The following is a 57,671-nucleotide window of genomic DNA, read 5'->3' as shown; positions in this document are numbered from 1 at the left end:
CATACCCGGTTTCCAGACCTTGTTGTTGCCCAATCCTTGCAGGTGTTTGATTGGGATACGCTGAGTCAGTCCTTCCTGGTATTCGCCGTAGGCGTCTTTTGGCTCCAGAGTCAGGGAGATTTTATCGCCTGTTGTTTTGCCTTCTAGTCCGGCTTCCAGTCCAGGTAACATGCCTTCGGCGCCGTGCAGGTAGATCAGTGCATCTTGTCCGGTGCTGGTTTCCAGCTGTTCACCCGCTTCACTCAGGGTGTAGTGGAATTCAACCACAGTGTTTTTTGCGATCTGCATAGTAATCTCTTTATTTTCGTAGTGTTGTCGTGACAGGCATTCTACGGATCGCTTTTCGGCTTGACCAGTGTTTTTAATTCATTGAGGTAATCTTTAGCGGCTCCCGCTGCGGCCCCAGCAGGCGGTGTCGGAGGTGCCTCTACCGGCAAATGAAGGAGCAGTGTATCGCCGGGAGAGAGCAGGCTTTGCGTGGTCAGCTGATTCCAGTCGAGCAGGTCCTTCATAGGTACTTGATATTGGCGGCTGATTGCCCATAGAGAATCGCCATCTTGGATCACATGATGTTTTTCATAGGTGGCAACTTTAGCCGGACGCTGTTGTTGCAGGTAGGGGCTGATCTCATAGTCGACAGTGAGGTCATCTTTAGCATGTGCTCTGTGGATCAGCAGAGTCTCGCCAACCCGGATCAAGTCGCGGGTTTTGTTATTCAGCTGTTTTAATTGCGCCACGCTGGTGTTGTGGCGTCTGGCGATACCATACAAGGTGTCATTGAGCTTAACCTGGTAGTGGGTACTAAACTGACGACGGTAGAAGTCGGTGGCAAATAATTGCTGCTGATCCATAGGTAACAGGGCCTTGAACGGTCCATTGGACGGGCTTTGATGGCGTAAGTAACCAGGATTAAGCTGGTGCAGCCGCTGCTTATCAATGTTGAGCAGCGCGGCCAGAATACCGAAATTAAAAGGCTGTCCTACATCCAGTACCGTCGTTTGCGCTTCGTTCGCTAAACTGGGGCGTTGCAGGCCGGTCTGGGGATGCTGCAGCAGGTAGCTTAATGCTAGTAGTTTGGGTACATAATCGGCGGTTTCTCTGGGCAGCTTCAGATGCCAGAAGTGGCTACTGAGGCTGTGCTTTTGGTTGTACCTAATAGCGGCTTTGACTCGTCCCTCACCGCTGTTATAGGCTGCCAGTGCGTGCAACCAGTTACCCTTAAATCTTTGTCGCAGATATTGCAGGTAGTCGAGTGCCGCGTCGGTCGCTGCCAGTACATCCTGACGACCATCATACCAGTCATTGCTCTTCAATCCGAAGTGATAAGCGGTCGCATCGACCAGTTGCCAGACCCCTACAGCGCCCTGGGAAGAGCGGGCGGTGGGGCGAAAATCACTTTCCACAAAGGGCAGTAAAACCAGCTCCATGGGCAGTTTACGTTGTTCTACTTTTTTGACTATGTGGTAGAGGTAGGGGGCTGCCCGTTCATTCACGCTTAACAGGTAGTTGGGTTGCGACAGATACCACGCCACGCGCTTTTGCAACCGGGCATTAGGCGTGATGTCAAAGCTCAGGTTAGCCGCAATATATTGCCACAGATCCTGATATTGTTGTGGCTGCTCGGTGATTGCCGGTAAGGGGGCTGAGACTGCTGATGGTACAGGTGTCGCAGGCGGTGATTCTTCGACTTGCAGATTTAAGGCCGCTGTTATCTCCACTGGGGTTGCATGCCTGGGCGTAGCGCTGATACATGCGCTCAGTACCACTGAACACAACACGATGACACCGCAGCGTAACGAACTCAATACGCGCCACCAAGACATAAAAAACCGACCAGAGACTCTCATACGTTTCACTATACTGGTTGACGATTATTTATTCAAAGCCTTCTTGTGGCGAAGGACTTTGATGGCCTGATCAAAATGTTGGTTCAATTGTCCCTGTGTGTATGGCTGACTCTGATACAGGGCGGTAATACTGTGCGGCATATGGGTATTACCGTTTGCAAGTTGCTGGTGTGCCAATGTCATGAACGCAACCGGGAGATGCAGTTGCGCCGCTTTATAGGGTTTGCCAAATGCAGGCATCACCCAGTCGAGCTCAGGTGTGTTCTGAATCAATTGTAAACTGCTTTGCCAGGTTGTATGGCGCACATAGGGCAGTAAATTAACGCTGTGTCCTGCGAACAGGGCGCCGTGTTGTACACTGAAGACACTTAAATCATATCCGCTTTGGCCATGAAACTGCGTGAGCTGGAGTGTTAATCCGCCCAATTCAAGCTGTGCCGGTAGCGCTGCTTGTTGCCTGAGTGCGATACTTTGCAGCGTTTGCCAGCGGGCCAGGCGTTGCTTAGCCAGTGCAATGCGCGTTTGCCAGGGGCCTTGCTGTTGCGTGGTCAGCTGACTGAGCCGTTGCTCACTGAGCTCAATGCTTTTCGCAAAATTACTAAGCTGGCTGTCGAGTGCCGCACGCATCGTATGTTCATTCAGCTGCGGCGCTGTGGGCAGATGCACACTGGCATCCGGAAAAGCCTGTTTAAGCAGCGCCAGTCCGGTGAGCTGGTGGGCCGAGCTGGAGGTCGCGATAAGATGACACAGCGGCGTCTTGAGGCGCGCTTTGAGTTGATTGATCAGTTGTTCAAGTGCGACAAAATCCCCATGGCTGTCGATCAAAGCGCTACAGGCATTGCCCTGAATCAAGGCCATGTTGGGTAAAATATTGCGGGCTTTGGGTTCGGGCGCAATGAGTGTGATTTGGGGCGATACGATATGCCAGCTGGTGGCGGTGGCTGGCGGTGTCAGTGCCAGCAAGAGCATGAAAACAGAGAGCAGGCGCAGCACCTATTTGCTCTCTATATGTGTACTAATACGTTGCGTGAGTTGCTGCAGCGTGTGCTGAGTGTCTTGGGTATCACTTTGCAGCGCCAGCAACTCATGGCACAGGTGCAAGGCTGCGAGCAACAGGGCGCTGTGGTCACTGCGCACAGTGTCGCGTTGACGCATTTCGTCGACCCGGCCATTGAGCAGGTCAACGGCGTCAATCAGCGCTTGCTGTTGTCCTGGCGTACAGGAAAACTGATGGCTTTTTCCCAGCAGGGTGACGGTGACCTGTTCGGGCAATTCTGACATTAGCCTGCCTGACTAGCGCTCTGTAATTTTTCCAGCAATCCGCTCAGCGTTGAACTGGTTTCTTTTTGCTTTTCTTCACTTTCCAACACTTCCAGCTGCAGTGTCTCATTTTCATCAATGAGTTTGCTATTTTGTTCTTTGAGGGTGTTTACCTGCTCGGTCAGTGTATTGTTTTGTGCAATAAGTTGATCAATCAGTTGCTCGAGTTGAGGGAGAATTTCTTTCATATTAAAGGCGCTCATTATCACTGTGATTATGTCATGCAAATGTAAAGCAAAGTGCGCTGCAAAGCTAGTGATTCGGGCAGGTTATGCTGATTTTTGTCTCGTTTTGAGCGATAATGACAAATACTAACTATTTTGTTCATTTATGGTTCAGCTGCAGAGATGAAAAAGCGCCTCTTTACCTGCCAATGCGATGAACAATACCCACCTAAATTAGGAACGGATAATGCTCAGTTATCGACATTCATTTCACGCAGGTAACCCTGCTGATGTCATTAAACACCTGGTGCTGGCACAAGTGCTGGAATACATGACGCGCAAAGACAAGCCCTTTGATTATATTGATACCCACTCCGGTGCCGGACTGTTTGAACTGGCGGCCAAAGATGCACAAAAAACCCAGGAGTATCTGCAGGGGATTGCGAAATTGTGGTCGTATGCTGGTGAAGCAGAAGCTATCCGCGACTATGTTGAGCTGGTTAAGTCACTGAATCGTGACACACTGGCCTATTACCCAGGTTCGCCGAAAGTGGCTGAGCAGTTTTTGCGTAAGCAGGACAAGGGCTGGTTCTTTGAGTTGCACCCTCAGGACCTTAAGCTGCTGGAGAAAAACACCGCGCATAAGCGTTCTTTGCGTGTCAAAGGCGAAGACGGCTTTAAGGGCTTGATGGGACTGGTGCCACCTCAGTCCCGGCGTGCCTGTGTCCTGATGGACCCGCCGTACGAAATCAAATCCGATTACGACGTTGCAGTACACTCAATTGTCAAGGCATACAAGCGCTTTGCATCGGGCACTTATATGATCTGGTATCCGGTCGTCGATAGGGCGCGGATCGACCAGATGGAACAAACCCTGATTGAATCGGATGTGCGAAATATTCAGTTGTTCGAACTGGCAACCGAAGCAGACACCGACGCGCGCGGTATGACGGCATCGGGCATGATAGTGATCAACCCACCCTGGACGCTTAAAGCCACGATGGACGAGGTACTCCCTGAACTGGTGCAACTGTTATCGTCCGAGACGGGTTTTTTCCGCAGTGAGCAGCTGGTTGCCGAATAACGTGCGTTATTCGCCCGGCGCCTGCAAAGTGAATGTATGCTGGAGATAATAGGCTTCTATCAGTGCGATTTGTCCCGTTTCCCGTAGCGCCTGAATAGCCCGGTTAAGCTCAGGTAACAGGTGGGCATGTTCAGCACGAAGGCGAATATGTAAAGTGCCGTGCGAGTGCAGGTGGTTAAAGTGTAGTGCCACGTTATCCTGTGCAGACCAATATCGGGCGGGCAGATCGCCTATGATGATTATATCAACCCGGTCTTTACTCAGCGCCTGTAACAGGGCGCGTTCCGATTCGAAATCAACCCGAGTAAAGACATTATCGTCATGGTAATAATAGCCTCTGACTGTCCCCACAGTCAGGCCTGACAGGCTACTGAGTGATTGAGTGGGAACCCTGGTGACCACATACTCCCGAATGGGCAGTATCGCCTCTGAAAAAACAAAGCGCGGATCACTGCGCTGCGCTGTTTTTAGCCAAGCCGGGCTGATCAGATCGAAATCAATTTTCCCTGTGGCCAGATAGCGGTTTGTGCGTTTTGCAGGTAGCACGATGTTTTCGCCCTGTAATGCAGATTGCGCAAGGATCCGCGTGACGAGATCGGGCAATATCCCTGGATGCTGGGGGTCGTTGGTAAAGTAAGGATAAAAGGCGCCTGAACCGCTGATGCTGTACTTTAAAGTCAAGGTATTGTGACTGGCGTGCGTGTTTTTGTTTTGCTGAACGGGTGATGCGACAGCATCCTGGCTATTCAAAAGCCACGAAGTGAGAAAAAGCAGGATGCAAAAAGGCGAAATAAGTGTAAAACTCATAAGACCTATAATAGTAAAAGAGGGGCTGTTCCGGCAACCTCCTTGTGCATGCTATATTGCCACCTCTTGGGGTGAGGAAATAGATTGCTCAAGGGCGCGAGTTTTCATATGCTGGGACAACGGAAGCCTTTAGAGTACAAGAGTTAAGGATGTTAATGAGCGGTCATATTGCCAAGTCAAAAAAAGACGCGGTGCAATATATAGCACGCCAGGCCATATTCAATCGTGAACAGAGCGTGGCTGCCTATGAATTGTTGTATCGGGACTCACATAATAACGCCTTTCCTATCGGGGTCAGTGATGGCCAGGCGACGGGCAGGCTGTTTTTTAATTCTCTGCTCTTTATTGGTGTAGAACGGCTGGCTGCGGGTGCACCCGCATTTATTAATCTGTCAGATGAAACCTTACTGCAAGAGCTTCCTAAATTACTCCGACCACAGGGGCTGGTGATTGAAATTGTTGAGCGTTCAACAAATTTGCCAGAGCTGGTCACCACGGTGGCCAAGCTAAAAAAATTGGGATATCGCTTTGCACTCGACGATTACGATGGCGACGAACGCTGGGAAGCTTTGCTGCCACTGATGGATTACATCAAAATAGAAGTGCTTGAGCCGGTGATTAAAACCACCATGATGCTGAAAAAGCTCAAACGCCGCTTTCCCGAGACAAAAATCATCGTGGAACGGATTGAAACCATGGAGCACTACAGCTTTATCAAGAGTGCCGGGGCTGACTATTTCCAGGGCTTTTTCTTTGCTGTGCCTGAAATGCTGAATCATGGCAATGTCGAGCCGTCGAAACTGGTGGTCCTGGACTTACTGCGTTGCACGGCCAAGCAGTCTCTGTGTTTTAAAGAAATTCAACAAAGGATCGCCAAAGACCTGAGCCTGACGGCACGGGTGCTCAAGCTGGCCAATGCCAAGGCGGGTGAAGATAAAATCGAGATCCGCTCCATTGCTCAGGCGGTGGTGTACTTAGGCGAAGATGCTATTCGCCAGTTTGTAAAAGTACTGGCGTTAAGTGAGCTGGGCGCAGACAAACCCAGCGAGCTGACAAAACTGGGCCTGGCACGGGCGAAGTTTCTGGAGCAGTTCTTGCTCCCGGGTGGCGATGAAATGGCACAGCAGGGTTATCTGATTGGCCTGATGTCGGTACTTGATGCCGTTTTGGATGTAGAGCTCTCTGTTATTGTCGATGAGTTTTCACTCGACCCGGACCTTAGCAGCGCGCTATTAAGCTACAAGGGCTTGATTGGTGGGGCGCTGCGGCTGGCAATTGAAGTTGAACGTAATAATATTCAGGAAGCTGAGCTGATCCTCAATGCGATCCGCCCTGCATCCAGTATTGAATTACTCTTCTCACTGGCACTGGACAGCCGGGTGTATGCCGATGAAATCTATGCTGTTGTAAAAGAAAAAGTGGCCTAGGCCCGTTTACGGGCCCGAGTACTCGTGTGCCGGCAGAGAAATCTTTAACATTGTTAGCGTCATATTCATCTTCTGCAAGTCGAACAAGTTTTAAATGAAATGGATATTAATTCATTGCCGGGAACATAAGCGTCATGTTCAGGGTTTTCCAGTATGCTTGTTCCTGCTGCAGGTCGGCCACAAACAGGGAGTGCTGTGCCAGCCAGTCGGGCTCGAATGTGAGCAGCAGACTGTTATCCAGCGCTTCGAGTGTGAACTTTGCAACCTGGTCGATTTGTCGCTTTTGATGCACCAGAATGGCCAGGCGTAATAAGGTGAGCAGACGGGAAAAGTGCGCCAGATCGGCTTCCACCATAGTGGACAACTCTGCGCGTTTGATTTTCTTGCGATGAAAGCGGATCAATGTGCCCAGTAGTTGTTGCTGCTCCTGTGTAAAACCTGGCAACTGGGCATTTAACACTATATAAGCACTGTGTTTATGGATCCCCGACGAGTTAATTGCCAGCCCCACTTCATGTAAACGCGCGGCCCAGCGCAGCATCTGTAGATCGACTTCATTGAGTGCCCAGTGCTCGCGCACCATGTCATACATCTGATCCAGGGTATTGCAGATATGCTCCGCATGTTGCTTATCAACGGCATAATGTTCACCCACCGCGCTGATGGTGCGGGCACGGATGTCAAACTCGTCATTTTGCGCCATTTCCTGCAACAGGCCTTCGCGTAATGAGTTATCGCAATAACTCAGCTCGTCGATGTTGAGTTGCCTGAATACCCCGATCAGAATAGCCAGACCGCCCGCAATACTGGCATAGCGCTCTTCGGGCAGGGCTTTAAGATTAAGCGCGCTCAGGGAGTCGGCGTCAATCAGGTGTTGCCTGATTTGCTCCAGCACTGCGAGGGTCAGGGTATCCTGGTTAAGTAGTTCCTGAGCGATAGCACACAAGGTTTTAATGGTGCCCGACGTGCCGATGCAGGTTTGCCAACCGGTTTTGCGGTAACTGGCGGAAATGGCCTCGATGTTCTGCTCCGCCTTTATTTCGGCTTTGGTAAAGCGTTTGGCCGTCAGTTTAAGATCCCTGAAATGACTGTTACTGAGCGTCACGCAGCCAATATTGCGGCTGGTGAGTAATTTGTGATCCAGATGTTTGCCAATGATCAGTTCGGTACTGCCACCACCGATGTCGATCACCAGCCGGTTATCGTCGCTATGAATGTGATTTGCCACACCCTGGTAGATAAGGCGAGCCTCTTCCTGTCCGGAAATCACATTAATTTTAAAAGGAAAAACGTGTTTTGCTCTGGCCAGAAAATAGCGAATATTGCGGCAGTTACGCAGCGTGTAAGTAGCCACAACCTGCACGCTGTGCTTGTCAAAATCCTGCAACGTTGCGGCAAATTGTTGCAGTACATGCAGTGCCCGTTCTATGGCCTCTTCGCTGAGATTGAACTGCTCGTCCAGACCGGCTGCAAGAAACACTCGTTGCTTTTCTTTGTGCAACAATTGCAGACGACCATCGACCTCCCGCGCGACGACTAAATGAAAACTGTTCGAGCCTAAATCAACGGCCGCGATGGAAGGGTATGTGGTCATAGAGCTGCCCTTATGTATTGGATTGATTGCTTTCCCACTTTTTCAGATGGTCATAGATGGCTATCTGGGAGCGGATCTTCTTCTTATTGCCGCGACGAACATAGAGATTCTTCTGTTCACTGTCAATGATCCGTGCTTTTGACCTGTCTTTGAATTGCAGTTCAAGAATATCAATGATCAATTGTTTGAGTGATGCGTCGTAAATTGGGGCACCGACTTCAACTCGGTGATCCAGGTTGCGGGTCATCCAGTCTGCAGAGGAAATGTACACCTGAGGGTCGCCATCATTCTCAAAAACCATGACCCTGGGGTGTTCCAAAAAGCGGTCGACGATACTGATCACTTTGATGTTCTCACTAAAGCGTTGCAAGCCTGGCACCAGGGCACACATACCACGGATGATCAAGCGGATCTTCACACCCGCCATAGAGGCATTGTACAAGGCGTCGATCAGCTCTTTGTCTACCAGGTTGTTGACTTTGACGGTGATCTTGGCCGATTTACCTGCCTGGGCATTTTTACTTTCCTTGTCGATCAGTGCGAGGATTTTTTCCCGTGCGTTGAGGGGAGAAATCATCAGGTGCTTAAAGTTAAACGGTCTGTAGCTGCTCTCAATAAATTTGAATACATCATCACACTCGTCACAGATCTCAGGGTGCTTAGTGAATAAGCTGAAATCGGTATAAATACGCGCCGTTTTTTCATGGAAGTTACCGGTGCCAATGTGAGCATACTTCACGATTTGGCCTTTTTCTCTGCGGTGTACCACGCACAGTTTGCTGTGTACTTTTAACGCCGGGATCCCAACCATGACCTTGATGCCATAGTCGCTGAGCATTTTTGCCCACTCAATGTTGTTTTGCTCATCAAACCTGGCTTTGAGTTCTACCATCACCGTGACTTTCTTGCCATTCTTAGCGGCATTGATCAGCGAGGCCATCAATCGGGAGCGTGATGCAACGCGATAAATATTCACCTTGATCTGGGTAACCCTGGGATCAAATGCGGCCTGGCGGACATATTCAAGCATGTGATTGAAGGTGTGATAGGGGTAATAAAGCAGGATGTCCTGTTTAGAAATGGCCCTGAAAATACTGCGATGGGCATTAAATGCCTCGCTTTGCAGCGGTGGCAGGGGTTTGTTTTCCAGATAGCCGCGACCCACATTCGGAAAGCCAATAAAATCGCGAAAATTACGGTACGGACCACCCGGTATTAAGGCATCCTGACTGGTTACACCCAGGCGTTTTTTCATCACCTTGAGGATTTCTTCCGGCATGGCTTCGTCGTATGTCAGCCGCACTGGCTCGGCATATAAGCGCTGCTTAAGCCCTTTTGACATTTTGTCCAGCAGGCCTTCTTCAATTTCGTCATCCAGATTGTACTCGGCATCCCGGGTCAGTTTAATTTCATATCCTTCAATGTTGTCAAAACTCAGGAAGTTTCTGAACACCTCGTGCAGATAAAAGCGCACCACCTCATCCAGCATGACAATGGTTTTGTGACGCCGGGTTTTTTCCGGTGGCAACAAAATAAAGCGCTCAAGACGGTCGGTTGGCAGTTCCAGTAATGCGTGATGTTGCTTGTCGCCACGCATTTCGACAAACAGGTAGGTCAGGGCATCGTTAATGTGATCTGAGTAATCTTTGCTCTCGCTCAGCAAAATAGGACACATGTGCTGCAGCACCTGATCCTGAAAGTACTTGGCCAGCCACTGCTGGTGAAAATCAGACAGTTCCGCAGGCTTTTTAATATGGATATTGTGCTCATTCAGATCCAGCAGGATCTGATCATAAATATGCGAGAACTTTTTGCCCAGCTCCAGTACTTTCTTGTTCATCTGGTTAAGCAGTGCTTCGTCTTCGTCGAAGTCTGCTTCAGGTAAGTTGCTTAATAAGATACGACGTTTTACATCGGCAACACGAACCCGGAAAAACTCATCTAAATTATTGGAAAATATGCCTAAAAATCGGATCCGCTCAATAATAGGATTGCTTTTGTCTTTGGCTTCCTGAAGGACACGCTCGTTAAAGGACAGCCAGCTCAGCTCTTTGGCAAAGTAGCTGATGGTAATGGGATCGTTAGATAATGCTTGCATCTTTCTTTCCATGGTAATTAAAGCTGCGGGTAGAATATGGCTGTATTGTGACACTTATATGACATGCGCTGTCATGTCACCGAATTATCAACAAAGTGTAGACCAATCTCCCTGATCTGCCTTGTTTGATATCAAAGCGCCTGCGCACAGACACTATGTTAGTGGGATACCCGGTAAGGTGGTGCACCCACCTCACCGGAAGGTGCGATCAGGACTGTTCGACATCCACGATCAGATCGCTGGTGATCGACTCAAGCGCTTCGACAACGTTGTCTTTAATCATGCCCGCAGGCAGGCTGACGGTGGCAAATGCGCTAAATATCGGTACGCCCCAGTTTGGTGCGCTCTGTTGTTTAGAGTTTAGGTGGGTAATGTTGGCACCTTTGTGACGGATCACGGCCGCCAGCTCCTGCACAATACCAGGTCTGTCATTGCCCGTGATCACTAAGTTTAAAGTTTCCGGTTCTGTGCTGTCGGTTTGCTCACCAGTGGCAATCCGCACTTCAAGTTCCGGGATATTAAGTACGGCGTCTTGCAGTTCTTGTAAGTGCTCCTCTGCCACCTCGACCTGCACTATCCCTGCAAATTGTCCGGCAAGATGACTTAAATTACTGGTTAGCCAGTTGCCATGGTGGTTAAGTATGGTTGAGGAAACCCGTTCAACGAGACCTGGTTGGTCCTTGCCTATAAGTGTTAGTACTAACTGCTTCATATCACATGTCTCTTATTATTGGTGGCTCAGTATCTAAGCCCTGAATGAAAGCGAATAATCGCTTTATAAGCCTAGTAAATGATACTTATTTGTCTACTTCCGATAATGGATACAATGTAAAAAAATGCAAAAATCACATCGCTGACTGTAATTCGAACCTTACTTTGGGTGTTAAGTTCCTTTGACAACGAGAAATTTTGCTTTGCCTGGATCTGCCTTACGTATTCAGATATTGCAATGTCAGGGGGATATTTTACAAGGCAAACTCAGCGCTATGGTGTAAAGTTGGGGACGGCTCTGTCCGCACCGATTACCTGTAAGCGAGAGAAACAGGCCTGTCACAGTATTACGACAACAACGAGTCCATAAAAGCGGGCAGACTTGAAGCAGGGTGTAACACAACTGTCATCTTGATGAAATATAATGCGCCGCAGTTTGATTATGAAAGGGTATTTTGATGACTTCCAATCCGCAAAAACCATCCTTTAAAACGGATAGAAGCCGTCTCTTTAAGGACCGCTTTGCCCAGTTTGGCATTACCTCAGGTGGGGTAATGGTATTGGTCGCTTTGCTATTGATATTCTTCTATTTGCTTTACGTTGTACAGCCCATTTTCGAATCTGCCAAGGTCGAAAAGCGGGTTGATATTGCGTTGTCTGCCGAGAAACGTTACTTCGCGCTCGGGGTGGAAGAGCAAACAGAGATTGCGTACTTGCTGGATAATACCGGCCAGGTTGATTTTTATCAGGTAAAGGGCGAGGGTGCAGGTAAACTTGTTAGCACCTTACAAACCAAGCTGGATGGTCAGATCACCAGCTTCGCGAAAAGCGCGCCATTTTTAGGCCAGTATGCGTACGGTCTTGATAATGGCCAGGTGCAGATCCTCAAGCCCAACTTTGTGGTCACCTTTCCGGGTAACCAGCGTGTGATGAAACCTCGCCTGGGTTATCCGCTTGCGGGTCAGCAGTTGCTGGTTGATGAGCAGCAGCAGGCACTGAAAAAGTTTGCCTTCAGCCATTACGAAGATAAAACGGCGGTGGTTGCTTTGACTGCCGACAAACGGGTGATCTTCGCGTCATACGTAGCCGAAGAAAACATGTTTACCGGTGAGCTGGAGTGGCAGGTAACACGCACTGAGCTGCCCATTGACGGTCGCATTGATGACTTACTGATTTCACCGGATACCACCCGTACTTTTGTACGCTCTGCAAATCAGATTTATATTTTTGATACTCGTTTTGCCGATGATGTTACTCAGTTTCAGCTGCTAGCGGCCAACGAAGAAAATGCCAATCTGGTCAGCATGGCCTTACTGGCCGGAGCCAACTCACTGATGCTGGCCAATGACAATGGTGAAGTGTCACAGTGGTTTGAAGTAAACACGGACGATGGCCGTGAGTTTGCCAAAATTCGTGCTTTTGAAAGCGATAAGAGTAAGCACATGAAAGTGCACAGTGAGTTCTATCGTCGTACTTTCTTTACCACCACAGAAAAGGGTGAACTGGGCGTGTACTACACCACCAGTGAAGCCGAATTATGGCGCGGCCAAGTGGCTGAGCAGGCAATTGATGCCTTCGCTATCTCGCCTCGTGCCAATGCGGCCTTGCTGCTTACAGGCAATCAGGTGAGCGTGTTTGAACTGCACAATGAGCACCCGGAAGTAACCTGGTCTGCGTTGTGGCAGGAAGTGTGGTATGAAGGCTATCCAGAGCCGGCATACACCTGGCAGTCAACGTCAGCCAGTGATGACTTCGAATCTAAATTCTCATTGGTGCCCATTTCATTTGGTACGATTAAAGCCGCTTTCTATGCCATGTTGTTTGCGGTACCGATTGCGCTTTCAGCGGCCATTTACACCGCTTACTTTATGTCGAGTGAGCTGCGCCGCGTGGTGAAGCCGACGGTTGAAATTATGGAAGCGTTACCCACCGTTATCCTGGGTTTCCTCGCAGGTCTGTGGTTAGCGCCTTTGATTGAAAGCCACCTACCGGCAATCGTTGCGCTGTTGCTGTTGTTGCCGCTGGCCATTTTGGCAACGGCACTGGGCTGGACCAAACTGCCCAAAGTGGTCCGTCATTTTGTGCCTGATGGCTGGCATTCCATCTTGCTGATCCCTGTGGTTCTGCTGGTTGGCTGGGTGTCTTTTGCCATGAGTGATGTGATTGAAGGTTGGATGTTTGGCGGTAACGTGCGCCAGTATCTGACCAACGAACTGGGCCTGACGTTCGACCAGCGTAACTCTTTGGTTGTCGGTATTGCGATGGGCTTTGCGGTTATCCCAACGATTTTCTCGATTGCTGAAGACGCGGTATTCAGTGTACCTAAGCACCTGTCAAACGGGTCACTGGCACTGGGTGCAACACAATGGCAAACCCTGGTGCGTGTTGTGCTACTGACAGCCAGCCCGGGGATCTTCTCGGCGGTGATGATGGGCCTCGGACGTGCCGTGGGTGAAACCATGATTGTACTGATGGCGACGGGTAACACACCGATTATGGACTGGAGTATCTTCCAGGGGATGCGTACCTTGGCGGCGAACATTGCGGTAGAAATGCCAGAATCTGAAGTGGGCAGCTCGCACTATCGGATCCTGTTCCTTGCGGCCTTTGTATTGTTTATTTTTACTTTCGTATTTAACACGATGGCTGAGTTTGTACGTCAGCAGCTGCGTGAAAAATACAGCTCAATGTAACTGGAGTGAGATGACATGGTAAGACAGTGGTTTAAGTCAGGATCTCCGTGGATCTGGATGACAGGCGGTGCGGTCAGCATCAGTTTGATCTCAGTACTGGGTCTGCTTGCAATGATAGCGTGGAAAGGCCTGAGCTTTTTCTGGCCTTCTGAAGTGGTTGAGATGCACTTGCAAGGTTCTGTTCAAAAGCAAACCGTGATTGGTGAAATCTACGACCGTGAGCTGGTGCCTAAGTCGCGACTGGAAGCAACTGGCCTGGATTTTTCTAACCATCCTGGCGAGTACATAGAGCGCTTGCTGGTAAAAACCGGTAACCGTGAGTATGTTGAACTGGATTTTCGCTGGATTTTATCCACCGACATCCAGAGCCAGTCAATGCCTGCGCAGATAGCGGTTTTTGAACGGACTAAAAATGGTAACTTCTATGGCTATGTTGAGCGTGTTATTCGCGACGGCCAGGTGGTGACAGAGAATCCGGTAGAAGCGCTGGAAGAGATGGTTGAGCGTGCCGTAGATCTGAATGAAGAAGCGTTGGATCTGCAAAACGGCGAGATTGGCCACATTAACTATGAGCTGGAGCGTTTGCGCCTTAAAGAGCGCGCTTATCAGCTGGATAATGAATTGACGGCTGAAATCATCGCTGACCTGGAAGCACAGCGCGCCGCGCTGCGTGATGAATATAAGGTGCTAGAGAAAACCCTGTTTGAACTGCGTAATGGTGCCAAACGCGACGAAGTGGTTGTGCGCGACATGCGCGGTGAAGAAGTAACACTGCCTTTATACCAGGTCTTAGATTTCTGGTTCCCGAACGACATGGGCTTCTTTGCAAAAGTGGGCCATTATATGTCGCAGATTGGCAAGTTCATCAGCGATGATCCGCGTGAAGCAAATACTGAGGGGGGGGTATTCCCGGCCATCTTTGGTACTGTGTTTATGGTGATGCTGATGGCGGTGATTGTGACACCATTTGGCGTAGTCGCGGCCATTTATTTGCACGAGTATGCGGCTAAAAACGCTGTGACTAAGATGATCCGCATCGCGGTAATTAACCTGGCGGGTGTCCCTTCTATCGTATACGGCGTATTCGGCTTAGGTTTCTTTGTCTACATGCTGGGTGGCTCAATCGATGCGTTGTTTTACCCGGAAGCGTCACCGAGTCCGGTGTTTGGTACGCCAGGTGTGATCTGGTCGGCACTGACGCTGGCAATCCTGACGCTGCCAGTGGTGATTGTTTCGACTGAAGAAGGCTTATCGCGTATTCCAAGCACAGTGCGTCATGGTTCACTGGCACTGGGCGCAACCAAAGCTGAGACCTTATGGCGGATTATCATCCCAATGGCCAGTCCGGCAATTATGACGGGTCTGATCCTGGCGGTTGCCCGTGCTGCGGGTGAGGTCGCACCGCTGATGCTGGTGGGGGTGGTGAAAATGGCACCAACCTTGCCGCTGGATGGTAACTTCCCGTATATTCACCTTGACCGGAAGTTTATGCACCTGGGTTTCCATATATATGATGTGGGCTTCCAGAGCCCGAACGTAGAAGCGGCACGTCCTTTGGTTTACGCGACCGCCTTCTTACTGGTGACCGTGATCATTGCACTGAACATCACTGCAATCGGGATCCGTAACCACCTACGTGAAAAATTCAGAGCTTTAGAGCACTAATAGTAAAGTATTTAAATAGGTAAACATTTATGATTACAGTAGCGCCACAGGTAAATAATGCAGATACCAGCAAGAAGTTGGATCTGGAAAACTTGAGCCCGGAACTAACCGCGTTAGAGATCAAAAACCTTGACCTTTACTATGGTGACAAGCAGGCTCTGAGCAACATCAACATGTTGATCCCACGCGGTCAGGTAACGGCGTTTATTGGTCCGTCTGGTTGTGGTAAATCGACGCTATTGCGTTGTATCAACCGTATGAACGACCTGGTCGATACCTGTCGTATTGAAGGTGAGATAAACCTAAACGGCACCAACATTTATGATAAAAGCGTTGATGTAGCGGCTCTGCGTCGTAATGTTGGCATGGTATTCCAGCGCCCAAACCCATTCCCTAAGTCTATTTACGAGAACGTGGTTTACGGTCTACGCTTACAGGGTGTAAAAGACAAACGTAAGCTGGATGAAGTGGTGGAGCACTCACTGCGTGGTGCCGCTTTATGGGATGAAGTGAAAGACCGCTTGCACGACAGTGCGTTTGGTCTGTCGGGTGGTCAGCAGCAGCGTCTGGTCATTGCACGCTCGATTGCGATTGAGCCAGAGGTGTTGTTGCTGGATGAGCCAACCTCGGCACTGGACCCTATCTCGACTCTGGTGATTGAAGAGCTGATCAACGACCTGAAAGAAAAGTACACCGTGGTGATCGTAACCCACAACATGCAGCAGGCGGCGCGGGTATCCGATCAGACAGCCTTTATGTACATGGGTGAGCTGATCGAATATTCAGATACTAATACTCTGTTTACAACACCGACCAAGAAGAAAACCGAAGACTATATTACTGGTCGTTACGGTTAATTCATTGGGCTCAGCAAAGCGCTGAGCCAGCGCCTCCACAAGGAGGCGCCGATGCCGTGTTGAAACAAATTAGGAACTGACTATGGAACATAATATTAATAAGCATATCTCTGGCCGCTTTAACGAAGAGCTGGAAAACGTTCGTAACCATGTATTAAGTATGGGCGGACTGGTTGAGCAACAACTCAACCTGGCGCTGGATGCCGTGAGCAACTGCGATGAAAGCAAGGCCCGCAAAGTCAGCGAGAACGACTATCAGGTTAATGCCATGGAAGTGAGCATTGACGAAGAATGTACCCGCATTATTGCTAAGCGTCAGCCGGCAGCCAGTGACTTACGTCTGGTGGTTGCCATTGCTAAAACCATTGCCGACCTGGAACGCATTGGTGATGAAGCGGAACGCATTGCAAAAGTCGCGCTGGATTCTTTCACCAAAGATCAACAGGACTTACTGGTCAATGTTGAAAACATGGGTCGTCTGGTTTCTCAGATGCTACATGATGTGTTGGATGCCTTTGCCCGAATGGACGCCCAGCGTGCATTTGAAGTGCACAAAGAAGATGCCAAAGTTGACCGTGAATATGAAGCACTGACGCGTCAGATCATGACCTATATGATGGAAGACCCGCGTTCTATTCCAAAGATTATGGATCTGATCTGGTCGGTACGTTCGCTGGAGCGCATCGGGGACCGCTGTCAGAATATTGCGGAATATGTGATTTATTTCGTTAATGGCAAAGATATTCGCCATACTTCTCAGGAAGATATCGAAAAATCACTGTGATCTGTAACAAATAACGGTGCCTTTTCGGTACCGTTAATCAGAACTTCACACGAAAAAGCGTTCACAATCTGGCTCAATGCTGTAAAATTGCGCCCTGCACATGCATATTAATATGATTTAAGGGTCAGTTATGCCTAGTAATGCATTTTTAGGAGTATTCGCAAAGTCTCCTATTAAGCCAATTGAAGAGCACATTAAGATCGTCCATCAAGCCAGTGAAACCTTGATCCCGTTCTTTAACCATGCCTTCAAAGGGGAGTGGACCGAGGCCGATGCGCTTCGTGTGCAGATCCGTAACCTGGAAAGAGAAGCAGATACATTAAAGCGTGAAGTGCGCCTGCACTTACCACGTGGTCTGTTTATGCCAGTAGAACGTACCGACTTACTGGAACTCATTACCCACCAAGATAAGATCGCCAATAAAGCCAAAGACATCGCGGGACGCGTGATTGGTCGTGAACTGGAGATCCCTGAATCAATTCAAACCGACTTTTTGGCGTATCTGACACGCTGTGTTGATGCGACCAAACAAGCCTCAGAAGCCATTAACGAATTCGACGAACTACTGGAAACCGGTTTCCGTGGTCGCGAAGTTGTCCTGGTCGAAAAAATGCTCGTTGAACTGGATGCCATCGAGGAAGACACCGATGAGATGCAGATCCGTATTCGTAGAGGTTTACGCAGCATTGAAAGTGAACTGAATCCGATTGATGTGATGTTTTTGTACAAAATCATTGAATGGGTCGGCGAGCTGGCAGACATTGCTGAGCGTGTAGGTTCACGACTGGAGCTGATGCTGGCGCGCTAAGCGTACACCATCTGCCTTCACACAATTAGTTAAGAATTAAAGGTTTTACAATGGATATCATTGCATCCTATGGCTCGCTATTGATTATTATTGCGGCCGCAGTTGGTTTCTTTATGGCCTATGGCATTGGCGCGAACGACGTAGCCAATGCGATGGGTACATCGGTTGGCTCAAAAGCGCTGACCATCAAACAGGCAATCATCATCGCGATGATTTTTGAATTTGCCGGTGCTTACCTGGCCGGTGGTGAGGTAACATCAACGATCCGTAAAGGGATCATCGATGCCACGCCATTTATGGACATCCCGGAACTCATGGTTTTGGGCATGATTTCGGCCCTGTTTGCCGCAGGTACCTGGTTGTTGTTAGCGTCCATGCTTGGCTGGCCTGTGTCTACTACGCACTCTATCATTGGTGCCATCATAGGTTTTGCGTTAGTGGCCGTGGGCAGCGAAGCGATTCAGTGGGGCAAGGTTGCCGGTATCGTCGGTAGCTGGATCGTGACCCCTGCGATTTCGGGCTTCATTGCTTACCTTATCTTTATGAGTGCGCAAAAGCTGATCTTTGACACCGACAAGCCATTAGAAAACGCCAAACGATTCGTTCCTGTATACATGGGTCTGGCTGGATTTGTGATGTCTCTGGTGACGATTAAAAAAGGCCTCAAGCACATTGGTGTTAACCTGGGCACTGTCGAAGGTTATGCGCTGGCTATTGGTATTGCTGTATTGGTTGGCTTGGTTGGTAAAATGGCCATCAACCGCCTGAAGATAGACCCGAATGCAGATAAGCAAATGCACTTTAATAACGTTGAGAAAGTGTTTGCGATTTTGATGGTACTGACAGCCTGCTGTATGGCGTTCGCGCACGGTTCGAACGATGTGGCTAACGCGATTGGTCCTCTGGCCGCGGTTGTGAACATTGTTGAACACAATGGCGAAATTGCCAAGAAAGCGGCGCTGGCGTGGTGGATCCTGCCACTGGGTGGCTTAGGTATCGTCGTCGGTCTGGCAGTGCTGGGTAAAAAAGTAATCAAAACTATCGGTGAAGGCATTACTCACCTGACACCAAGCCGTGGTTTTGCCGCTGAGCTTGCAGCCGCGTCTACGGTTGTTATTGCATCAGGCACAGGCCTGCCAATCTCAACCACACAAACGTTAGTGGGTGCGGTATTGGGTGTCGGTATGGCACGCGGTATTGCTGCGCTGAACATGGGGGTGATCAGAAACATTGTGGTTTCGTGGGTGATCACATTGCCAGTTGGCGCTGCCCTTGCTATTGTTATATTCTACATTCTGAGAAGCGCATTCGGCGTTTAACAGAAAGGACAGACTTTTAGCTTGAAAAGATCTCAATGCCTTTGGTGTTGGGGTCTTTTTATTTGTGGGTATAAAAAGTGAATAACTTACCAAGCATTAAACAGTTACAGTATTTAATTGCGGTGCATCAGCACCAGCATTTTGGCCGCGCTGCGGAAGCTTGTTTTATTGGTCAGTCAACGCTGAGCAGTGCCATCCAGAATCTGGAAGAAACGCTGGGATGCCAACTGATAGAGCGTGAAAACCGCAGTTTAATGTTCACGGATGTGGGCGAAGAAGTCGTGGTGCGTGCCAAGCGTATTATTGGTGACACCATCAGCGTGGTAGAGCTCACCAAGAGCTTTAAACACCCTTTATCAGGTAAGTTGGTTTTAGGGATCATTCCTACCATCGCCAGCTTTATTGCAGCGCCTTTATATCGCTTTTGCAAAGAGGCCTTCCCTGAGCTGCAACTGGTGCTGGTGGAAGATACCAGTGATCGCTTGCTCGATAAGCTGGAGCAGGGCCACATTGATATGGGCATGCTGGCGTTGCCCTACAGAACCGAAAAGTTTCACACTCAGGTGATTGCCCGGGATCATTTTTCCTTGGTCCGCCATCAGGCGTATCAGGTACCCGAGCAGCTGGATGACTTTAATGTGCTACCGGAGCAAAGCGTGTTTTTGCTGGAGCGGGAACACTGCATGACAGATCATGCGCTCAGTGCCTGCCACCTTAACCGTAGCGCCTGTATCAACCCCTTTGAGGCCGCTAACCTGCATACCTTGCTCAGCATGGTGGAATACCAAAACGGGGTGACTTTCTTGCCTCAGATGGCACTGAACGCCGGTATCCTTGATGGCAAACCTATGGTCGCCACCGCACCGCAACCCGATGCATATCGTGAAATTGGCCTACTGTGGCGTAAAACCACGGGCCGGATCAGAGATTTCCGCTTGTTCAGCGACAAAGCGGGTGAATTTGTCGCTCAGCATTGCAGCGAAGCTCCACGCCTGTAGCTAAAGAAACATAAAGGGCACCGGCCCTTTATGTCAGACAAGCAAACTATTTGGCTGTGCGCGCTGTGTGCATTTAAGACTCCAGAGAGCTCATCTGGCGACTTGATTTCAGATCGGGTAAGAACAACAGATATACCCACACTACCAGATTAAAATAAGGCACTAAGCCGAGTAGGGTAAAAAACAGTTTAGGGTAGCCTTTGTGGCTTGCGCTGCGGTAACATTGTACGGCGATAACAACGTATATGAGCAACAATATGATAGACAGCTGTACCATTGCAATTCCTCCATTTCCATAGCCAGACGTGTCCAAATCCATTGAATGTCTTGTAAATACCTGTGTTTCATGTATTTAAAGTGACACGTCAAAATGTACGCTTAATTATAGATGAGAATTCCCCAAGAGGCAGCTAATTTTTAGTCGATTTTTATTCAAAAATACTAGCAGGCTGTTTTCTCAGACAAAATAGTTTTCAGCACGGCACCGAGCTGTTCAACTGGCAATGGACGCGAAATATAGTAGCCCTGTCCGTAATCAATACCGATTTCTTTGAGTGCATCAAAGATCTCTTTGCTCTCCACATATTCAGCCACAGAGCGCTTATCCAGTGAGTGACTGATGTCGTTGACAGCTTTTACCAGCGCCAGATCTATGGGGTCGTTTAGCATGTCGCGCACGAACGAACCATCAATCTTAACATGTTGTGCAGGCAGCTGTTTTAAGTAGCTGAAGGTGCTGAAACCGGTGCCAAAATCATCGATTGAGAAGTGACAACCAAGCTCGTTGAGCTTGGCTATCATGGCTTGCGTGGCACTGAGGTTATTGATACTGGCTGACTCGGTGATCTCAAAAATAATGGCACTCGCCGCTACCTGAAACTCCGCCAGGCAGGACTGAATATGAGGCAGCAAACGTTCGTCAAGGAACGACTGAGCCGAGAGGTTAACTGAGACCTGATGTAGCTCAGGGTGTGCGGCAATGGCGCGAATACATTCCCGGATCACGCACTGATCCATCAGGTAGGTGTCATTCAGTAACTCCAGTGCCGGGATAAATTGATTCGGATATACCAGATTGCTTTCGATACGCAGCCGCAATAAAGCTTCGAAATAGGCCACCTGGTTGCGCTTGAAATCCCAGATAGGCTGATAGTGCAGCTCAATATGGTTATTTTGCAATGCCTGACGGACATTATGTCCCCATTCCAGCCCGGTTTGCAGGGTACTGTTCTGGGCATCTTCTTTGCTATAACAGTGCACCAGGTTGCGGCCCAGGTTTTTGGCAATATACAGGGCGATGTCAGCCTGTTTGAGGCATTCGCTGGGGTCGCTGTTCTGGTGGGTGATCTGTGTTAAACCAATGGAACAGCTGATGGTATAGCTGGCTTCCTCGGAATGAAATTGATGGTGTTCAATGGCACTACAGACACTTTCGGCCAGCATATGGGCATCCAGCAGTGGCGTGTGCTTTAGTAAAATCGCAAACTCATCGCCACCGATGCGGAAGATCAGGTGCTCATCGGCAATGTGTTCACCAAACAGTTGCGCCACTTCTTTCAGCACAATGTCGCCTTGCTGGTGACCTTTGCTGTCATTGATGATCTTAAAGTGATCCAGGTCGATATAGATCAGCGCATGTTCAAGCTGTGTATCATGCTTAGCCTGCTCACATAGGAGATTCAATTGCTGATCGAAGTAATAGCGGTTATGCAGGCCGGTCAGGGTATCATGCAATGCCAGGTGGCGCAGCTGCAACTCGGCTTGTTTACGTTCATGGATATTGTCTATGGTTGCCGTAATTGTGGCGGTACTGGTGACATTTTTAATCAGCTGAAAGCGGCATTCAACCCAGATAGGGCATTGGTTGCTCTGCATCACCTGTAGCTCTAACAGCGCTGATTGCTGCTCGCCTTGCTGTACTTTGGTCAGCACCGAGGCCAGTTTGTCGCGGTGCTCCGCCAGCACATAGTCAAACATGCTGGTGTGCAGGCTGGCTTTTAGCTTGTGCCCTACCAGCTGCTCCCAGGCCGGATTTAAAAAGCGGATCACCCCGGCGGTATCCAGTTCCATCACAACGGTATTGAGGTGCAGCAAAATACGCTGGTGTGCCGAGAACAGGTCTTTATAGCGTCGCTCGCTGCGGCTGAGCTGTTCGACCTTTTCAGCAAACTCGGCATAGCTGACCATAAAGTCTTCACGCCGCGCCGCGTGGTCACACACTTTACTCAATAAAGACAGATCATAGGGCGCACGGACAAAGTCAGTGACTCCCAGCAACAGCAGCTGTTCGGCATAATCCGCATCGCGGTTATCTATAATAGTTACAATGGCCTGGCTGGGTTTATGTTGCAGAATGTTCGCCACCAGCTCTTTACCGGCGTCACTGTGTGTTGCCGTTGCATCCAGCAGCACAATGGCAAACTGACTTTGCAGAAACTGTGACAGCGCCCCATTGGTGGTGGTGACGTGCGTGGTGGTAAAGTTCAGTGACAAATGCTGGCAGATCTCATCGGCACGGGTTTGGTCCGGCTCAAGTAATAACAGGTTTAAGCGACTGCTTTTTTCCAGATGGGTTGATAACACATTCGCCAATACCTGCGGTAGTACATCCTGACGCTCCAGTGGTAACACGGCATCTATGCTATAACTGCGTGCCGTGGTTTCGGCAATACGTTCGCAATAGGTGGGCGGTGTGAGTACAATCGGCGTATTTTTCGGTGTTTTTAGCAGTCCGGAGCGCACCATACGGGAGAAGCGCCAGCCATCTATTTTGCCGACATTAAGTCCGGTAATGATTAAATCGACGGCTTGTTGCTTTAATACGCCTAGCGCTGCCTGCGTATCACTGTGTTCAACGATGCGAAATACGTTCAGTGAAGACAAGGTTTTGACGATCAGCTGGCGTTCCTGTTGATCCGCATTCACCAGCAATAATGTGAGTTGCTTTGCCATGGTGTTACAGCCTTAAACCCATGAAATAAGTAAACAAGTTTTTGCCCTTTCTGTCAGTGATATGTCTTGCGCTGTGTACCTTAGAGGGTCCCGTGAGCGGGAGGTCGCTGTGTGGCACCGTTTTAGCTGCGAAATTTCGTACAATAGCAACTAGATTAAAGCTATTTTGGGGCACTGACAAGCGTTACATAGTTTTACCTCAGCACTTGATTTAGCGTAGGTGGATCACTAGACTTGGCGCCTATTTGCATTAATTTGAGGTCTTCTATGCGCGTTGCTGACTTTAGTTTTGAACTCCCTGATGAGCTGATCGCTCGCCACCCCAAAAAAGAACGCTCCAGCAGTCGTTTGCTGACACTGGATGGCAACACTGGTGAATTGCAGCACAAAGTGTTCAAGGATATTGTCGATTTGATCAATCCGGAAGATCTCATAATTTTCAATAATACTAAAGTGATCCCGGCCCGTATGTTTGGTCAAAAAGCCACCGGCGGTAAGCTGGAAGTGCTGGTTGAGCGGGTACTGGATGAGCACAGTGTGTTGGCCCATGTGCGTGCCAGTAAATCGCCAAAAGAGGGGACCGAGATCTTACTCGAAGGCAAAGCAACAGCCACTATGGTGGCTCGTCATGGTGAGCTGTTCGAGCTGAGGTTTCACGGTGATGCGTCGGTGTTGTCAATTCTGGATGAAATCGGTCACATGCCGTTACCACCTTATATTGATCGCCCGGATGAGGAAGAAGATAAAGAGCGCTACCAGACTGTGTATGGTGAAAAGCCTGGTGCGGTTGCAGCGCCGACTGCGGGCCTGCATTTTGATGATGTGCTGATGGCCCAGTTAAAAGACAAAGGCGTTGAAATGGCGTTTGTCACGCTGCACGTTGGTGCAGGGACCTTCCAGCCCGTGCGGGTTGAGAACGTCAACGACCACCATATGCACTCAGAGTATATCGAAGTGCCGCAGGAAGTGGTGGATGCGATTGCCGCTGCGCGCCAGCGTGGTGGCCGAGTTATCGCAATTGGTACAACGTCGGTACGTTCGCTGGAGTCGGCAGCCAAAGCGCATCCGGATGAGCTGAGGCCGTTTTACGGTGATACCGATATCTTTATCTATCCGGGCTATCAGTTCCAGCTGGTTGATGCCATGGTCACCAACTTTCACCTGCCCGAATCAACCCTGATCATGCTGGTCAGCGCCTTCGCGGGTCAGGCGCATATTATGCGTGCCTATGAGACGGCGATTGCCCAGCAGTATCGCTTTTTTAGTTATGGTGATGCCATGTTCCTGACCAGGCAGAATAAGGCGTAAATGATAAAAACCCAGCATTAAGGCTGGGTTTTTCAGTTTTAGCCCCTGAATTCTGTGACCCGGCGCTTTAAAGTGCTATTTTCGCCCCAATATTATTGCCATTATGGTAGAATCGGGCGGTTTTCAGTATCTCCGGGTTTGACGCCCGGTTAAGAGTAAGTTGGACTGTTTTTCCGACCAGAGGTAAGTATGAAATTTGAATTAGATTGTACGCAGGGCAAGGCGCGTCGTGGCCGCCTGATCTTCGACCGGGGCGTGGTTGAAACACCCGCATTTATGCCTGTAGGTACCTATGGCACCGTCAAAGGCATGACGCCGGACGAGCTAAAAGACACAGGTGCGCACATCTGTCTGGGTAACACCTTCCATTTAATGTTGCGTCCGGGCACCGAGATCATCAAACAGCATGGTGATCTGCACGATTTTATGAACTGGGATAAACCGATTTTGACCGATTCTGGCGGCTTCCAGGTATTCAGTCTTGGCGCAATGCGCAAGATCAGCGAAGAAGGCGTGCTGTTCCAGTCTCCGGTCAATGGTGAACGGATCATGCTGTCTCCGGAAAAAGCGATGGAAGTACAGCGTGATCTGGGCTCTGACATCGTGATGATTTTTGATGAATGTACGCCTTATCCTGCGACTGAAAAAGAAGCACGCGATTCTATGGAGCTGTCTTTGCGCTGGGCAAAGCGTTCTAAAGAAGCCCATGGCGATAACCCGTCAGCACTATTTGGCATTATTCAGGGCGGTATGTACCCTGAGTTACGCGCCGAATCTCAGGCAGGACTGGAAGACATTGGTTTCGATGGGTATGCCCTGGGCGGCCTGTCAGTAGGTGAGCCAAAAGAAGACATGATCAACATTCTGGATCACTGTGCTTATAAGATGCCGGAGCAAAAACCGCGTTACCTGATGGGCGTGGGCAAGCCGGAAGATTTAGTAGAAGCTGTGCGCCGTGGCATCGATATGTTTGACTGTGTGATGCCAACCCGTAACGCGCGAAATGGCCACCTGTTTATTACCGGTGGTGTGATTAAGATCCGCAACGCGGTGCATAAAACGGATACAGGTCCGCTGGACCCGGAGTGTGATTGCCACACTTGTAAAAATTACTCACGTGCTTATTTGCATCATCTGGATAAGTGTAACGAGATTTTAGGTGCGCGCCTTAATACCATCCATAACCTGCGTTATTATCAGCGCCTGATGGAAGGAATGCGTGAGGCCATAGCAGCCGGTACGTTTGATCAGTTTGTGGCCGATTTTTATGCCCGACGTGACAGACCGGTTCCGCCGTTGGCCGACACCGAATAATAGTTTGCAATAAAAATTAAATGAGGAAGAGCTATGAGCTTATTTATGTCTAGCGCGCATGCCAGCACGGCAGCCGCAGCACCAGCCGGTGGCGAGTGGAGCATGTTGATCATGCTGGGTATTTTTGGTCTGGTATTTTATTTCCTGATCTACCGCCCACAAGCAAAACGTGTCAAAGAGCACAAAGATCTGATGGGTGCGCTGACCAAAGGTGATGAAGTGCTCACTCAGGGTGGCCTGGTTGGTAAAATCACTAAGGTTGCAGAAGACAAAGATTTCATCGTTATTGCCCTGAATGATCAGGCCGAAGTAACGGTACAAAAATCAGCGATTTCAGCGGTGTTACCGAAAGGCACAATGAAATCGCTATAAACCAGCAATAAGGATGATCCAGTGTTAAACAAGTATCCAATGTGGAAATATTTACTTGTGCTCGCTGTATTGGCCGTAGGTATTTTATACGCTACACCTAACCTGTATGGTCGTGATCCGGCCATACAGGTTTCTGGTACTAAAGGTACCAATGCCGATCTCAGTGTGCTCGACCAGGTAAATAAAACACTTAAAGACAACAACCTCACCGTTAAATCAACGGCCCTTGAAGATGGCCAGGTATTGGTCCGCTTCACCAACGTTGAAGATCAGCTTAAAGCGCAAGACCTGCTGCGCAATACCCTGAGTGAAGATTATATCTCTGCCATTAACATGTCCCCGGCACAGCCTGAGTGGTTAAAGAATTTGGGTGCTAACCCAATGAAACTGGGCCTGGATTTGAGCGGTGGTGTTCACTTCACGATGGAAGTTGATATGGCAACGGCCATGGACAAAGCATTTGAGCAGATGGAGCAGGACTATAAGAGCGATCTAAGAGAAGAAAAACTACGTTATCGTTCTATTCGTCGTGTTGCCAACAGCGATCGTATTCAGGTGGTCATGCGCTCTGATGAAGACCGCGATGCAGCTGAGCGCTTTTTGAAAAACCGCTACCCGGGTAACCTGTTTATCAACGACAGCAGCAATGGTCTGGCATTTTTCTCGACGCTGAGCGAGCCAAAAATCAAAGAGCTGCGTGACTACGCTATCAAGCAAAACGAAACCATCATTCGTAACCGGATTAACCAGCTGGGTGTTGCAGAGCCTAACGTACAACGTCAGGGCGCTGAGCGCATTATCGTTCAGTTACCGGGTGTACAGGACACTGCTCGTGCCAAAGAAATCTTAGGTGCGACGGCAACACTGGAATTCCGTGAAGTGGATCAAAATGCTGATGCACGTGCCGCGGCGCAAGGTCGCGTACCACCTGGTTCAGAAGTGATTATGCATCAGGCTGGTTACCCGGTCGTGGTGAAAAAACGTGTGGTACTAGAAGGCTCACACATTACAGGTGCACAGTCTGGCCTGGATGAGTATCAGCGTCCAAAAGTAAGCATCAACCTGGACAGCAAAGGTGGTGCGAAAATGAGTGCCTTTACCAAGCGCGCGATTGGTAAGCCTATGGCAACCGTATTCATCGAATACAAGCCGTCGGGTAAAGTCGACAAAAATGGTAAGGCCCTGCCGCCAATTAAAGTGGAAGAAGTGATCAACGTGGCCACCATTCAGGCTCGTCTGAACAGCTCATTCCAGATCACCGGCATTAACACGCCAGCAGAAGCCCATAACCTGAGCTTGTTGCTGCGTGCAGGTGCGCTGGTTGCGCCTATCCAAATCGTTGAAGAACGTACGGTGGGTCCAAGCCTGGGTCAGGAAAACATTCAGGCAGGTATGACAGCCGTTGTGCTGGGCTTTGCTTTCGTACTGGCATTTATGCTGATGTACTACAAAGGCTTTGGTCTGGTTGCCAACCTGGCGCTGGCTGCCAACCTGGTGATGATTGTGGGCGTTATGTCGATGATCCCGGGTGCCACACTGACCTTACCGGGTATCGCCGGTATCGTACTGACCGTCGGTATGGCGGTAGATGCTAACGTGCTTATTTTTGAGCGTATTCGTGAAGAGCTGGCAGAAGGGCGCAGTCCTCAGCAAGCGGTTCACCATGGCTATGACAGTGCCTTCAGCACCATTTTCGACGCCAACATTACCACGCTGATCGCGGCCGTGATCCTGTTCTCTGTAGGTACAGGTCCGATAGCAGGCTTCGCTGTAACGCTGGCGATTGGTATTTTAACGTCGATGTTTACGGCTATCGTCGGTACCCGTGCGGTGATCAATGCGGTCATCGGTGGCAAGCGTATTAACTCGCTTTCAATCTAGGAGACGGACATGCAGTTATTAAGAATCAAAGACACTATCCGTTTTATGGCGGTACGTAAGGTGTCGATGGCGTTTTCTGCGCTACTGATCCTGGCGTCTGTTTTCAGCCTGGCGTACAAAGGCATGAACATGGGTCTGGATTTCACCGGTGGTACGGCGGTTGAAGTGGGTTTTTCTCAGCCTGCCGACTTACCGAAAGTGCGTAGCACGCTGGCTGAAAATGGCTTCCCGGATGCATCGGTGACGCTGTTTGGTTCAAGCCAGGATGTACTGGTACGTCTGGCGCCGCGCGATGACGTGAAAGCCGAGATCCTGGGTAACCAGCTGGTGGACGCACTGAAACAGGTCGACAGCAATGTTGAGATGCGCCGCATCGAGTTTGTTGGTCCCAGTGTGGGTGAGGATCTTAAAGAGCAGGGTGGTCTGGCAATGCTGACTGCACTGTTGTGTATCCTTATCTATGTTGCGTTTCGTTTCGAATGGCGCTTTGCTGTGGGCGCGGTTGCTGCTTTGTTCCACGATGTGATCCTGACCATGGGTCTGTTTTCACTGCTGGGACTGGAGTTTGACCTGACCATTTTGGCCGCGATTCTGGCCGTGATAGGTTACTCGCTCAACGATACCATTGTAGTATCAGACCGGATCCGTGAAAACTTCCGTAAGGTGCGCATTGACGATACGCTGGAGATCATTGATATCTCACTGACTCAGACGCTAAACCGTACCTTAGTGACCTCAATCACGACCATTCTGGTACTGGTTGCCTTGTTTGTCTGGGGTGGTCAGACTATTCATGGTTTTGCCACAGCGCTGCTGTTCGGTGTATTCATCGGTACTTACTCGTCGGTCTATGTGGCCAGCTCTGTGGCGGTGGCCATGGGCGTGAGTAAAGAAGATTTGATCCCGGTTGAAGTGGAAAAAGAAGGCGCCGATCTGGATGCCATGCCATAATCAACCTGCAATGTAATAGAAAGCCGCGATTGTATCGCGGCTTTTTTGTCACCACAGGAGCACAGCGAATGCGAAAGGAATTAACAGCACTGATCGGCCTGGCGTTACTTGGCTGCTCGGAGCAAGCCGAGCAGGCAAATGCGAGTACAGCAACACCCATCCAGCCTCAGGATACACTGCACCGCTACCGGCTGATCGCCAGCGATCTGCTTACCAATATTCGGATCCAGACGCCGGCTGAGGCCATAGCACAACAGGCTGAGGATTTGATGCACGAAGCAGGCCCCGTGTTGGCACACTTTAACCAGGCCTATCCACAATGCGGGGCTTACCTGGATGCCGTGCTTGGTGCAGCCCAAACGCTACCGACGCTGACTTTGCAGCAGCTTGAGCTGGACTATCATGATGCACAAGCGCTGCCGACTCTGGTTGATCCCGTGTGTTATCACCCTAAGGAATTACTGGTCCACCCCGCCAAAGTGGCAGTGATGTCCAAGGCCGGGTTGAGCGATGATGAGGCATACCTGGATGCTGAACTGGAGCTGGTTGAATTGATGGCCCATGTTGAGCAAGTCAGGCTGGCATTTAAACGTGCAGAAGCAGCGACTGAGTCATCGGAAGTTGCAAATGATTCAACATCAATTTAGGTACAATTGTCTTTTTGACATATAATTGTCATGTAAAATTGATAATTTGCTCGATTATCAATCACCCCTCATCTTGGTCATCGAGCAGTGGACTCTACGCAGATCCTTTTGGATGAAATCATCGCAAACCAGGCCGTATATACGGCATTCCAGCCAATTTATGATTTGGCAAAGGAGCAAGTGCTCGGCTTCGAGGCGCTAAGCCGTGGTAAGCGGGGCTCTGTGCTGGAGCAACCAGACAGCCTGTTTGCGGCTGCCAGTCGCTACGATAGGCTGTCTGAGCTGGAGTTATTATGCCGCCAAAGAGCCATCACTCAGTTTGTGGCGCAACAACTACCCGGTAAGTTGTTTCTTAATGTCAGTCCAAAAGCATTGCTGGATCCGCGTCATCCCAAAGGCGAGACCTTACATTTGGTTGAACAGGCTGGGCTGGCAGCCAGCCGCATTGTGATTGAGGTGACAGAGCAGGATAAAGTGGATGACGGCTTCTTATTGCTAAAAACCATCGCACATTACCGCCAGCGGGGTTTTACGATTGCCATTGACGATCTCGGAGCTGGCTACTCTGGGCTTAAGCAGTGGTCTGAATTATGCCCTGATTTTGTTAAAGTGGATCGCTACTTCATTGACTATTGCGACCAGAGCATCGTCAAGCGGGAGTTCCTGAAGTCGATCATTGAACTGGCTAAGGCAACCAACACTGCAGTCATTGCGGAAGGGATCGAGCGTATGGAAGAGCTCGCTTTGCTGGAACAGCTGGGGATTGTAAATGCGCAAGGGTATTTGCTGGCCAAGCCCAGTGAGCGCCCCGACTGCGAGATGATCAATCTGGCACAGCATCGCCACAGTAACAATAAAGATAATCCGTTTGAGCAATCCATCGCCATTGGCTGGCTGGCTAAGGACGTGGCGGCTATTCACACCTGTACTCAGTGTCTTGATGCGCACCGGCATTTTGAAAGAGATAAACGGCTGATGAGTCTGACGGTTGTGAATGATGCCAGAGAGCCGGTTGGCTTACTACATCGGGATCAGCTTACCGAAGTGTTTGCAGCGCCTTACGGACATGCCTTATTCGATAAAAAGCCAGTGACCGAGTTAATGGATAAACAGCCGTTAATTGTGGATGAGCAGGAGCAACTGGATAGTGTCAGCCAGCTGATCACTGAGCATGAGTTCGACATTCGGCGGCATATTATCATTACCCGGGAAGGATGCTATCTGGGCCTGGCACCGCTGCGGGATATTCTTAAGCATATTACGGACGAAAAAATTCGCCATGCGCAACATGCCAACCCCCTGACCATGCTACCGGGTAATGTGGCTATCAATGAAGCCATAGAACAGCGTTTGCGTGCCATGCACGGGTTTTCACTGGCCTATATCGATCTCAACCATTTTAAGCAGTTTAATGACCTGTATGGTTACGCCAGTGGCGACAGTGTGATTAAATTGCTGGCCGAAGTCACCGTGGCTGTGTGTAAGCACAGTCATTGCTTTGTGGGTCATATTGGTGGTGATGACTTTATGGTCGTGTTTGACAATGACGACGCCGAGACCTTATGCCATGAGATAATCCAACGGTTTGAAGCCCAATCCAAAGCCTTTTTCACCCCGGAACATGTGGCCGCTGGCGGTTACTGGGCCAGTAACCGGGAAGGCCAAAAACAATTTGTTCCATTGCTGACGTTATCGATCGGACTGGTCTCTCCGGACGTAGAATCTTGCAGTAACAGTCACCAGGTTGCAGCCCTGGCGACGGACGCAAAAAAAGAGGCCAAGCGATATCGTAATAGTTATCTGTTTGTCTGTAATCGCCGTAAACCCAGTGCCCCGGTTGTACGTCTGGATGCCGTGAGCAGCGTTTAGCACAGCATTGTTGCAGTTAGGTACTGTTAGGTGTAGCTTGGGAGTCAACAGCGTGAGGTCCTGAGGTGCTCAGTGCAGGGCTGACAATTCAATGTGAGCTAGGTGGGGTATGGTAAAACGGGTTATCTATCTGATACTGGTACTGCTTGGTGTGGCCGCTGAAGCAAGGCCAACCATTTATGTTGCGAAGGAGATGCGTCCCCTCTATGACCGCGATTTATTTCTCTACGAACTCCTTGATCTGTCATTGAAAGCAGCCGAATACCCGGTTGATATCCAGCATGTTAAAGTTCATCCTCATCAGCAACGCACCCTGTTAGCGCTGAGTAAAGGTGAAGTCGACCTGCACTGGAGTATGTCTAGCCCAGCACGAGAAAAGCTGGCTATCGCGGTTAAATTTCCCCTTTTTAATGGCTTGATTGGCAAGCGCGCTTTGCTGGTACATCGTGCGCAACTCGGGCGTTTTGAAGCGGTTGAGGGGAAAGCTGAGCTGGCAAAGCTGGTCGCTGTACAGGGGCATGACTGGCCTGATACGAAAATATTGGCCGCCAATGGCTTAAAAGTCAGACCGATAGTGAATTATCAGGCGATGTTTGATTTGGTTCTGACGCAAAAAGCGGACTATTTTCCACGTTCAGTCATAGAAGTGGACTCGGAGCTCGCTGCACAGTCAGCCGCTGACTTAGTCAAATTCCCCGGTATTTATCTGTCGTATCCAGCACATTTCTACTTTTTTGTGAGTAAACAAAAACCACAACTGGCAGAAAAGCTGTCACTGGGGTTATTACGTTTGAAAGAAAGTGGACAGTACCAGCAACTGCTGGCGCGTTATTTTGAGCTTTCTTTTTTGACCACGGCAAAGCCTATTTATCTCGATAACCCGTTTTTTCTTACGGAATGAGTAAGTGCTGACAGGTGAGCACCTTTGTGTCAACTCAGGAAGTGGGATGCCAAGACAACCCTGCTGCTGGGCTCAGGCGTTGTCTTGACTGGCTTGTCTGCTAATCTTAACCCCGTTTTTTAATGGTCGGTACCTTCAGTTCATAGGCTTCTTTGTAAGAGATCACCGTGAGTGCAACCAGCATGGCACAGATGGTGGAAAAGATCAGGTAGCCTGTAATTTCAAAGGCGTAAAAGAAGAAGGTGATATCGTAGCCCTTACCATTGCGAAAGTAGTTTTCTATCAGGGCAAAAAAGCTGATGGCTGCACCTATCAGGTAAAGCCAGGGCATCATACTGTCAGCAAATGTGGCACGGATCTGGTGCTTTGGAAAGAGCTTCTTGGTGATTTCTACGCGATAGGTGAGGAGTACTAATATCAATAGCTCTCTGGCCATGGAGAGGCCGAATATCACACTGTTTTGCAGCAGACGATTCTCTTCATCGGAATAGAGACTGATTAAGCCTGTAGAAAACAGCAGGTTTTCTATCAAAATGGACGATAAGTTCATCATTGCGAGCACGCAAATATTAATGTCCTTAATGCGCAGTCCAATCAGGAATACCAAAGAAATGATTGCAATACAGGAAAGGATGAACACATAGGTTGCATCCTGCATAATAAAAATGACTACTACCATCACGACGTATGGTAGTAGTAGGTCTTTAATCGATAAATCCTTTGTCATGTCGAAGTACGTTTTGTCTCAATTTTTTGGGAAGTTTGTTGGGCATTGGGTCGAACAGGGTGTAAAACACTGGAACCGGCAGCGACTTTTTGGCAATCAGTTAATGAAAGAGTTTTCATATTGATATTCCTTATGTCATTGTTGTTTGCCTAACCAAAACGACTACAAAAACTGGCTAGTCAGCTTACAGAGTATAGGCACAGCTTCCGCCTTTGCTCATTCATCACAGAATTACGTGCGAGTAACGACAACGTAATGCTGATGAATCGGGAGTGCTTTCAGACCTATCATATATGATTTATTTCATATAGCACAACATAAGGTCTATTAAGCTCTGGTTAATAAATTTACCACCTAGACCAGAAAAGTGAAATGATATTTTTCATATAACTTTAATTATTTGTTAATTTTTTTGTTTGTTTCACTTTTTCTTCTTGAAAATCTGAATATTAACCGAATTTCTAAACTTTAAATTTTGCCATTTCTTTTTCCAGCTGATGGGTCAATGCTGTAATACTGTCGGTTGCCTGATGTGCATGATGCGAGACCTGCGCGGTTTGGCTGGCAGTATCTGATATTGTGACCACGCGATGCGCGGTATCTTCTCCGGCAGCTAGCTGTTCCTTCGCAGCCTGTGCTATCTGGTCGCTCATTTGCGATATTGCACTCAGCGACTCAGCCACCCGTTTCAGTGCGTCGCTGGCCTCGTTAGACATTGTCACGGTTTTTTCACTGGTGGCAATGCTGAGTGTCACCGATGTCTTGGCTTCCTGAGTTGCGGATTGGAGATTGCCAATCATGGTGTGAATTTCTTCTGTACTGCTTTGTGTGCGTTGCGCCAGTTGTCTGACTTCGTCGGCCACTACGGCGAACCCGCGCCCTTGTTCACCTGCACGGGCAGCTTCAATTGCGGCATTCAGCGCTAACAGGTTGGTTTGCTCTGCAATACTCTGGATCACACTCAGTACATTGGCAATGTTCTTCACTTCTTCATCCAATACCTGGATATTATTGCCGGCGCTGTCAATTTGCTGTTCCAGCAGGGCAATGGCTTCAGAGGCCTTAGTGGTCAGCTTATCAGCGCTTTGCCCCTGGCCTTCTGCCTGCTGCACTGACTCGGCAGCCTGCTCCGCATGTTCTACAACGGTCTGAGCGGAGGCCGTGAGCTCGGTAATGGCCGAGGCCACCATTTGGGTTTCTTCGCTCAGGCTGCGGGTGAGTGACTCCAGTTCATTTGAGCGAGCTTCACCATTGTGGCTTTGTTCGTTGAGCGAATCACTGACCGACTTCAGCCCGCCAACCACACCTTTGAGCCCCTCCTGCATATATTCCATTCCTGCCAGAATACTGTCTGGTTTGGCGTTATCACTGTGGATCTGAGATGTCAGATTACCGCGGGAAACTTCCTGAACGATATGGAGTACGTCATCCAGTTCTGCGCCCAGTTTGTTAGACAGTGATAATCCAAATCGGGTTAGTGCAAAGGTCAGTGCGACGGCGATGAGGAAGGATAAAGAAGCCAGCCAGCTTGCGGTATCCCAATACCGTTCGTCGACTTCCTGATAACTGATCCCGGTACCAACATACCAGCCGAACAGTGGCGTTTTTTGCACTACTGAAGTCATAGCAGCGACAGCGCCGTTGCGCTCCGACGTCCAGTTATAGGTAATAATGCGATTCGTTTGTGAACCAACCAGACGCTCCACCATACGGCCAATACTATTACCATTGGCATCTTTGAAGTCGTTAAAGCTGGTGTTATGAAGGTGGGGGTCATGCGGCGCTGCAATAAAATTAAGGTTACTGTCTACCACATACACATATTCAGAGTCGTGGTATTTGTTTTCCCTTAAGATTTTTGAAGCCAGGGCCTTGGCTTGCATTTCAGTCAGCTCACCGCTGCGCACAAACCCTTCGAACTGTTGCACAATGTTGGCTGTGCTCTTCATTAGCTGGTTGATACGTGCGATGTTATCTGTTTCGCTTGCATGTCTTAGGGATTGCAGCCCGACGATCGCGACCAGGATGAGTGCGATAAAAATGGAGGCTGCAAATAGAATGATTTTTGTTCTTAAAGTTAGTGATGAAAACACGTGATGCCCCTGTAGCAGAACCTGACTTAATGATTTAACACGAATTCCTTATTGTGGAAAGCTGAAAAGCATCATTAAGACCGGAATTTTAGATGATTTTTCCTCACTATAGGGGGTGACAGCGCTTTACCTTGCATTAATTATGTTAACTTCATCTTCACTAAGTAAGCGGTACTCTCCGACTGCCAGCTGTGCATCGAGTTCGATGCCCGCGACATTCTCTCTGTGCAGTTCCACAACCTTGTTACCCACTGCGGCCAGCATCCGTTTAACCTGATGATACTTGCCTTCACAGATCGATAAGCGCAGCGAATACTTATCCAGCTGCTCTGCAATGGCGGGCTGAGTGAGGTTTTTCTCATTGTGCAGGGCAACCCCCCGACGCAATTGTTCAAGGGCCTCTTCGGTGAGCGCTTCTTGTGTTTCAACCAGGTATGTTTTGTATTTTTGCTTCTTTGGCGAGGTAATTTGATGAGACCAGTCACCATCATTAGTGATTAAAACGAGTCCGGTCGTATCCAGGTCTAATCGCCCTGCAACATGAAAATCTTTTAAGTTGGGCTCATCAAGTAGCTCAAAAACGGTGGGGTGCAGGTCGTCCTGATTGGCGCACACGTAACCTGTGGGTTTGTTCAGCATATAGTAACGTTTACCCAGGTAAACCAGCTGTGACCCCTCCCACTCAACCAGATCATCCTGTTGCACAGTATGATCCGCTTTATTAATCTTGTCGCCGTTGACGACGGCGAGGCCTTTTTTGATCCCAATTTTGACTTTACTGCGTGGCAGCTCACTGACATGGCTGACAAACTTATCTAAACGACAGGGGAATTTCATAGTAGTTGCTCTGTTAATTTGGATGCGACCCGCGTGTTGCTGCGGGTGAGCTGAACCAGCTCTGGAACGCTACATTATATGCTAGTTCTTGCGGTAGATCTCGGGATCCAGATCATAGGGGTGCACGCTGAGATTGAGCGGTTCGTCACCGCATACACTGTACAGCGCATTCAACAGAGTTTCGCTCAGCAGTTGCTTTTGTGCCAGATTACGTCCGGCAATGATATGAGCCTGAACGTGGATAAAACCCAGGTGTTCACCACCTAAATGGTAGTCAGCATAGGCAATTGCCCGAGTTTTTATGGATGCAGGGTCAAACAGTTGAGTGCGCTCAGCGCCCTGATGGACGGCCTGGACGAGTTCGGAAACAGAAATATTCAGGTGTTCAGAATGTTCAATGATCAGATGAGGCATGGTATCACAGGATAATTATCGCTAATATGGCAATATGATATGAATCTTCTCTTGCACTGCCAAGTAATTAGTTGGGCGATCGGGTGCCCCTTATCTGGTATGCAGTTCTATGGATAACAGGATAGTATGCTGGCGATATTTAAATCTAAACCACTACTGGAAGACGCTCAGGCCCAGCAGTTAATCGTTTTATTTGGCTGGGCAGTTGAACACTTTGATGTCGATTTCTTTCTTCGATACACACGCATTGTTGAGCCCACTGTGCAGGACTTTCCGGATCAGGTCCGCAGTGTAGAGCAGATGGCACAAACAGTATTTGATCGGGTTCGTGAATATGCCGGAATGCAACACTGGCCAATTTCACTGTTGCCGCCGCAACAAATGCCAATGCAGCAGACTTTTCCCCGCTTTACTCTGACTGGCGGGTTGCGCGGTGATTCGGTATCAGTGGCTGAGGAGCCTGCTCTGCCAGTTGCTTTGTCCTATAACCCCAGCCAGATTAATCAACCGCAGGATATGGTGGCGAGTCTGGCGGGATCCCTGGCAATGATATTAATTCATCAGGTAGGTAAGTTACCACCAGGTGGTCAGGAACACCTGCCTGTTGCAGCCGATGTATTGGCGGTGTTTATGGGCTTTGGCGTGATGTTAAGCAACAGCGCTTATCACTTTAGAGGCGGGTGTGGGTCCTGTTATAACGCCTACGCTAACCGACAAGCCGCGCTCAGTGAAGCCGAAACGGTATTTGTACATGCCCTGGTGTGCTATTTCAAGCCACAATATCAAGGTGCGAAACACCTGAAACCACACCTTAAAAGTTTGTATAAAAAAGCGCAAAAGCAGTTGCGGGGGATCATTAAATCGTCTCCTGACCCGGTTTTACTGGCACTAGAGGAGCGTAGTCGTGTCACCTTACCTGGATGAGTTTATTCTGATAGCACTGGCACACTTTTTCGCTGTCGCGAGTCCCGGGCCCGATTTTGCCATTGTTCTGAAGCAAAGCATTAGCCATGGCCGACGCAATGCGCTGATGACAAGCGCCGGGGTTGGCCTGGGGATTTTAGTGCACGTTACCTATTGTCTGCTCGGTGTCGCGCTGTTGTTATCACAATCGCCAGAACTCTTTAATGCCTTTAAGTATCTGGCGGGCGCCTACCTGACATATATGGGGATTCAGGCACTACGCGCGAGCGCCACTCCTGCTTCAGCGCAGCCAGGAGAAGCACAGCCGCTCACTCAGGAGAGCGGAATCAAGGCACTGCGCCGTGGCTTTTTGGTTAATGCACTGAATCCAAAAGCGACCTTGTTTTTCCTCTCGCTGTTTACTTTGGTGATTGATCCCGGCACGCCGCAGTCCGTACAACTTTTCTACGGATTGTATATGGCGCTGGCTACCTGGATATGGTTTTCATCTCTGTCGCTGGTGTTGAGCAAAGCCGCAGTTCGAGGTTTTTTTCAACGTGCCGGACACTGGTTTGATCGCGGTATTGGCGTGATTCTGCTTCTGCTGGCACTCAGGCTGGTTCTGTAACGTCAGGAGAAAATATGGCATCAAGAGACATCCTGAATTTTGCCTTCGGCTCAAATTTAACCCCAGCGCGCCTTGAGGCACGCTTACCGCATGCCCAATTGCTTGGTACGGCGCAGTTGCCCGGTTACACACTGGGTTTTCGCCATCTTGGTCAGGATGGCTCGGCTAAGTGTTCCATTGAACCTGATAGCAGCGCAGAGGCCCATGTGCATGGTGTGCTGTATGCGTTAACCGAACAGGAAATGACGCAATTGGATGACATTGAAGGCGAAGGCTATCAGCGTCAACGTGTCGAGGTGGTGCGCGCTTGTGGCACTTTAACTGTGGCACACTGCTATATCACTCAACAACTTCATAACGACCTGCTGCCGTTTTCCTGGTACCTGGAGCATGTGCTGCGGGGCGTTCAACATCATCAGTTTCCCGCGGCGTATCAGCAGCTGCTTGCAAAGCAGCCGTGTATCCTGGACTTGGATTACCTCAGGGCCCGGCGGGAGTTGTCTATATATCAATAAGGAAGAGCATTACACATGAAGTACCAATTTGGCAAAGGCCTGATCGCCGCCGCACTCTTGTCTGTGAGTAGTACCCCGGCATTGGCACAGCAGCAGGCTCCAGGCGTGAATGTTGCAGATGTAGAGCAGGCGGTTGCCGAGGCCATGGAGACATTCCATATACCCGGCATTGCGGTTGCCGTTGTTGAGCGCGGTCAGGTCGTGCTAAGCAGGGGATTTGGCGTACGCCATATTGCACAACGGGATAAGGTCGATGCGGATACCCTGTTTGGTATTGCCTCCAATAGTAAGGCATTTACGGCAACTGCACTGGCCATGCTGGTGGATGAGGGTAAGCTGAGCTGGGATGATCAAGTGATTAAACACATCCCGGAGTTTCGTCTGGCCGATCCCTATGCAACGCGAGAAATGACCATTCGTGACTTACTGAGCCATCGCAGTGGCCTGGGCAAAGGTGCAGGCGATCTAATGATCTGGCCCGATACGGATAAAAACATGGCTCAGTTACTAGCCGGGATTGCACATTTGCCTACAAACAGTAGCTTTCGCAGTGAATATGCATATAACAACCTGATGTTTGTGGTGGCAGGCGAAGTGGTACACAGAGTGAGCGGTCAGGATTGGCGGACTTTCGTCGAGCAGCGTATGTTCAGACCGTTGGGAATGCAGACATCCAAAGCCGGGTTTGCTCGGATCCCGAAGCCGAACACCAACTGGGCAACTGGCAGTATTTACTGGGAAGGACAGCTGACGCCCTTTTTCGTAGACTATCTGGAAGATTTTCGCGGTGCCGGTGCGATTGCGTCAAGCGCAAATGATATGAGCCGCTGGTTACTCACCCAGTTGTCCCAGGGACAGACACCAGATGGTAAACGCTTGTTCAGTGGTGAGCAGCAAGCCCAGATGTGGTTACCGCATATTATGCGTAAGCCCAGTAAAGAGGGTAAAAAATATTACCAGCAACAATTCAGAGGTTATGGTCTGGGCTGGGCCATTGAAGATTATTTTGGCTATAAAAAAGTCGGGCATGGTGGTGGGATCCTGGGCATGGTCTCTCAGGTGGCGATGATCCCGGGCAAAGAACTTGGCGTGGTGGTATTGTCTAACCAGCAGGTCTACCCGGCCCTGAGCGCCATCATTAATGAAGTGTTTGAAGATGCACTGGGTCTGCCTGAGAGAGACTGGGTGAAAGAAACCGCAGAACGTTATTATGCGAAACGCGAGGAAACTTATCGCGAAGCAGGCGTGGTAAAAGTGGACAACCCCCAACCGGCACTGGCCAGTCAAGTGTATACGGGTACCCTGAGCAGTCCCTGGTATGGCGATGTCATTGTTGAAGAGCGAAATGGTCAGTTGTATATCGACTTTACCCATACTGCGATGCTGAAGGGAAAGCTGGTCCATCACAGTGGTAATACCTTTGTCGTGCAGTGGCAGCAGCCTATGCTGGAAGCAGATGCGTATATTCATTTTACTTTGTCGCCATCGCAACAGGTAGAAGCGGCAGACATGTCCTGGGTGAATCCGGATATCACGGATTTCAGTTTTGATTTTCACAATCTGCAGCTGCGGGCAAAATCACTGCCAGAAAGTTAATACCCGTTTGCGTAACACACTAGGTATAAGGTTACACCAAAGTATCAGGGCTTACCTCGCGAGGCTCTGATACACTCAATTTATAAAGCTTTGAGTTACTCAATAATTTGTTCTACGAAGGACTGAGATTGCTATGCGTACGGCCCTGATCACACACCCGTTTTGTCGTAAACATAAAATGATTGCAGACCACCCGGAGTGCCCGGAGCGGTTGGATGCGATTTCCGATCGCATCCTGGCGTCCGGCCTGGACGTGGCCATTGAGTATAAAACAGCACCCAGGGCGACAGTAGAAGACATAGCACGGGTACACGACCTGGCGCATATCAATCGCGTATTTGAGGCATTGCCCGAGTCTGGTCTGGCTGAACTGGACGGGGATACCTGGTTGTGTCCGGATTCGATGAAGGCCATTGAGCGGGCAGTGGGTGCGGGTTTACTTGCCGTTGATGAGGTGCTTGCAGGTAAGCTGGATGCGGCTTTTTGCGCCGTGCGCCCGCCCGGTCATCATGCCAACCAGCATAGTTCGTCGGGGTTTTGTGTATTCAATAACCTGGCCATTGCTGTGGCTTATGCGAAGCAGCAGGGGGTTGAGCGTATCGCGGTGCTGGACATAGATGTTCATCATGGCAACGGGACGCAGGACATAGTGCGTGATGATCCTCAGGTGTTGTTTTGTTCTTTGTTTCAATATCCTTTCTATCCGAATACGGCGATCGAAAATACCGACTCAGTGTTGAACTCCCCGTTACCTGTAGGCAGTGATGGGCGTGATTTTCGGGCGCTGGTTGAACAACAATGGTTGCCCAGGCTAGCGGCGTTTTCACCTCAGCTAATCTTCATCAGTGCCGGGTTTGATGCACACCTGGAGGATGATATGGGCGGCCTGAGCTTTGTCGAGCAGGACTATATCTGGTTTACCGAACAAGTGATTGCCTTTGCCAAAGCCCAGTCATGTCTGGGGATCATTTCCTATCTTGAAGGCGGCTATGATCTGTCATCCCTGGGGCGCAGTGTTGAGTGCCATGTCCGGGCACTGGCAGAAGCCTGAGGTTCACCCTGTTAACGAATATTCTCTAACAGTGTAAAGGCATCTTCGACACTGCACTGGCTTAGCTTAGCAACGCAGCACTGGCCTTCCTGCACTAAAGTTTGTTGCACTAAACGGGTGAGTTCATCGGCCGATAGAGGCGTTACCACCTGGCCTGAACGGGTCAAATACCGACCATCACGATAGATACAGATCCCCTCGTCAGGGCCCGTATAATGGCACATCTCAGCCAGTTCAGTCTCACTGTGGACGTAAGCGAGACTTTGGTCTAACCAAAATAGGAACGGGTAAGACTTTATTGTCATTATTTGTTCTTGGTCAAGGTTGTTTAAATTCTCTTCATTATACTCGATTAGATTGGCTGAAAGCGAGGCTGTGCTTATGATGGGCGATACACGTCAACTGCAAATTAAAGATGTTTACTCTAAAAACCTGTTGTGTTGTGACTATACCACGCGTTTATATGATGCGCTGAGTCTGATGCGAGCGCGACGGGTCAGCTCAATATTTATTGAGCAGGACGGTAAAATTGTCGGGATCTGGACCGAGTCCGATTGTGTCAGTCTGGACTTTGAACACAGTGGTCTGGCACAGACCGCCATTGGCAACATTATGAATGCGCCGGTACATGATATTCAAATCAATCAGACGCTCAGTGAAGCCACCATCAAGTTTCATCAACTGGGGATCCGTCATCTGCTCGTGAAAGATGCTCACAACCAGCCGCATGGGGTAGTGTCTTTGTCTGACATTGTGCGTAATCAAGGGCTGGATCATTATCTGCACTTTCGACCCATTGAAGATCATTTTGAATCTCAGATCAGCACCCTAGATGCCCAGGCCTGTATTTCCGAAGCCATTCACGCGATGCGCCGGGACCGGACCACTGCGGTACTGGTGTACAATCAAACGCTGGCTGAGTATGGCATCATCACTCAACGGGATGTGGCTTATGTGATCCTCAATCAGGACTGGCGCATGCCTTGCTGGGAACTGGCCAGTTATCCGATGGAGTCTATGACACCCAAAGACAGCTTGTTTGATGCCTACCGTCTGATGACAGCACGCTCCATTCGCCACCTGGTGATCCGCGAGCCAGGCTCACATGCGGTAATGGGCTTACTGGCGCTGAAAAATGTGCTGACTGAAATAGAAACGGCCTATTGCAGTGAACTGGAAAAAGTACTCGCACAGCGAGATCTGGCACTGCAAAAATCAGAAAAAAACCTCTATCTGGCCAACCGTATAATCGACGCGTCACTGGATGGCATTATGATCACCCGTGCCAGTGGCGAGATCATTCAGATCAATCCGGCATTTAGTGCGCTAACTGGATATCAGGATTATGAAGTACTGGGTAAAAACCCCAGTATTCTTAGCTCGGGCGTGCATGGTCAGGATTACTACGAACGTATGTGGGTGGAACTGTCGAATAAAGGTGTCTGGCAGGGGGAGATCTGCAACAAGCGTAAAAATGGCGAAGTCTATGTCGAGTGGCTGACCATTATTGAGATCAATGAGCCCTATAGCGATGATGTCCTTTACGCGGCTATTTTCAGTGATATTACCGAGCGTAAAAATGCCGAGGAAAAAATTGCCCGGCTTGCCTATTTCGATGAATTAACCGGGCTGCCTAACCGGCGTTTATTTTACGATAGATTGTCGATGGCACTGGCTTCGGCACAGCGTGATAAACACAAGCTCAGCGTGATGTTCATTGACTTAGACCGCTTTAAGGAGGTCAATGACACCTTAGGCCACAGTGCCGGGGATAAGCTGCTCAGTCAGGTGAGTGAGCGGATCAAGGGTATTCTTAAGCCGGGCGATACACTTGCGCGACTCGGCGGCGATGAGTTTGTGGTGTTACTCACTGAAGTCGAGCAGATGGATGATGTTGTCTGCTTTGCCGATCAGGTGCTCAGTGAGCTTAGCGTGCCCTTTGCGCTGGGTGAGCTTAATGTTGCTGCTACTGCTTCGCTGGGCGCGGCAATTTATCCGGAAGATGGCCTCGACAGTGAAAGTCTGCTTAAACATGCGGATGTGGCCATGTATCGCTCGAAAGAATTGGGGCGTAACTCATTTCAGTTGTACAAAGCTTCTATGAATGCCCGCTCACTGGAGCGACTGTCAATGCTCAGTCGCTTCCAGAGTGCACTGGAAGGGGGGGAGTTTGAGCTGCATTATCAGCCTCTGCGCTGTCTGACCAGCGGTCGGATCATGAGCGTAGAATGTCTGCTGCGCTGGCAGGATCCGAACCTGGGCACCATCTCACCCGCTCAGTTTATCCCGCTGGCCGAAGAGCTGGGATTGATTGTGAAGGTCGACCAGTGGGTGATCAACGAAGCCTGCCGACAAATGGCGCAATGGCTGAAAGAGGGGCTGGATATACGCCGCATTGCCATTAATATTTCGGCCAGCCACCTCAGCCAGGGCGATCTGGTGATAACCATGGCCAAGGCACTGGAGCAGCATAACCTGGACGGTCGCTATGTTGAGCTAGAGCTCACCGAGACCAGCTTTATCAGTAATCTGCACGATGCTAAGGTGCTGCTGAAGAAACTCAAAAGTCTGGGCGTCTCGATTGCGCTGGATGATTTTGGCACTGGCTATTCAGCGCTGAGTTATCTGACCAAATTGCCCATTGATATCCTGAAAATTGATGCCAGTTTTATTGCTAAAATTCCGGACGAATACGGGAATAGCGAAATTGTGACAGCGATTGTGGCAATGGCCAAAGCATTGAATTTACATGTGGTGGCAGAAGGGGTTGAAAAATCAGTACAGCAGAAGTTTTTGCAAAAACTGGGGTGCCATACCATGCAGGGCTATCACTATTGCCGCCCATTGCCTCAGTCTGACTGGCTAAACTTTTACCACTCACAACGGGGGGTTGAAGGCGCGCCACTGCAACGTTTGGCTGGCGGGCGCTAGGCGCCCGTCAGTGCATGTCAGTCGATGCTGACCGAGACTTCGTAAGACGTGAACTTACGAATATTAATAACCCCTGTGTCAAAGATCAGGTACTGACCTTTAATACCTTGTAAGGTGCCACTGACAACCGACTCTTTGTCAAAGTTAAAGGAGCTGATTTTGCTTGGGTAACTGGTTACCGGGAAGTTCAGGTCTGTCACCTCTTCATCCAGCCGCTCAATTGCAGTGGCGCCAAACAGCTCCGCCAGCTCGTCCAGCTTGGTCTGGATCTGTGGGATCAGCGCTGCTGCGGATGCTTTGAGGTCCAGTTCTGGATTAATGCCCTTAAGCATATTGCGCCAGTTGGTTTTATCGGCAATGAATTCCGCTAATGCCACTTCCACTAAGCCAGACTGCAATCGGGTCTGGACTTTGAAGATGGGCACAGCCTGTGTGGCGCCCTGATCTATCCAGCGGGTTGGGATCTGGGTATGGCGAGTGATACCGACCTTCAGGCCAGAGGTATTCGCCAGATAAACGTAGTGGGGGATCATACAGTGGGTTTCACCCCACTCGGGTTCACGGCAGGTGCCCTGATCGTAATGACAGGTCTCAGGCTTCATGATGCACATGTCGCAGCTGGCCAGCTTTTTCATACATACGAAGCAATGGCCCTGCGAGTAGCTTTTTTTGGTTTTTTTGCCGCAGTTACAACAGAAGATATTGCCGCTAAAGGTGAGTGTCAGTCGCTTGCCAATCAGGTCGTTCAATGGCAACAGCTCGTCGCCTACGGGTAGCTGATAGTTTATGGTTGGTGCTGATGCACAATTCAATTGTGCCTGCATCTTACGTAGAGTACCTTGCATCTTTACGCCCCTAAAGATGGTTCAAAGCGGCTATCCTAGCAAAGCGTGACCTAGAGGTGAACAAAGGCGGGAAAATAAAAAGCCGGGTCAGTGACCCGGCTTGGCGTTTTTTAACTTTTATTGCTCGCGAGCAATGGCGCGATAGGCGATATCGGTACGGTATTCAACTCCGTCCCAGTTAATCTCCTGTACCAGCGCATACGCGCGCTTTTGGGCTTCTGTTACAGTATGACCTAAAGCCGTGGCACACAGTACACGTCCGCCCGCAGTCACCACTGCGTCACCATCTTGCTTGGTGCCTGCATGGAAGACTTTCTCACCTTCCGGGTAAGCAACACGCAGACCTGAGATAGCGTCGCCTTTCGGATAGCTGCCCGGGTAGCCCTTTGCAGCCAGCACAACGCCTACAGCAGCACGAGGATCAAACTGGATCTCAGTTTGATCCAGTTCCTGACGGTTAGCTGCCTCAATCAGGGTCACCAGATCAGATTGCAGACGTAGCATGATAGGTTGCGTTTCAGGGTCACCAAAGCGGCAGTTGTACTCAATCACTTTAGGGGTACCGTCTGCAGCAATCATCAGGCCCGCATACAAAAAGCCAGTATAAGGGTGGCCTTCTGCTGCCATACCTTCAACGGTCGGTGTGATCACCTCATCCATAATACGCTGGTGGATTTGGGCAGTCACAACCGGCGCCGGTGAGTAAGCACCCATACCACCTGTGTTAGGGCCTTCGTCGCCATTATAAGCGCGCTTGTGGTCCTGACTGGTGGCGAATGGCAAAACGTTCTTACCATCAACCATCACGATGAACGAAGCTTCCTCACCTTCGAGGAACTCCTCGATCACCACGCGGCTACCGGCGTCACCAAATGCATTACCCGCCAGCATATCGCGAATGGCGTCTTCGGCTTCGGCTTCAGTCATTGCCACGATCACGCCTTTACCTGCAGCCAGGCCATCTGCTTTGACGACAATGGGAGCACCCTGAGCTTTGACATAGGCCAGAGCAGGTTCGATCTCTTCAAAGGTCTGATAGGCCGCTGTCGGGATCTGATGACGTGCCAAAAAATCCTTCGTAAATGACTTAGAGCCCTCTAATTGAGCAGCGCCCTGAGTCGGACCGAAAATGGCCAGGCCGGCTTCACTGAAGCGGTCTACTACGCCGATCACCAGTGGCGCTTCGGGGCCAACAATGGTCAGCTCGACTTTGTTTTCTTTGGCAAAAGCCAGCAGTGCATCGATGTCTTCCACACCAATGGCGACATTTTGTAGTTTTGGCTCAAGCGCCGTGCCTGCGTTGCCAGGCGCAACAAAGACCGTTTTTACAGATGGGTTTTGTGCAGCCTTGAACGCCAGAGCGTGTTCACGGCCGCCGCTGCCAATGACGAGTATATTCATGGCAATTGATTCCTATTAAAGCTTTTTGAATTTCAGGGTCATTCGATCGCTTTCCCCGATGGCCTTGTACTGCTCGGCCTTTTCATCACCCAAAGCTAAACGTGGTGGTAAAGTCCACACGCCTTTCGGGTGGTTGGCACTGTCCAACGGGTTGGCGTTGATTTCGCTGCTTGCAACTAATTCGAATCCAGCTTGTTTAGCAAGGTCGACGACATAGCTTTGCTTCATATAACCAGAACGTTGCTGATCTTTGTCATCACGGTGCTCAGGTAAGCGGTGCTCTACCACACCCAGAATGCCACCCGGCTTCAGTGCTTTGTTAAATGACTGAAATGCCGATAGCACACCTTCGTCGCCTTGACGCATGTACCAGTTGTGTACATTACGGAAAGTCAGAACCATATCAGCGCTGCCCGCAGGCGCAATATTAGTATGCGTACCTGGTGCAAACTCGGTGATCTTGACTTCACTGAAGCGCGCATCTTCTGCCACTTTTTGCTTAAAGCCATCCAGTGAGCGTTTGAAGTAGCCTTCACTGTTTGCCGGGAAATGCGCCGCATAAAGCGTCCCTTGGCCTTTTACAACAGGAGCCAGAATTTCGCTATACCAGCCGCCACCTGGGGCGATTTCAACCACCGTCATATTTGGCTGAAGGCCAAAAAACGCCAGTGTTTGCTCCGGATTACGATACTGGTCACGAGTGCGGTTATCCGCTTTGCGTTCTGCGCTTGCAACGGCAGAGGTGATCTCGCTGGATGCGCCGCTGTCAGTTGTGCTGTTACAGCCGCTCAGGGCGGCCAGAATACCTGCTGCGATGATAGATTTAATGGCAAATTTCATAGTCAGTTCCTTCACTGTCATTATTGTGATTGTCTTTACCCACAATACTGGAAATTAGCGCAAACAAAAAGCGCGAAACGGTGAAGGTTTCGCGCTCATCGATTAGTGACGGAAGTGACGCATGCCGGTGAAGACCATGGCCATGCCCGCTTCGTCGGCTGCAGCAATGACTTCTTCATCGCGCATTGAGCCGCCAGGCTGGATCACCGCTGTGATCCCGGCTTCGGCTGCGGCATCAATGCCATCGCGGAACGGGAAGAAGGCATCGGAAGCCATCACAGAGCCTTTGACTTTGAGGTTTTCATCTGCGGCTTTGATACCGGCAATTTTCGCAGAGTACACACGGCTCATTTGACCGGCACCCACACCTATGGTCATGCCGTCGCGTGCGTACACAATGGCATTCGATTTAACGAACTTGGCTACTTTCCAGCAGAACATCAGATCTTTCAGCTCTTGCTCAGTTGGCTGGCGCTTTGACACGACTTTCAAGTCGCTTACCTGAACCATGCCCTGGTCACGGTCCTGGATCAGGACGCCACCATTGACACGCTTGATGTCGACACCGGTTGTCGCCGTTTGCCATTCACCACACTCCAGCAATCGCACGTTCTTTTTCGCTGCCACAATCTGTGCTGCCGCATCAGAGATTTTAGGCGCGATGATCACCTCAACGAACTGGCGTGAGATGATGGCTTCTGCCGTGTCAGCATCCAGTTCACGGTTGAAAGCAATAATGCCACCAAATGCAGACGTTGGATCGGTTTTGAACGCGCGGTCATAGGCGCTCAGGATGTCTTTATCTTCTGCTACGCCACAGGGATTGGCGTGCTTAACGATCACACAGGCTGGCTCTGAGAAGCTCTTGACACACTCAAGGGCCGCATCGGTATCTGCGATGTTGTTGTATGACAGTGCTTTACCCTGTATTTGTTTTGCCGTTGCCACAGAGGCTTCTTCAATGTCGTTTTCAACATAGAAGGCCGCGTCCTGGTGCGAGTTTTCACCGTAGCGCATATCCTGTTTCTTGGTGAACTGCATATTGATGGTGCGCGGGAACTTGCTGTCTTCAGCCGCTTCTTCGGTGTAGTCCGGGACCATTTTACCGAAGTAGTTCGCGATCATACCGTCATACTGCGCTGTGTGCTCATAGGCGGCAATGGCCAGGTCAAAGCGCGTTTTGTATTCGGTTGAGCCATTATTGGCTTTCATCTCGTTGATAACACGGCCATAGTCGGCTGCATTCACAACGATGGTGACGTCTTTGTGGTTTTTCGCCGCAGCACGCACCATAGTCGGGCCACCGATGTCGATGTTCTCAATCGCATCTTCCAGTGAGCAGTCAGCTTTTGCAACGGTTTGTGCAAAGGGGTATAAGTTGACTACCACCATATCAATGGCTGAGATGTTGTTTTCTGCCATCACGCTTTCGTCCTGACCGCGACGTGCCAGAATACCACCGTGGATTTTCGGGTGTAGAGTTTTGACCCGGCCGTCCATGATTTCCGGGTGACCAGTGTGGTCAGATACTTCAGTAACAGGAATGCCGTGCTCGGCGATGAGTTTACAGGTGCCGCCTGTTGATAGCAGTTCAACGCCTTGCTCGCTCAGGGCGCGGGCAAATTCAACAATACCGGTTTTGTCTGATACGCTTAGCAGCGCGCGACGAATTGGACGATGTATATCCATGATGGTTCAGGTTTCCTCAATGATAAGTTAAGGGCTAGCTTAGAAGTGCTGTATTTTAGCCTAACTTGGCTCAGAAAACGATTGAAAATGCATGAGTGGGATTGAGAAAAACAGGGTTGCTTTTACGGAATATCTTTAATTTCAGGTAAGTGTTTCGTTTGTGGCAATAATTGTACGACTAAAAAGAAAAACAAAAAAGCACCCGCAGGTGCTTTTTTTGCTCGGATATGAACGGATTAGTTCATGCCGTACTTTTTCAGTTTCTTACGCAGTGTACCACGGTTGATACCCAGTAAGATGGCAGCACGAGTTTGGTTACCACGTGTGTAAGTCATTACTTCTTCAAGTAGTGGTGCTTCAAGCTCAGAAAGAACCAACTCATAAACGTCTTGTACGTCCTGACCGTTAAGCTGTTTCAGGTAGTGGTGTACAGCTTTTTTCACTGCATCGCGAAGTGGTTGCGGTTTCTCTTGTGACTGAACATGAGCGTTAGTGATAAATGGAGAAGTCACATTTTGTTCGAACATCTTTATGTCTCTTTCTTAGTTAGCTGCTAGTGTTTCAAAATAGTGTTCTAATGTCTCGACCTGCGCAGTGGCATCGTCCAGAGCATTGAATACTCGCCTAAATTGACCATCTTGGTCATGGGCCTGCAAATACCAGGACACATGTTTGCGTGCGATGCGTACACCCATTGGCATACCGTAGAACTGATGAAGATTCACGAGGTGCTCCATCAAAATGCTGCGAACCTCAGATAGTTCCGGGGCTGCAAGCGTTTCTCCAGTACGCAAGTAATGATCTATCTCCCGGAAAATCCAGGGACGACCTTGGGCTGCTCGACCAATCATGATGGCATCTGCGCCCGTATAATCCAGTACCTGCTTGGCTTTTTGAGGAGAGTCGATATCTCCGTTAGCCACCACAGGAATGCCAACCACTGCTTTGATCGCTTTGATCGTGGCATACTCGGCGTTGCCTTTATACATACATGCACGGGTGCGTCCATGTACGGCCAAAGAAGCAATGCCATTGCGCTCGGCAATGCGGGCAATCTCAATACCATTGCGATTTTCCGGATCCCATCCAGTGCGGATCTTCAAAGTGACCGGGACATCGACCGCATTGACCACGGCCTGAACAATCTCTTCCACTAATTCCGGATACTGCAATAGCGCTGAGCCTGCCAGCTTTTTATTCACTTTCTTAGCGGGGCAGCCCATATTAATATCTATGATCTGCGCGCCATTACTGACATTGAACTGTGCCGCCTGCGCCATCAACTCAGGATCTGCCCCGGCGATTTGCACGGAACGAATACCCGACTCACCGCTGTGATCCATGCGGTTCATTGATTTATCGGTTTTCCATACCTTCGGATTTGAAGACAACATTTCTGACACCGCCAGTCCGGCCCCTAAGCGCCGACACAATTGTCTGAAAGGTCTGTCGGTGATCCCCGCCATTGGCGCGACCATTAAGTTGTTTTCAAGTTGGTAAGGACCAATACGCACTGCTGTTCAATCCGCCTCTTTTCAAGGGGCGCTAAGTTTACGGTTTTTTTTGCAAAAATCAAAGGCTATAAATTGAACATAAGTGCTTTTTTTTTGAGCTTGACGGGTTGACTTTTTATAACAAACTGACTGAAGGTCAGAATTGTTTTAAATTTAACCGTTTGTCGTTTCAACGATGAGAAGCAAGTACTGTAAAAAATGCGTAAAGCCTGTTAATTAAGGGCTTTACGCGTGATAAGGCACTAACCTTTTTTGCCGCTCACTCGGGTCCATTCACCCTCCTGAGCAATGGCCTCAAGTGTCAGGAACGGGGCGTAGACATCGGCGACTGATTGCGCCTGTTCTTCCAGTATGCCCGACATGGCGATTTCGCCGCCGGGTTTAAGAAAACCGAGGATCACCTCATGCAACTCTCTGAGCGGCTGTGCCAGGATATTGGCTACGACTATGTCAGCAGAAAACTCCGGCTGGTTCTCAGGTAGATACACTTCCAGCTGATCGGCCACGCCATTGCGTGCGGCATTATCGCGACTGGCAACCAAAGCCTGTGGATCGATGTCGATGCCGATCACCCGCTCTGCGCCCAGTTTGATCGCCGCGATCCCCAGGATCCCGGAACCACAGCCAAAGTCGACCACGGTTTTGCCGCTCAAGTCTTGCTGTTCGAGCCACTGCAAACATAACGCTGTGGTGGCATGGGTACCCGTGCCGAAAGCCAGTCCCGGATCTAGCAGTACATTGACGGCATCCGGATCGGGCACGTCACGCCAGCTGGGGCAGATCCACAAGCGTCCACCGAATTTGATCGGGTGGAAGTTATCCATCCACTCACGTTCCCAGTCTTTGTCTTCCAGTTGTTCGAGTTTGTATTTAAGCGGCATATCACTGGCAGTTTTCAGGTAGTCGACAACCGCCTGCATATCATGGTTTGCTTCAAATAAGCCAATCACGATGGTTTGTGGCCACAGCAGGACTTCACCGGGCTTAGGCTCGTAGATGGGGTTGTTTTGTCCGTCGACATACGTGACAGACGGACAGCCGATCTCCATCAGCAGATCGCTGTAATGATCGGCGCTGGTTTTGTCGGCATCAATGCGGATCTGGATCCAAGCCATAGTTGTTACCTATTTTTATAAATTGGGTCTATCGATCCCAGAGTAAACTAAAAAGGCCGCAAATGCGGCCTTTAATGATTTTGAATGGGCGCTTAGCCTTTTACATCCAGGAAGCTCTTCAGTAAGTCAGAGCGTGACGGATGGCGCAGTTTACGTAGCGCTTTGGCTTCAATCTGACGAATACGTTCACGTGTCACGTCAAACTGTTTACCCACTTCTTCCAGAGTATGGTCGGTATTCATGTCGATACCAAAACGCATGCGCAGTACTTTTGCTTCACGGGCCGTCAGGCCAGCAAGTACTTCGTTGGTCGCGCCGCGCAGGCTTTCCATTGTCGCTGAATCCACCGGCGACTCAATCGTGGTGTCTTCGATGAAATCACCCAGATGCGAATCTTCATCATCACCAATCGGTGTTTCCATGGAGATTGGCTCTTTGGCGATTTTTAGCACTTTACGGATCTTGTCTTCTGGCATCATCATGCGTTCAGCCAACTCTTCCGGGCTTGGCTCACGACCCATTTCCTGCAGCATCTGACGAGATATACGGTTCAGCTTGTTGATCGTCTCAATCATGTGCACCGGAATACGGATAGTGCGTGCCTGGTCAGCGATAGAGCGGGTGATTGCCTGACGGATCCACCAGGTCGCATAAGTCGAAAACTTATAACCACGGCGGTATTCGAATTTATCAACGGCTTTCATCAGACCAATGTTACCTTCCTGGATCAGATCCAAAAATTGCAGGCCACGGTTGGTATACTTTTTCGCAATTGAAATAACCAGACGTAAGTTGGCTTCAACCATTTCTTTTTTCGCACGGCGGGCCTTGGCTTCGCCAATGCTCATACGGCGATTGATGTCTTTAATGCGCTCAATGCTCAGGCCTGTGCTTTCTTCAATCGCGGTCAGCTTGTTCACACAGCGTTCGATTTCTGGCTTCACTTCAGCCAATTTTGCAGAGTGTTTGTCACCTGCTGCAATTTCAGCATCAACCCAGGCCATATCCGTTTCGTTGTTTGCAAAGTGCTTGATGAAGGTTTTCTTCGGCAGCTTCGCAATCTGTACCGCTTGTTTCATAATGATACGTTCCTGAACACGAACGCGGTCCATCATATCACGCATGTTGTTGACCATACGGTCAAACTGTTTTGGCACAAGTTTAAATTTACGGAACAGCTCGCCGATTTCGGCAATCGCGGCTTGTGAATCCGGGTGTGCACGGCCTTTCACTTCAAAACACTTGCGCGCATTGATGTAAAGGGTTCTTAATTCTTCGAAGTGCTCACGCGCAATTTCAGGATCCGGACCCGTATCTGCGTCTTCAGAATCGTCATCGTCTTCATCGCCATCATCGTCTTCATCGTCGAGGTCTTCTTCGCTGAGCTCGGAACCAATGTGAGTCGCTGAAATAGGCGCTTCATCGTCTTCTAACGAGTCGAAGAAACCAGAGACGATGTCGCTCAGGCGCATCTCTTCGGCTTCGTACTTGTCCCATTGTTCAAGCAAGTAGGTAATGGCTTCAGGATACTCGGCAACCGAGATCTGTACCTGATTAATTCCCTCTTCGATGCGTTTGGCGATCTGAATTTCACCTTCGCGCGTCAGCAGCTCAACCGTACCCATTTCGCGCATATACATACGTACTGGGTCTGTGGTTCTGCCGATCTCTTTTTCTACCGTTGCCAATGCGGCAGCCGCGGCTTCGGCTGCATCCTCGTCGGTCGTGGTTTCCTGCATCATCAGTTCATCGGCATCGGGTGCAGACTCTGCTACCTGGATACCCATATCATTGATCATGCTAATGATATCTTCTACTTGATCCGAATCTATGATGTCTTGTGGAAGGTGATCGTTAACTTCTGCAAAAGTTAAGTAACCTTGCTCTTTACCTTTCTGAATCAGAAGTTTGAGTTGTGACTGAGGAGTTTGATCCATAGAGATTATTGCTTCCACTCTGATAAAGTTGTTACAACGGGCGTCAGCTAAAAACCACACTATTTTGGTTGACGCAGTGAATAGAACATTATAACAGCAAAAATTATTTTTGACCAGTTCTTCGCGCACCTAACGCTTGGGTCAGGAGTGCGCATTCAAGCCGTTCATCGCTGTTTAGGCCTTCGGTTTTGTCTTTTATTAATAAGGTCTCAAGGCGTAAATTTAAACACTGATCTTCAATAAACTGAAAAGTATTTTTAAATTCATCAGTGAGCTTTTCTTCATCTATATTATGCTGCCAGGTTGCCAGCTTGTTCAGGGCCGAATACTCAGGCGTGTCCCTGAATGCTTCAAGGATGTGCGCTGTGGTGTAATCGGGTCGTGATAAACAGGTTGCCTGTAATGTCAGGAACAAGCGCATGCCCGGTAAGGGTAGCTCTGCCAGTTCCGGCAGATGTTCAACGACAGATGCCAGAGTTGGGTGCTGCAACAACAGGCCAATGGCTCGGCGCATTGGCGTCACTTTAAACTTACGCTCAATGGCATGCTGTTTTCGCGGTGTTGCCAGTTTGGCACTCAGTTGCTCTCGGGTGCGGCCGATCAGGCGTGCCAGTGTGGTCAGTAGTGATTCCTGATAATACTCACTGGGCACTTTTTCAACCAACGGCAGGGCCTCACTGAGCAATTTGGCTTTGCCGGCATCCGTGGTTAAATCACATTGCTCTGACAGTCGGGCAAACAGCACCTTGCTATAGTCTTCGGCGTTTTTTAGTCGCAGCTCAAAGGCGTCTTTGCCTTCTTGCTGCACCAGAGAATCCGGGTCTTCACCATCTGGCAGGAACACAAAACGCAGTGACTTACCGTCTTTCAGGTTGGGCAATGCATGCTCCAGTGCACGCCAGGCCGCGTCTTTACCGGCCCGGTCGCCATCGTAACAACATATGACCTGATCGGTGTTGCGGAACAAGGTCTGCATATGTTCTGCCGTGGTGGCGGTGCCCAGTGCGGCAACGGCATAATCGATGCCATACTCTGACAAGGCCACAACATCCATATATCCTTCGACTATCAGCACTTGTGCCAGCTGGCGATGGGCCTGTTTGGCTTCATAAAAACCGTATAGCTCAAAACTTTTATGGAAGATCCGTGTTTCCGGCGAGTTGAGATATTTAGGGCCCTGATCTTGCCCCATGACTCGGCCACCGAAGGCGATCACCCGGCCGCGTTTATCGCGAATAGGGAACATCAGTCGGTCGCGGAAAAAGTCGAACTGGCGACCCGGCGATTTTTCTGATGCCAGCTTCAGTTCAACCAGTTGCTGCCGCTGTGCCGGATTGCGCGCCAGTGTGCGAATAAGCTGATCCCACTCGGGTGGGGCATAACCCATCTGGAACTTGTCGACGGTGTGCTGTGATAAGCCACGCCCGCTGACATACGCTTTAACCTCGGCCGATTTCTGATGCTGATTCAGTTGCTGCTGATAAAAGCGCGCAGTTTGCTGCATCAGGTCATAGTCGGATTTTTTTTCTTCAAAGCTACGCTGTGGCCCGCCCAGGCCTTGCTCTCTGGGAATTTCCAGACTGAATTGACCTGCCAGTTCTTCAATCGCATCGACGAATTCCAGCTTATCGTATTCCATTAAAAATGAAATAGCGTTGCCATTGGCACCACAACCAAAACAGTGATAAAACTGCTTGTCCCGGGAGACGGTGAAAGAGGGGGATTTCTCGTTATGAAAAGGGCAGCAGGCCTGATAATCTTTGCCGGCTTTTTTCAGACCGATACGGTTATCGATTAACTCAACGATGTCGGTTCTGGCCAACAGGTCGTCGATAAATTGTCTTGGGATTTTTCCTGCCATTTTTACCCTATCGCTTAGACGAAGAAACCGAGCGCTAGGCTCGGTTTACTTATAATCATACTTGATGCGGGGCTTATGCGCTAAGTTTCTGTTTAATCAAACCTGAAACTTTGCCCATATCAGCACGACCTTCAGCTTTTGCTTTGATCACACCCATTACTTTGCCCATATCTTGCATACCAGCGGCACCGGTGTCGGCGATTGCAGACTCGATCAAGGTTGCTATCTCTTCTTCGCTCAAAGGTTGAGGTAAGAAGGACTCCAGCACGATGATCTCACCCGCTTCTACGTCCGCTAAATCTTCGCGGCCAGCGTCTTTATACTGAGTATAAGAATCGCGGCGTTGCTTTACCAGTTTCACTAACACGGAGGTAATACCTGCGTCGTCTAGTGTCGTTTGGTTATCGATTTCTCGTTGCTTAACTTCAGCAAGGGCAGCACGAATAGCAGTAAGACGAGGTTTGTCTTTGGCTTTCATTGCCGCTTTTTGCGCGTCTTTTAACGTAGCTAACAGGCTCATATGCAAGACTCGCAGCGATTAGTATAATTTAACGCGACGTGCGTTTTCGCGAGAAAGCTTTTTCATGTGACGCTTAACAGCAGCCGCTTTCTTACGCTTACGCTCAGCTGTTGGCTTTTCATAGTGCTCGCGACGACGAACTTCTGAAAGGATACCTGCTTTTTCACATGAACGCTTGAAACGACGAAGTGCTACGTCAAACGGTTCGTTCTCTCTTACTTTAATTACTGGCATTAAAAATTCACCTACCTAATTAGTGAGCTTTGCTCTAACCGACCAAAAAACGGTCAATTGGTTCAAAAATGGTGCGGTATTGTAAGCCGAAGCATCACCGCATGTAAAGACCAAATTATAGTTAAAATTACGGCAACTGTCATGCCTGAAGCCAGACGTGAAACTGGGCATGGGCATTTACACTAAACTGTCCACTATTTCAGCTATTTAGTATTACTGTTACTGGATCCGTTCGGTGCGTTGATAGAGTCGACAGCACACCTGTCCGGCGAGCTTTTCTTTTAAAATGGTCCAGTTTGCGGGGAATTCAGGTGTTTTTTCGCGTTCAAACTCTACATATATAAGGGCGTCTTTATTTAACCAGTGATTGGTTTCAAGTAACGCACAACTGGTTTGCAGCATATCGCGTCTGAACGGCGGGTCAACAAACACTAAGTCGAATTGCTGGGGGGCCTGGACAGCCAGCTTACCTAAGGTATCGCCTTGCTCGACCTGGGCATTGTCTAACTTGAGCGTTGCGATATTGTCTTGAAGCTGCTGCGCTACCTGCTTGTCGAACTCAAAAAACACGCCACTGTGTGCAAACCGTGATAAAGCCTCAAAGCCGAGGCTGCCGGAGCCGGCAAAGCAGTCCAGTACTTTGGCATCTCTGACATCCTGCATCAGCCAGTTAAACACGGTTTCTTTAACTCTGTCGGTGGTTGGTCTGAGTCCCTCAACGTCTTTAACGGGCAATTTACGCCCCCGAAATCGACCACTGATCACACGAATATGTCCGGATACCGGTTTTTTTGACTGTTGCTTTCTCATTTTTTAACCACTACGCGCAAAAGATAATGCTCAGTATACCGCATCGGGGGTGAGGTGGAACAAGGTTTATTGCTGTGCCTGAGCGTTATCCGCGCAGATATCATTAAGCTGTGATTTTTCATCCTATTGGAACATGGTACACTGTCGGGCAATAATGACAGAGCTTGTTATCAGCCATGCACATGAGCCATGCACATGGCCTGTCAGGTCTTCCACCACAGCGCCTGGGCGCATGGATCATCTGCGCCAATAAGTTCTCACTAATTTGATTGCACATTCTAAAACGGTATTTAGCGAGTTATGGGTAAAAAGAGCAAAATTCTATCCTGGTTAGGGTTCGGAAATTCAGATAAAAAACAGCAAGAAGCTGAACGAGAAGCCGCTCGCTTAGCCGAAGAACAGGCGAAGCGTGAAGAAGCCGAGCGTCTAGCCAAAGAACAGGCAGAGCGTGAAGAAGCCGAGCGGTTAGCCAAAGCGCAGGCGGAGCGTGAAGAAGCGGAACGTCTAGTCAAAGCGCAGGCAGAGCGTGAAGAAGCGGAACGTCTAGTCAAAGAACAGGCGGAGCGTGAAGAAGCAGCGCGGTTAGCCAAAGAACAGGCGGAACGTGAAGAAGCGGAACGTCTAGTCAAAGCGCAGGCAGAGCGTGAAGAAGCGGAACGGTTAGCCAAAGAGCAGGCAGAGCGTGAAGAAGCGGAACGGTTAGCCAAAGAACAGGCAGAGCGTGAAGAAGCCGAGCGGTTAGCCAAAGCGCAGGCGGAGCGTGAAGAAGCGGAACGGCTAGTCAAAGCGCAGGCAGAGCGTGAAGAAGCGGAACGGCTAGTCAAAGAACAGGCGGAGCG

General features: G+C 49.6%; 51 protein-coding genes and 1 pseudogene (1 of these 52 running past the window's edge). 24 read left to right on the top strand and 28 right to left on the bottom strand.

What is annotated here, in order from left to right:
• The 5 genes in view from MHN33_RS11905 to zapB are tightly spaced (at most 48 nt apart) and all read right to left on the bottom strand, a layout consistent with a single transcriptional unit that may run on beyond the window.
• Positions 1 to 288 carry the 5' portion of a peptidylprolyl isomerase gene (locus MHN33_RS11905; protein WP_239398202.1) on the bottom strand. Its footprint begins 207 nt before the window's first position, so the window shows 288 of its 495 coding nt (coding positions 1-288); the start codon lies at positions 286 to 288; its stop codon lies off the left edge, out of view.
• A gap of 41 nt (positions 289 to 329) precedes the next feature.
• Positions 330 to 1,823: a LysM peptidoglycan-binding domain-containing protein gene (locus tag MHN33_RS11900; RefSeq protein WP_239398201.1), complete on the bottom strand. Its 1,494-nt coding sequence runs from the start codon at positions 1,821 to 1,823 to the stop codon at positions 330 to 332.
• Positions 1,824 to 1,871: 48 nt separating this feature from the next.
• The gene (locus MHN33_RS11895) at positions 1,872 to 2,840 is read right to left on the bottom strand and encodes a hypothetical protein (protein ID WP_239398200.1); all 969 of its coding nucleotides are present in this window, start codon (positions 2,838 to 2,840) and stop codon (positions 1,872 to 1,874) included.
• Entirely contained in the window at positions 2,841 to 3,128 is a 288-nt protein-coding gene (locus MHN33_RS11890; RefSeq protein ID WP_239398199.1) for a cell division protein ZapA, read from the bottom strand. It abuts the gene before it with no gap.
• Entirely contained in the window at positions 3,128 to 3,355 is a 228-nt protein-coding gene (gene zapB, locus MHN33_RS11885) for a cell division protein ZapB (RefSeq protein ID WP_046005422.1), read from the bottom strand. Before zapB ends, MHN33_RS11890 begins: the two co-directional genes overlap by 1 nt.
• Before the next feature lie 223 nt (positions 3,356 to 3,578).
• Here zapB and rlmJ point away from each other — a divergent pair, with 223 nt between their 5' ends.
• Positions 3,579 to 4,415 carry a 23S rRNA (adenine(2030)-N(6))-methyltransferase RlmJ gene (gene rlmJ / locus MHN33_RS11880; RefSeq protein ID WP_239398198.1) on the top strand — a complete coding sequence of 279 codons (837 nt, stop codon included), beginning with the start codon at positions 3,579 to 3,581 and terminating at the stop codon, positions 4,413 to 4,415.
• 6 nt (positions 4,416 to 4,421) lie between these two features.
• Here the strand turns inward: rlmJ and MHN33_RS11875 are convergent, their stop codons facing one another.
• A complete protein-coding gene (locus MHN33_RS11875; protein ID WP_239398197.1) occupies positions 4,422 to 5,222 on the bottom strand; it encodes a transporter substrate-binding domain-containing protein in 801 nt (266 codons plus the stop codon).
• A 149-nt stretch (positions 5,223 to 5,371) separates the two neighbouring features.
• Between MHN33_RS11875 and MHN33_RS11870 the strand changes: the two genes are divergently transcribed.
• A complete protein-coding gene (locus tag MHN33_RS11870) occupies positions 5,372 to 6,649 on the top strand; it encodes an HDOD domain-containing protein (RefSeq protein WP_239398196.1) in 1,278 nt (425 codons plus the stop codon).
• A 106-nt stretch (positions 6,650 to 6,755) separates the two neighbouring features.
• Here MHN33_RS11870 and MHN33_RS11865 read toward each other — a convergent pair whose 3' ends face one another.
• The 3 genes from MHN33_RS11865 to MHN33_RS11855 all read right to left on the bottom strand — a co-directional run bounded on the left by MHN33_RS11865 (position 6,756) and on the right by MHN33_RS11855 (position 11,053).
• Positions 6,756 to 8,243 carry an exopolyphosphatase gene (locus MHN33_RS11865; protein WP_239398195.1) on the bottom strand — a complete coding sequence of 496 codons (1,488 nt, stop codon included), beginning with the start codon at positions 8,241 to 8,243 and terminating at the stop codon, positions 6,756 to 6,758.
• Between the two features lie 10 nt (positions 8,244 to 8,253).
• A complete protein-coding gene (ppk1, locus tag MHN33_RS11860; protein ID WP_239398194.1) occupies positions 8,254 to 10,341 on the bottom strand; it encodes a polyphosphate kinase 1 in 2,088 nt (695 codons plus the stop codon).
• 208 nt (positions 10,342 to 10,549) lie between these two features.
• Positions 10,550 to 11,053 carry an ACT domain-containing protein gene (locus MHN33_RS11855; protein WP_239398193.1) on the bottom strand — a complete coding sequence of 168 codons (504 nt, stop codon included), beginning with the start codon at positions 11,051 to 11,053 and terminating at the stop codon, positions 10,550 to 10,552.
• A gap of 457 nt (positions 11,054 to 11,510) precedes the next feature.
• On the opposite strand from MHN33_RS11855, the gene MHN33_RS11850 reads away from it, so the two are divergent.
• The 7 genes from MHN33_RS11850 (at position 11,511) to MHN33_RS11820 (ending at position 20,176) form a co-directional block, all read left to right on the top strand.
• Positions 11,511 to 13,745, top strand: a complete 2,235-nt coding sequence (locus MHN33_RS11850) for an ABC transporter permease subunit (protein ID WP_239398191.1) — start codon at positions 11,511 to 11,513, stop codon at positions 13,743 to 13,745.
• 15 nt (positions 13,746 to 13,760) lie between these two features.
• A complete protein-coding gene (gene pstA, locus MHN33_RS11845; RefSeq protein WP_239398189.1) occupies positions 13,761 to 15,410 on the top strand; it encodes a phosphate ABC transporter permease PstA in 1,650 nt (549 codons plus the stop codon).
• A 29-nt stretch (positions 15,411 to 15,439) separates the two neighbouring features.
• Positions 15,440 to 16,267, top strand: coding sequence for a phosphate ABC transporter ATP-binding protein PstB (gene pstB, locus MHN33_RS11840; RefSeq protein ID WP_239398187.1), 828 nt, complete (start codon positions 15,440 to 15,442; stop codon positions 16,265 to 16,267).
• Positions 16,268 to 16,349: 82 nt separating this feature from the next.
• Positions 16,350 to 17,051 (top strand): phosphate signaling complex protein PhoU, encoded by a 702-nt coding sequence (phoU, locus tag MHN33_RS11835; RefSeq protein WP_239398185.1) that lies wholly within the window; start codon positions 16,350 to 16,352, stop codon positions 17,049 to 17,051.
• A gap of 130 nt (positions 17,052 to 17,181) precedes the next feature.
• A complete protein-coding gene (locus MHN33_RS11830; RefSeq protein WP_239398183.1) occupies positions 17,182 to 17,859 on the top strand; it encodes a TIGR00153 family protein in 678 nt (225 codons plus the stop codon).
• 50 nt (positions 17,860 to 17,909) lie between these two features.
• Positions 17,910 to 19,178 carry an inorganic phosphate transporter gene (locus tag MHN33_RS11825; RefSeq protein ID WP_239398182.1) on the top strand — a complete coding sequence of 423 codons (1,269 nt, stop codon included), beginning with the start codon at positions 17,910 to 17,912 and terminating at the stop codon, positions 19,176 to 19,178.
• A gap of 77 nt (positions 19,179 to 19,255) precedes the next feature.
• On the top strand, positions 19,256 to 20,176 hold the full coding sequence (locus tag MHN33_RS11820) for a hydrogen peroxide-inducible genes activator (protein WP_239398180.1): 921 nt from the start codon (positions 19,256 to 19,258) through the stop codon (positions 20,174 to 20,176).
• Between the two features lie 73 nt (positions 20,177 to 20,249).
• Here MHN33_RS11820 and MHN33_RS11815 read toward each other — a convergent pair whose 3' ends face one another.
• Entirely contained in the window at positions 20,250 to 20,453 is a 204-nt protein-coding gene (locus MHN33_RS11815; RefSeq protein ID WP_239398179.1) for a hypothetical protein, read from the bottom strand.
• Between the two features lie 164 nt (positions 20,454 to 20,617).
• On the bottom strand, positions 20,618 to 23,128 hold the full coding sequence (locus tag MHN33_RS11810) for an EAL domain-containing protein (protein WP_239398178.1): 2,511 nt from the start codon (positions 23,126 to 23,128) through the stop codon (positions 20,618 to 20,620).
• A 267-nt stretch (positions 23,129 to 23,395) separates the two neighbouring features.
• Between MHN33_RS11810 and queA the strand changes: the two genes are divergently transcribed.
• The 8 genes from queA to MHN33_RS11770 all read left to right on the top strand — a co-directional run bounded on the left by queA (position 23,396) and on the right by MHN33_RS11770 (position 32,371).
• Positions 23,396 to 24,436: a tRNA preQ1(34) S-adenosylmethionine ribosyltransferase-isomerase QueA gene (gene queA, locus MHN33_RS11805; protein WP_239398176.1), complete on the top strand. Its 1,041-nt coding sequence runs from the start codon at positions 23,396 to 23,398 to the stop codon at positions 24,434 to 24,436.
• A gap of 189 nt (positions 24,437 to 24,625) precedes the next feature.
• A complete protein-coding gene (tgt, locus tag MHN33_RS11800; protein ID WP_010383277.1) occupies positions 24,626 to 25,750 on the top strand; it encodes a tRNA guanosine(34) transglycosylase Tgt in 1,125 nt (374 codons plus the stop codon).
• A gap of 33 nt (positions 25,751 to 25,783) precedes the next feature.
• Positions 25,784 to 26,122 (top strand): preprotein translocase subunit YajC, encoded by a 339-nt coding sequence (gene yajC, locus MHN33_RS11795; protein WP_046004309.1) that lies wholly within the window; start codon positions 25,784 to 25,786, stop codon positions 26,120 to 26,122.
• A 21-nt stretch (positions 26,123 to 26,143) separates the two neighbouring features.
• Positions 26,144 to 28,003, top strand: coding sequence for a protein translocase subunit SecD (secD, locus tag MHN33_RS11790; RefSeq protein WP_239398174.1), 1,860 nt, complete (start codon positions 26,144 to 26,146; stop codon positions 28,001 to 28,003).
• A gap of 9 nt (positions 28,004 to 28,012) precedes the next feature.
• The gene (gene secF / locus MHN33_RS11785; protein ID WP_239398172.1) at positions 28,013 to 28,954 is read left to right on the top strand and encodes a protein translocase subunit SecF; all 942 of its coding nucleotides are present in this window, start codon (positions 28,013 to 28,015) and stop codon (positions 28,952 to 28,954) included.
• A 68-nt stretch (positions 28,955 to 29,022) separates the two neighbouring features.
• On the top strand, positions 29,023 to 29,601 hold the full coding sequence (locus MHN33_RS11780; RefSeq protein ID WP_239398170.1) for a hypothetical protein: 579 nt from the start codon (positions 29,023 to 29,025) through the stop codon (positions 29,599 to 29,601).
• Positions 29,602 to 29,688: 87 nt separating this feature from the next.
• On the top strand, positions 29,689 to 31,470 hold the full coding sequence (locus MHN33_RS11775) for a bifunctional diguanylate cyclase/phosphodiesterase (protein ID WP_239398168.1): 1,782 nt from the start codon (positions 29,689 to 29,691) through the stop codon (positions 31,468 to 31,470).
• A gap of 109 nt (positions 31,471 to 31,579) precedes the next feature.
• Complete coding sequence (locus tag MHN33_RS11770; protein WP_239398166.1) at positions 31,580 to 32,371, top strand: transporter substrate-binding domain-containing protein; 792 nt, start codon at positions 31,580 to 31,582, stop codon at positions 32,369 to 32,371.
• A 106-nt stretch (positions 32,372 to 32,477) separates the two neighbouring features.
• On the opposite strand, the gene MHN33_RS11765 is transcribed toward MHN33_RS11770, so the two are convergent.
• The 4 genes from MHN33_RS11765 to MHN33_RS11750 form a co-directional block, all read right to left on the bottom strand.
• Entirely contained in the window at positions 32,478 to 33,098 is a 621-nt protein-coding gene (locus tag MHN33_RS11765; protein ID WP_239398165.1) for a hypothetical protein, read from the bottom strand.
• Positions 33,099 to 33,559: 461 nt separating this feature from the next.
• Entirely contained in the window at positions 33,560 to 35,191 is a 1,632-nt protein-coding gene (locus MHN33_RS11760; RefSeq protein ID WP_239398163.1) for a methyl-accepting chemotaxis protein, read from the bottom strand.
• A gap of 126 nt (positions 35,192 to 35,317) precedes the next feature.
• Positions 35,318 to 36,028, bottom strand: a complete 711-nt coding sequence (locus MHN33_RS11755; protein ID WP_239398162.1) for a pseudouridine synthase — start codon at positions 36,026 to 36,028, stop codon at positions 35,318 to 35,320.
• 81 nt (positions 36,029 to 36,109) lie between these two features.
• Positions 36,110 to 36,442: a 5-carboxymethyl-2-hydroxymuconate Delta-isomerase gene (locus MHN33_RS11750; protein WP_239398160.1), complete on the bottom strand. Its 333-nt coding sequence runs from the start codon at positions 36,440 to 36,442 to the stop codon at positions 36,110 to 36,112.
• A gap of 126 nt (positions 36,443 to 36,568) precedes the next feature.
• On the opposite strand from MHN33_RS11750, the gene MHN33_RS11745 reads away from it, so the two are divergent.
• From MHN33_RS11745 to MHN33_RS11725, 5 genes are all read left to right on the top strand, one after another.
• Positions 36,569 to 37,366, top strand: a complete 798-nt coding sequence (locus tag MHN33_RS11745) for a hypothetical protein (protein ID WP_239398159.1) — start codon at positions 36,569 to 36,571, stop codon at positions 37,364 to 37,366.
• A complete protein-coding gene (locus MHN33_RS11740; RefSeq protein WP_239398157.1) occupies positions 37,347 to 37,973 on the top strand; it encodes a LysE family transporter in 627 nt (208 codons plus the stop codon). Before MHN33_RS11745 ends, MHN33_RS11740 begins: the two co-directional genes overlap by 20 nt.
• Before the next feature lie 14 nt (positions 37,974 to 37,987).
• Positions 37,988 to 38,488 (top strand): gamma-glutamylcyclotransferase family protein, encoded by a 501-nt coding sequence (locus MHN33_RS11735; RefSeq protein ID WP_239398155.1) that lies wholly within the window; start codon positions 37,988 to 37,990, stop codon positions 38,486 to 38,488.
• Positions 38,489 to 38,503: 15 nt separating this feature from the next.
• A complete protein-coding gene (locus tag MHN33_RS11730) occupies positions 38,504 to 40,084 on the top strand; it encodes a serine hydrolase (RefSeq protein ID WP_239398154.1) in 1,581 nt (526 codons plus the stop codon).
• 133 nt (positions 40,085 to 40,217) lie between these two features.
• Positions 40,218 to 41,135 carry a histone deacetylase family protein gene (locus MHN33_RS11725; RefSeq protein ID WP_239398152.1) on the top strand — a complete coding sequence of 306 codons (918 nt, stop codon included), beginning with the start codon at positions 40,218 to 40,220 and terminating at the stop codon, positions 41,133 to 41,135.
• Between the two features lie 11 nt (positions 41,136 to 41,146).
• On the opposite strand, the gene MHN33_RS11720 is transcribed toward MHN33_RS11725, so the two are convergent.
• A complete protein-coding gene (locus MHN33_RS11720) occupies positions 41,147 to 41,440 on the bottom strand; it encodes a DUF4144 domain-containing protein (RefSeq protein ID WP_239398151.1) in 294 nt (97 codons plus the stop codon).
• A gap of 76 nt (positions 41,441 to 41,516) precedes the next feature.
• On the opposite strand from MHN33_RS11720, the gene MHN33_RS11715 reads away from it, so the two are divergent.
• Entirely contained in the window at positions 41,517 to 44,066 is a 2,550-nt protein-coding gene (locus MHN33_RS11715) for an EAL domain-containing protein (protein WP_239398149.1), read from the top strand.
• 17 nt (positions 44,067 to 44,083) lie between these two features.
• Here the strand turns inward: MHN33_RS11715 and MHN33_RS11710 are convergent, their stop codons facing one another.
• The 12 genes from MHN33_RS11710 to rsmD form a co-directional block, all read right to left on the bottom strand.
• Positions 44,084 to 44,911 (bottom strand): DUF2797 domain-containing protein, encoded by an 828-nt coding sequence (locus MHN33_RS11710; protein ID WP_239398147.1) that lies wholly within the window; start codon positions 44,909 to 44,911, stop codon positions 44,084 to 44,086.
• A 117-nt stretch (positions 44,912 to 45,028) separates the two neighbouring features.
• Positions 45,029 to 46,312: a phosphoribosylamine--glycine ligase gene (gene purD, locus MHN33_RS11705; RefSeq protein WP_239398145.1), complete on the bottom strand. Its 1,284-nt coding sequence runs from the start codon at positions 46,310 to 46,312 to the stop codon at positions 45,029 to 45,031.
• A 15-nt stretch (positions 46,313 to 46,327) separates the two neighbouring features.
• Positions 46,328 to 47,152, bottom strand: a complete 825-nt coding sequence (locus MHN33_RS11700) for a methyltransferase (RefSeq protein ID WP_239398143.1) — start codon at positions 47,150 to 47,152, stop codon at positions 46,328 to 46,330.
• A 102-nt stretch (positions 47,153 to 47,254) separates the two neighbouring features.
• The gene (gene purH, locus MHN33_RS11695; RefSeq protein ID WP_239398142.1) at positions 47,255 to 48,841 is read right to left on the bottom strand and encodes a bifunctional phosphoribosylaminoimidazolecarboxamide formyltransferase/IMP cyclohydrolase; all 1,587 of its coding nucleotides are present in this window, start codon (positions 48,839 to 48,841) and stop codon (positions 47,255 to 47,257) included.
• 236 nt (positions 48,842 to 49,077) lie between these two features.
• Positions 49,078 to 49,368, bottom strand: coding sequence for a DNA-binding transcriptional regulator Fis (gene fis, locus MHN33_RS11690; protein ID WP_010374122.1), 291 nt, complete (start codon positions 49,366 to 49,368; stop codon positions 49,078 to 49,080).
• A 15-nt stretch (positions 49,369 to 49,383) separates the two neighbouring features.
• Positions 49,384 to 50,355, bottom strand: a complete 972-nt coding sequence (dusB, locus tag MHN33_RS11685) for a tRNA dihydrouridine synthase DusB (RefSeq protein ID WP_239398141.1) — start codon at positions 50,353 to 50,355, stop codon at positions 49,384 to 49,386.
• A gap of 242 nt (positions 50,356 to 50,597) precedes the next feature.
• The gene (gene prmA / locus MHN33_RS11680; protein WP_239398139.1) at positions 50,598 to 51,470 is read right to left on the bottom strand and encodes a 50S ribosomal protein L11 methyltransferase; all 873 of its coding nucleotides are present in this window, start codon (positions 51,468 to 51,470) and stop codon (positions 50,598 to 50,600) included.
• A gap of 92 nt (positions 51,471 to 51,562) precedes the next feature.
• Positions 51,563 to 53,407, bottom strand: a complete 1,845-nt coding sequence (rpoD, locus tag MHN33_RS11675) for an RNA polymerase sigma factor RpoD (RefSeq protein WP_239398137.1) — start codon at positions 53,405 to 53,407, stop codon at positions 51,563 to 51,565.
• A gap of 103 nt (positions 53,408 to 53,510) precedes the next feature.
• Positions 53,511 to 55,268 (bottom strand): DNA primase, encoded by a 1,758-nt coding sequence (gene dnaG, locus MHN33_RS11670; protein WP_239398136.1) that lies wholly within the window; start codon positions 55,266 to 55,268, stop codon positions 53,511 to 53,513.
• A gap of 73 nt (positions 55,269 to 55,341) precedes the next feature.
• Positions 55,342 to 55,788, bottom strand: coding sequence for a GatB/YqeY domain-containing protein (locus MHN33_RS11665; RefSeq protein ID WP_239398135.1), 447 nt, complete (start codon positions 55,786 to 55,788; stop codon positions 55,342 to 55,344).
• Between the two features lie 18 nt (positions 55,789 to 55,806).
• Positions 55,807 to 56,022, bottom strand: coding sequence for a 30S ribosomal protein S21 (rpsU, locus tag MHN33_RS11660; protein WP_010362466.1), 216 nt, complete (start codon positions 56,020 to 56,022; stop codon positions 55,807 to 55,809).
• A 219-nt stretch (positions 56,023 to 56,241) separates the two neighbouring features.
• The gene (rsmD, locus tag MHN33_RS11655; protein WP_239398133.1) at positions 56,242 to 56,832 is read right to left on the bottom strand and encodes a 16S rRNA (guanine(966)-N(2))-methyltransferase RsmD; all 591 of its coding nucleotides are present in this window, start codon (positions 56,830 to 56,832) and stop codon (positions 56,242 to 56,244) included.
• A 300-nt stretch (positions 56,833 to 57,132) separates the two neighbouring features.
• Here rsmD and MHN33_RS11650 point away from each other — a divergent pair.
• Positions 57,133 to 57,671, top strand: a pseudogene (locus MHN33_RS11650) (signal recognition particle-docking protein FtsY); the annotation flags it as partial.

Source organism: Pseudoalteromonas sp. OOF1S-7, assembly GCF_022347765.1.
Classification (GTDB): domain Bacteria; phylum Pseudomonadota; class Gammaproteobacteria; order Enterobacterales; family Alteromonadaceae; genus Pseudoalteromonas.
The sequence above is the reverse complement of the archived record's forward strand: the minus strand, read 5'-3'. Positions and strand labels throughout refer to the sequence as shown.

What these genes read in the sequence shown, in the direction of transcription:
- fis (WP_010374122.1), bottom strand. Translation starts at nt 49,368, where the DNA reads ATGTTCGAACAAAATGTGACTTCTCCATTTATCACTAACGCTCATGTT.
- MHN33_RS11700 (WP_239398143.1), bottom strand. Translation starts at nt 47,152, where the DNA reads ATGAAATTTGCCATTAAATCTATCATCGCAGCAGGTATTCTGGCCGCC.
- rpoD (WP_239398137.1), bottom strand. Translation starts at nt 53,407, where the DNA reads ATGGATCAAACTCCTCAGTCACAACTCAAACTTCTGATTCAGAAAGGT.
- MHN33_RS11720 (WP_239398151.1), bottom strand. Translation starts at nt 41,440, where the DNA reads ATGACAATAAAGTCTTACCCGTTCCTATTTTGGTTAGACCAAAGTCTC.
- MHN33_RS11710 (WP_239398147.1), bottom strand. Translation starts at nt 44,911, where the DNA reads ATGCAAGGTACTCTACGTAAGATGCAGGCACAATTGAATTGTGCATCA.
- MHN33_RS11810 (WP_239398178.1), bottom strand. Translation starts at nt 23,128, where the DNA reads ATGGCAAAGCAACTCACATTATTGCTGGTGAATGCGGATCAACAGGAA.
- zapB (WP_046005422.1), bottom strand. Translation starts at nt 3,355, where the DNA reads ATGAAAGAAATTCTCCCTCAACTCGAGCAACTGATTGATCAACTTATT.
- pstB (WP_239398187.1), top strand. Translation starts at nt 15,440, where the DNA reads ATGATTACAGTAGCGCCACAGGTAAATAATGCAGATACCAGCAAGAAG.
- prmA (WP_239398139.1), bottom strand. Translation starts at nt 51,470, where the DNA reads ATGGCTTGGATCCAGATCCGCATTGATGCCGACAAAACCAGCGCCGAT.
- MHN33_RS11755 (WP_239398162.1), bottom strand. Translation starts at nt 36,028, where the DNA reads ATGAAATTCCCCTGTCGTTTAGATAAGTTTGTCAGCCATGTCAGTGAG.
- pstA (WP_239398189.1), top strand. Translation starts at nt 13,761, where the DNA reads ATGGTAAGACAGTGGTTTAAGTCAGGATCTCCGTGGATCTGGATGACA.
- phoU (WP_239398185.1), top strand. Translation starts at nt 16,350, where the DNA reads ATGGAACATAATATTAATAAGCATATCTCTGGCCGCTTTAACGAAGAG.
- MHN33_RS11850 (WP_239398191.1), top strand. Translation starts at nt 11,511, where the DNA reads ATGACTTCCAATCCGCAAAAACCATCCTTTAAAACGGATAGAAGCCGT.
- MHN33_RS11750 (WP_239398160.1), bottom strand. Translation starts at nt 36,442, where the DNA reads ATGCCTCATCTGATCATTGAACATTCTGAACACCTGAATATTTCTGTT.
- MHN33_RS11665 (WP_239398135.1), bottom strand. Translation starts at nt 55,788, where the DNA reads ATGAGCCTGTTAGCTACGTTAAAAGACGCGCAAAAAGCGGCAATGAAA.
- MHN33_RS11815 (WP_239398179.1), bottom strand. Translation starts at nt 20,453, where the DNA reads ATGGTACAGCTGTCTATCATATTGTTGCTCATATACGTTGTTATCGCC.
- MHN33_RS11870 (WP_239398196.1), top strand. Translation starts at nt 5,372, where the DNA reads ATGTTAATGAGCGGTCATATTGCCAAGTCAAAAAAAGACGCGGTGCAA.
- MHN33_RS11900 (WP_239398201.1), bottom strand. Translation starts at nt 1,823, where the DNA reads ATGTCTTGGTGGCGCGTATTGAGTTCGTTACGCTGCGGTGTCATCGTG.
- MHN33_RS11765 (WP_239398165.1), bottom strand. Translation starts at nt 33,098, where the DNA reads ATGACAAAGGATTTATCGATTAAAGACCTACTACTACCATACGTCGTG.
- rlmJ (WP_239398198.1), top strand. Translation starts at nt 3,579, where the DNA reads ATGCTCAGTTATCGACATTCATTTCACGCAGGTAACCCTGCTGATGTC.
- MHN33_RS11830 (WP_239398183.1), top strand. Translation starts at nt 17,182, where the DNA reads ATGCCTAGTAATGCATTTTTAGGAGTATTCGCAAAGTCTCCTATTAAG.
- secF (WP_239398172.1), top strand. Translation starts at nt 28,013, where the DNA reads ATGCAGTTATTAAGAATCAAAGACACTATCCGTTTTATGGCGGTACGT.
- MHN33_RS11825 (WP_239398182.1), top strand. Translation starts at nt 17,910, where the DNA reads ATGGATATCATTGCATCCTATGGCTCGCTATTGATTATTATTGCGGCC.
- purH (WP_239398142.1), bottom strand. Translation starts at nt 48,841, where the DNA reads ATGGATATACATCGTCCAATTCGTCGCGCGCTGCTAAGCGTATCAGAC.
- queA (WP_239398176.1), top strand. Translation starts at nt 23,396, where the DNA reads ATGCGCGTTGCTGACTTTAGTTTTGAACTCCCTGATGAGCTGATCGCT.
- MHN33_RS11735 (WP_239398155.1), top strand. Translation starts at nt 37,988, where the DNA reads ATGGCATCAAGAGACATCCTGAATTTTGCCTTCGGCTCAAATTTAACC.
- yajC (WP_046004309.1), top strand. Translation starts at nt 25,784, where the DNA reads ATGAGCTTATTTATGTCTAGCGCGCATGCCAGCACGGCAGCCGCAGCA.
- MHN33_RS11855 (WP_239398193.1), bottom strand. Translation starts at nt 11,053, where the DNA reads ATGAAGCAGTTAGTACTAACACTTATAGGCAAGGACCAACCAGGTCTC.
- MHN33_RS11875 (WP_239398197.1), bottom strand. Translation starts at nt 5,222, where the DNA reads ATGAGTTTTACACTTATTTCGCCTTTTTGCATCCTGCTTTTTCTCACT.
- purD (WP_239398145.1), bottom strand. Translation starts at nt 46,312, where the DNA reads ATGAATATACTCGTCATTGGCAGCGGCGGCCGTGAACACGCTCTGGCG.
- MHN33_RS11890 (WP_239398199.1), bottom strand. Translation starts at nt 3,128, where the DNA reads ATGTCAGAATTGCCCGAACAGGTCACCGTCACCCTGCTGGGAAAAAGC.
- dnaG (WP_239398136.1), bottom strand. Translation starts at nt 55,268, where the DNA reads ATGGCAGGAAAAATCCCAAGACAATTTATCGACGACCTGTTGGCCAGA.
- MHN33_RS11725 (WP_239398152.1), top strand. Translation starts at nt 40,218, where the DNA reads ATGCGTACGGCCCTGATCACACACCCGTTTTGTCGTAAACATAAAATG.
- rsmD (WP_239398133.1), bottom strand. Translation starts at nt 56,832, where the DNA reads ATGAGAAAGCAACAGTCAAAAAAACCGGTATCCGGACATATTCGTGTG.
- MHN33_RS11730 (WP_239398154.1), top strand. Translation starts at nt 38,504, where the DNA reads ATGAAGTACCAATTTGGCAAAGGCCTGATCGCCGCCGCACTCTTGTCT.
- MHN33_RS11715 (WP_239398149.1), top strand. Translation starts at nt 41,517, where the DNA reads ATGATGGGCGATACACGTCAACTGCAAATTAAAGATGTTTACTCTAAA.
- MHN33_RS11770 (WP_239398166.1), top strand. Translation starts at nt 31,580, where the DNA reads ATGGTAAAACGGGTTATCTATCTGATACTGGTACTGCTTGGTGTGGCC.
- rpsU (WP_010362466.1), bottom strand. Translation starts at nt 56,022, where the DNA reads ATGCCAGTAATTAAAGTAAGAGAGAACGAACCGTTTGACGTAGCACTT.
- MHN33_RS11780 (WP_239398170.1), top strand. Translation starts at nt 29,023, where the DNA reads ATGCGAAAGGAATTAACAGCACTGATCGGCCTGGCGTTACTTGGCTGC.
- MHN33_RS11865 (WP_239398195.1), bottom strand. Translation starts at nt 8,243, where the DNA reads ATGACCACATACCCTTCCATCGCGGCCGTTGATTTAGGCTCGAACAGT.
- tgt (WP_010383277.1), top strand. Translation starts at nt 24,626, where the DNA reads ATGAAATTTGAATTAGATTGTACGCAGGGCAAGGCGCGTCGTGGCCGC.
- MHN33_RS11745 (WP_239398159.1), top strand. Translation starts at nt 36,569, where the DNA reads ATGCTGGCGATATTTAAATCTAAACCACTACTGGAAGACGCTCAGGCC.
- ppk1 (WP_239398194.1), bottom strand. Translation starts at nt 10,341, where the DNA reads ATGCAAGCATTATCTAACGATCCCATTACCATCAGCTACTTTGCCAAA.